Raw genomic sequence first — 57,671 nt, 5'->3', positions numbered from 1 at the left:
TCAACAACGGCCCAGTCCTCCGTAGCGTCGTCCCCGCCACCTTGGCGATCCGCTTGCCCGCCAGGGTGAAGCGGGTCGCGCTGTGGGCGTAGAGCACGCCCGCCGATTCGCTGCGCACCGGGGTCACGTCGCCGGTCAGCGGGTCGAGGATGTCGGCGACCACGGCGCCGGCCGCCACGCGGTCGCCTGCCTTGTGGTGGAAGACCACCACGCCGCCCACCGGGGCGGTCAGCGGTTCGGAGGATTCCAGCGGGGTCGGGGCGCACAGCGGCTCCGGCAGGGCCGGCGGCGCGCCGGACAGGACGCCGGCATGGGTGAGGAAGCCGGCGATGGCCCGGGCGTCCGCTTCGCCCTGGGCGTGCTCCACGTCGGCCTGCCCGCGCAGCTCCACGGTCACGGAATGGCAGCCGAAGGGGATCGGGCGGTCGGGCCAGCGCTTGGCAAGCTCGTTCCAGGGGCGGCTGACCGCCTCGTCGAAGGGGTCGCCGCCGGATTCCTCGGCCAGGAAGACCGCCTGCGCGCCCAGCAGACGCTGCAACGGGGCGAAGGCCTCCGCCGACGGCGTCAGGGTGTAGAGGTGCATCACCGCTTCCAGGTCGCAATGCAGGTCCAGCACCCAATCGGCCTGGAGCGCCAGCTCCAGAAGACGGTGCTTCATGTGCTCCGTCTCGGTGCGCGGGGTGCGTTCGGCCAGCGCGTCGGCCAGGGCGGCGCGGATGGCGGCCTTGTTGGCCTCGCCGTCGTCGGTCAGCCGATCGGCCACGCGCTCGGCCACCGCCTCGGTCAGGTGGGGGTAGTCGCGGTTGAAGTTCTTGCCGTCGTCCTGGTCGAAGCGGCCGAGGTGATGGTCCATCAGCGACTGGCCCAGCCCCACCGGGTTGGCGACCGGGACGAGGATCACCTCGCCGGCGATCCGCCCCTCGGCCTCCAGAGCGGTCAGGATGCGGCGCAGCTTGTCGGCCACCAGCATCGCCGGGATCTCGTCGGCGTGCAGCGACGCCTGGATGTAGGCGCAGGGCCGCGCGCCCGCCGTGCCGAAGCGCTGGACGGTCAGGGTCCGCCGGGTGCCGGGGGTGGCGGACGGGAGGTCGATGATGGCGCTGTGCATGGCGGATCGCTGTTGGATGGATGGAAAGCCCGCCCCACCGTGGCGAAGGCCGGGGCGGGCCGCAAGCGCCTTTTGCGCTGGGCTGTTCGTTAAAATCCCCTCTCCCCCCTGGGGAGAGGGTTTAGGGTGAGGGGGGTGCGCGTGGCGGACCGTCCGGCAAATGCGCAACCCCCTCACCGGCCCTCCGGGCCACCCTCTCCCCAGAGGGGAGAGGGTTAAAAATAAAGGGCTGAATGCCATGCCCTGGCCTTTTACGGAACGGCGGTTCCCGTCAGGACGGCGTCGAACTGCTCCAGCGCCCAATCGACCTGCTCGCGGGTGATGACCAGCGGCGGGGCGATGCGGATGGTGTGGTCGTGGGTGTCCTTCGCCAGGACGCCGCGCGCCCGCAGCGCCTCGCAATAGCGGCGCGCCCCGCCCGCCTCCGGGTGCAGCTCCACCGCCAGCATCAGGCCGCGCCCGCGCGCCTCGCGGATCACGTTGCTGCGGATGGCGCCGAGTTGCTCCAGGAAATAGGCCCCCTGGGCGGCGGCGTTGTCGATCATGCCTTCCTCCACCAGCACCCGCATGGCGGCGCGGGCGACGGCGCAGGCCAGCGGGTTGCCGCCGAAGGTGCTGCCGTGCTGGCCGGGCTTCAGCACGCCCAGCACCTCGGAGTTCGACAGCACCGCCGACACCGGGTAGAAGCCGCCGGACAGCGCCTTGCCGATCAGGGTGACGTCGGCCTCCACGCCCTCATGCTCCTCGGCCAGCAGCTTGCCGGTGCGGCCCAGCCCGGTCTGGATCTCGTCCAGGATCATCACGACGTTGCGCTCCGTGCACAGGTCGCGGACCCGGCGCAGATAGCCGGCGGGCGGGATGACCACGCCGGCCTCGCCCTGGATCGGCTCCAGCAGGACGGCCACCGTGTTGGGGGTCAGCGCCGCCTCCAGCGCCACCGCGTCGCCGAAGGGCACGGTGCGGAAGCCCGGCGTGAAGGGGCCGAAGCCGCCACGGGCGTCGGGGTCAGTGCTGAAGCTGACGATGGAGATGGTGCGGCCGTGAAAATTGTCGGAGCAGACGATGATCTCCGCCTGGTTCTCCGGCACGCCACGCACCTCGTAGCCCCACTTGCGCACCGTCTTGATCGCCGATTCCACCGCCTCCGCCCCGCTGTTCATCGGCAGGATCTTGTGCGAGCCGGTCAGCGCCGCCAGCTCCTCATAGAACAGCGCGAGCTGGTCGTTGCGGAAGGCGCGGGAGGTCAGCGTCAGCTTGGACGCCTGTTGCACCATCGCCTCCAGAATCTTCGGGTGGCAATGGCCCTGGTTGACGGCGGAATAGGCCGACAGGCAGTCGAGATAGCGGTTGCCCTCGGTGTCCCAGACATAGACGCCCTCGCCGCGCGCCAGCACGACGTCCAGCGGCTTGTAATTGTGGGCGCCCAGGCGGTGTTCGGTCCCGATCAGGTCGGCGGCGTGCGGAAGCATGGCGTTCTCTCCGGTCTGGGTTTCTTGTTCAGACGGCTTGGCCGCCGATCTGCGACTGGGTGACGGCGGGGTCGATGATGCGACGCCCGAACAGGCTGGCCACCAGATCGACCAGCAGCAGCGCGCTCTTGCCCCGCTCGTCGAGAAAGGGGTTCAGCTCCACCACGTCCAGCGAGCCGACGACGCCCGCGTCGTGCAGCATCTCCATGATCAGGTGCGCCTCGCGGTAAGTCGCCCCGCCCAGCACCGCCGTTCCCACCGCCGGCGCAATGGCGGGGTCGAGGAAGTCCACGTCCAGGCTGACATGCAGATGGCCGCCGGCCTGCCGCACCCGCTCGATGATGCGGCGCATGTGGACACCGACCCCGTGCTCGTCGATCAGCCGCATGTCCACCACATCCACCCCGCGGGCGCGCAGCAGGCGCCGCTCGCCGGGGTCGAGGGAGCGGATGCCGAACAGATGGACGTGCGCCGGGTTCACGGTGGCGCGCTGCTCCGGCGGGAAGACGTCGTCGAAGCCGTCCTCCCCGCACAGCAGGGCCACCGGCATCCCGTGCCTGTTGCCGGACGGCGAGGTGTGGGGGGTGTTGAAGTCGCCGTGGGCGTCCAGCCACAGCACGAACAGCGGCGTGCCCGTCTCCCGGCAGTGGCGGGCCACCCCGGTGACCGAGCCCATGGACAGGCTGTGGTCGCCGCCCAGGAAGACCGGCACCCCGCCCGCCTGCATCATGGCGTAGGAGCGGTCGGCCAGCGCCCGCGACCAGGCGGTGATCTCCGCCAGACGGGCCGTGGCGGCGTCGTCCTCGCCCCAGGGGCCGGGCGTCAGGTCCCCAAGGTCGCGGACCTCGTGCCCCAGCTCGCGCAGGGCGCGGACCAGCCCCGCCGTGCGCAGCGCCGCCGGCCCCATCAGGGCGCCGGGATGGCCGGCCCCCGCCTCGATGGGAACGCCGATGATCTCCACGAAGCGCTGATCGTCCCGATCCGCCGACGCCATGCCGCCCCTCTCTGTGCGATCGTGCCTCCCATGACTATCGGGGGCGGCACCGGCGGCAGAAAGACGGAAAAGTGCCAACAAACGGCGGCGTTTTTGACAGTTTGCCAAGCCCGGCTTATCATTTTGGCATGGATGACCTGGACCACCGCCTGCTGGCCCTGCTGCGCGCCGACGCGCGCCAGCCCGTCGCCGGCCTCGCCGCCGCGCTGAAGGTGTCGCGCGCGACCGTGCGCGCCCGCATCGACCGTCTGGTCGAAAGCGGGGTCATCGCCGGCTTCACGGTGCTGCTGCGCAAGGATCTGCGGCCCGCCATGGTCCGGGCCATCACGATGATCGAGGTCGAGGGACGCGCCGCCGAGACGGTCATCGCCCGCCTGCACGGCTTTCCGGAGGTGCGGACGGTCTACACCACCAACGGGCGCTGGGACGTCGTCGCTGAAATCGAAACGGAGTCGCTGGAGGCCTTCGACGACACGCTGCGCCGCGTCCGGCAAGTCGCCGGCATCGCCTCCACCGAGACCAGCATTTTGCTCTCCGCCCGCAAGGCGGTGCTGTAGGCGTTGGAGCCGCGTCGCTCCGTTGGCAGACAAGATTCGACACGGATTTCACGGATTGAACCGGATTTCACGGAGTCCTTCGGCTCGGTGCAATTTGCGGAGCGTGGCCTCGGATTGAAAAAAATCCGCGTAATCCGTGTCTGAATCCGTGAAATCCGTGTCGAATCTTGCTTGCTTGTCCTGGGCGTCGCGCACAGACGATGAACTTGGTCAGCCCCCCAGGCCGGCCAGCACGCCGCCCAGGAGCGGTTGGCCGAACAGCGCGCCCAGGGCGAAGCCGACGATCAGCCCGACCGCCGCCGCGACCAGCGCCCGGCCGCCGCCGCCCTTCGGCGCCTCGGCCCCAGCGCTGCGTCCGTTGCCGCCACCCGTGGACTCGTCGCCCTCGTCGGGTGCCGCCGCGCGGCGGGCGGTGTAGGAGGAATCGGTGTCGGCGTGCCACGCACGGATGCGGTCCTGCGCCGGCTTCAGCTGCTCGTCGGTCGGGGAGGAGCCGCGGCCGTGGACGATCTCCCAGCCCAGCGCCAGGAAGCGCGTGGTCGTCCGCCCCTCCGGGCTGAAGATCGCGGCGGGCATCCGGCGGTAGGTCGCCTTCACCACGTCCACGTCGTAGGGGATCGCCGTGCGGAACATCAGCTCCGGGAACTCGGAGCGCAGCAGGGTCAGCGATTCGCGCCCGACCTCGTCGTTGGTGATCGACAGCATCAGGATGCCGGCCACCGACAGGTTGGGGTTCATGCCCTTCTGGATGTGCTCGACCACCGACAGGGTGCGCTTCAGCCCGTCCAGCGCGTAGCGCCCCGGAAAGACCGGAAGCACCAGCCGGTCCGACGCCGCCAGCGCACCCGCCGCCAGATGGCCGAGCGCCGGCGGGCAGTCGATCACCACGTAATCCGGCGGGTTGCGCGAGAAGTGCAGCGCCTTGCGCAGGCCGCGCTGCGAGCCGCCGCGGGCGTCCAGCGCGTGTTCCAGCGAATAGAGCTTGCGCGCCCCGACGATCATCGACAGCCCGTCGAAGCTGGTCGGGGTGATGGCGTCCTCTACGAAGGTGTCCTGGCTCAGCAGGTCGTTGATGCCGACGCGCGCCTTCTCCCGCAGCAGGAAGTTGCTGGTGGCGCTGCTCTGCGGGTCGAAGTCGATCAGGACGACGCTCTTGCCCAGCGCGGCGAGCGCCAGGGCGAGGTTCACGGAGGTGGTCGTCTTGCCGACGCCGCCCTTCTGATTGTACACCGCCAGGATGGTCGGCTGCCGCGTCTCCGGCGCGTCGAAGACGTCTTCGTGGCTGGTCATGTCCATTCCGCTTCGTCGTTTCGCGGGTGTTCGTCCTGCGGGCCAAGAGCCGCCGCGAGCGGCGCACTATACGCATCCGAGCGCGCCGGTGTCTTCCCGCAGATGCGCCGGTGTCCCGAAAGGTAACAGCTTCAGCGCGCCCGGAAGGCCGCCAGCTGGCCGGGCAGCGGCGCCATGGTCAGGCGGACGCGCACGATCTCCCATCGCCCCTCGGCGCCGGGAGGCGCGCCGTCGCAGGGGCGGCGGTCGAGCATCTCGAAGGACAGGCTGGACAGGCCGTCCTCCTCCGGGATCGTCCCGCCGGCCCAGTTCGCCTGGAACACCCGCTTGTTGACCCGCGCGATGGGCGAGGCCGAGGCGTCGGGGTTGAACCCCTCGTTGTCGTGGTCCAGCGGCTCGAACCGGCCGGGCCGCCGCGCGGTCGGGATGCGGCGGGAGCGGATGCGCAGCGACAGGTCGAAATCCTCGTAGCCCCAGCCCCAATAGGCGTTGGAATAGCCGTCGATCCGCCGGAACACGTCGTTGGGCATCAGCAGGACGCCGCCCATCGTGCTCTCCAGGTCGGTGGTCACCGTCTGGTCGGAGCGGCCGGGCGCCACCGGCCGCTGCTCCGCCCCGAAGGACAGGATGGGGGTCGGACGGTCGACCCAGGAGTAATCGGCGTCGACGGGCAGATAGTCGATGTCGTGCAGGCAGGTGTAGCCGCTCTCCGCCTCGCCCAGCAGGAAGCCAACATTCTTGATGGCGCCCCGGTTGAAGGGCAGCCCGGCCTCCTGCTCGACGATGGTGACGCGGTAGTCGATGGGCTCGGCGAGCGTTGCGAAGTAAGCGCCGACCCGCGGCACGAACTCCCGCAGATGCGCCGCGCGGTCGCGGTAGGGCACGACGATGTGAAGCCGCCGGTCCGTGGTCGTCATCGCGGGTCTCCCGCCGCTGTGAATCGTTGCCAGATCGCGCGATAGGCGCCCTCCAGATCGCGGGCGAAGCGGTCGCCGTCGAACAGCGGGCTGGCCGTCCGCGCCGCCGCCAACCGCGCCTTCAGCCCGGCCAGCCGTGCCGGATCGCAAGCGAGGTCGAGGGCCAGCGCCTCGTAGGCCTTCAGCGAATCGGTGATCAGGTCCGGCAGTCCCACCGTGTCGAGCAGGCTGGCCGCCACGCGCCCGGCGAAGATCCCGCCCCGGCAGGTCACCACCGGAAGCCCGGCCCACAGCGCGTCGCTGGCCGTGGTGTGGGCGTTGTAGGGCAGCGTGTCGAGGAACAGGCCGGCCAGCCGGTGGCGCGCCAGATGCTCCGCCAGCGGGCGCGGCGACGCGAAGACGAGACGGTCCGGCGCCACCCCGCGGGCCGCCGCCTCGCGCCGCAGGTTGCCGACCACCAGCGGGTTGCCGGCGTAGAGCCACAGCACACTCCCCGGAACGGCGCGCAACAGCCGCGCCCAGACGTCGAATACGGCGGGCGTCAGCTTGTAGGGGCTGTTGAAGCAGCAGAAGACGAAGCCGTCCTCCGGCAACCCGCAATCGGCGCGCGACGGGGTGCGCTCCGCGATGGCGCGGTGGCGGTCGTTGGGCTGGTAGCAGTGGGGAAGCCGCACCACCGCCTCGCTGTAAAAGCCCTCCTCGCCCGGCGGGATGGTCGCCGCGTCGGCCAGGATGACGTCGATGAAGTCCGCCCCCATGGTGCCGGGATAGCCCAGCCAGTTCACCTGCACCGGGGCGGGCCGCGCCGCCAGGATCGGCGTGCGGGCGAAGGCCGTGTAGCCCTTCAGGTCCACCAGGATGTCGATGCCGTCGGCGGCGATGGCCCGCGCGGCGTCCAGGTCGGAGCGGTCGCGCAGATCGACGAAGCGTTCCACCGCCGCGGTCAGGCGGCGGCGCATCGCGCTGCCGTCGTCGATGCCGGTGGAATAGGCGGTCACGGCGAAGCGCGTCCGGTCGTGCCGCTCCAGAAGCTCCGCCATCAGATAGGCCGTGGCGTGCTCGTGGAAGTCGGCGGAGAGGTAGCCGATGCGCATGCGACCATCTCCGGGAACGGCGGAACGCGCCACCGCCGGCACACCGTGCGCCTTCTGCCGCGCCCAGCGCTCCGCCGCCGCCCGCTGGTCCGCCAGGGTCGTGTCCACCGCCAGCAGGCCGAAGGGCGGCACGCCCAGCGCCCCGGCGCGCAGCCGGCCGATCAGGTCGCTTTCCAGCGCCGGCAGGTCACGCCAGTCGCAGGCGTGCCTTTGCTGCTGCACCAGCTGCGCCAGCGCCGGGTTGTAGGCGGGGGCGAGCCGGCGGACGCGGCGAAGGGCCTCGATGGACGGCGCGATCCGGTCGGCCAGGATCGCGGCGGCGGCCAGATCCTCCCATCCCGCCTGGTCGCCGGGATCGAGGGCCACCGTCCGGCGCAACGCGTGGAGCGCGGCGTCCGGCCGCAAGGCCCCGGCCAGCGTCCGGCCGAGAATCCGCCACGCCGGGCCATGATCCGGATGCTGCCCGAGCGCGCCGCGCAGCACCGCCTGGGCACCGGGCAGGTCGTGCAGGCCGAGCAGTTCCGCCGCCAGACTGACCGCCGCCGCCGGGATGTCGGGCCGAAGCCCGAGAACCGCCCGGTACTCCGCCACCGCCTCCTGCCGCCGTCCGGCGGCGGCGAGCGCGTTGGCGAGGTTGTGGCGCAGGATGGCATCGTCCGGCGCCAGCCGCACCGCCACCGCGTTCGCCCGCACCGCTGCGGCCCAGCGGCCGGCCGCGTGGGCGGCGTTGCCCAGCAGCATCCAACCGTGCCGGTCCGCCGGGTTCAGCGCCGCCATGCGGCGGCCGATCCGCCCCGCCTCGTCCACGCGACCGGCCGCCAGGACGAGAACGCCGAGGTTGTTCAAGGACACCCCATGTTCCGGATGGCGCGACAGCGCCTCCCGGTAGGCGGTTTCGGCCTCGCCGGTCCGGCCCAGAGCCTCCAGCGCGACCGCCAGATTCTTCCAGGTGCCGGCGTCCTGCGGCCGGTCGCGCAGGGCCTCGCGGTAGGCGGTTTCGGCCTCGGCCGGGCGGTCCTGGTCCTGAAGCGCCACGCCCAGATTGTTCCACACCTCGCCCAGCCCGGGGCAGGCCGCCAGGACGGTCCGGTAATGCGGCTCGGCCTGCGCCGGGCGCCCTTGGGCGTGGAGGGACAGCGCCACCCCGTAATGGGCGTCGGGGGAGGCGGGCGCCAGCTTCAGCGCCGCCGCATAGACCGCCCCCGCCGGCCCCCATTGCGACAACCCGGCCAGCAGGCCGCCGAAATCCAGGTAGGTCTCCACGTCCTTGCGCAGCGCCAGCGCCTGCTGGAACAGCGCCACGGCGTCGCGGACGCGGCCCTCGCGCTGGGCGGCGACGGCCTGCCGGTGCAGCGCGGCGGCCCGTTCGGCGGTCTCGGATTGGTCCATGGGCCCTCTCAGTCCCGCTGGCGGGTGTGCAGCAGGATGCGCGGGATCTCCGGCGGACGCCGATCATCGCCCCATTGCGAGATGTCGGGGATCGTGCTCACCCCACGGCGGCGGGCCAGCAGGCTGAGGATGCTCTGGTCGTGCCGGTGGTCGCGGAATTCCGGGTAGTCGGGCTTGCCGCACTCGTTCGGCGCGTCGGTGAGGATGCGCTCGTCCTGGGCGAAGCGCAGCCATTCGGAGACGAAGGCGATGGTTTCCGGCGTCCGTTCGCAGACGATGAAACTCGCCAGGATCTGGGTGGCGTCGGTGTATTCCGGCCGGTCCAACCGCATGAAATGGAAGCAGTCGCGCTTGGTCCAGCCACGGTTCTTGAATTCGTCCTGCAGCGTGAACAGCAGGATGGGCAGGTCGCGCCGCTCCCGGCACAGGTCGATCACCGGGTCGGCGCGGTGCACGAAATGGGCGCCGCTGTCACAGTAGAACAGCACGTCGCCGTCCTTCAGATGGTTGCGCAGCAAGGTCCAGATGGCCCAGGGCTTCCACAGCCAATAGCCCGCGCCGCGCGGCTGGTCGAGGATGAAGCGGTTGCGCTCGACGAAGGCCGGGTCGATGTGGCTTCGCCCCAGCATGGCCACGGAGTCGAAACCTCCGACCTCCATCCCGCTGCGGGCGTTGCGCTTCTGCGCCGCCAGAAAGGCCCCGTCCGCGTAATTCAGCAACACCCGCGCCATCGCCTCCCCCTCCCCTCCCGGCTCTTACAACCGGCTCTCGATCCAGTCGGCGAGGCGGTAGGCGTCGAAATAAAACTCCTCCGTCCCCAGGAAGGGCGCCACGGCGCGGTGGGCGCAATAGGCGTCGTAATCGTCGTCCACCGCCAGGATGTGATCCACCGCTTCCTCGTCCGTGGCGAAGCGCGAGACGTCGATGAAGCTGCCCGCCGCCACCTCGCGCTCCAGGTCAGGATCGCCCCAATAGAGCGGCACCGCCCCGGCCTGGAAAACGTCCAAAATCTTCTCCGTCAAATAGCCGGGGTGGCTGGCGTTCTCGAAGGCGAAGGCGAAGCGGTAGCGTTCGAAGACGCGGATTTTGGACAGCCAGCCCATCTTGACGACGCTGCCGGTGTTGTTCAGGTGCCAGCCCACCGAATCGACGCGTCGCCGCCCGTCCAGCGCCGGGAAGAAGCGGTTGCGGCGCTCCCCGTTCGGGTTCTTGTAGAGGAAGGCGCAGAAGCCGCGCTCCGCGAAGGCCGCCCGCGTCGGCGGCACCGGCGGCAGCACGGGGGAGCAGAAATGCGGCACCGCCCCTTCCCGCATGTGTTCGTAGGCGTGCATGACGTAGAGCGGCAGGCGGTAATGGCGCGGGTCGTCGAGGCGGTCGAAGGACACCGCCATGTCGAAGCCATCCAGCGGCGGACGGACGTTTTCCCCGGTGAAGAACAGGGTGCGGCGGCTGCGCGCCTCGCGGTGCCGCCCGCCGAAGACCGACACGATGGCGAGGTCGCTGTCGTCCTCGACCACCGACAGGTCGAAACGGCTGGACAGGATCTCGATGAAGAAATTGGTGCCCGTGTCGAATTCCGGCCAGAAGTCGTGGAAGGCCAGCTTCAGCCGGGGCCGGCCGCCGCGCCGGCCGCGGTAGGGACCGTGCAGCAGGAAGCGGTCGAGCCGCTCGGGATCGCCGCCGGGCTTCGCCAGGAAGTCTTCAAGAAACGCGCTTGTCCGCTGATCGAGCATCCTGCCATCCGCGCCGGATCGTTGCGCGACGCACGATACGGTTGCCGCAGCGGGAACGCCACCCCTTCCGCGCGCCCGCCGGGCCGGGAGACGCAGCGCGGACAACAAAAAACGCCCCGCGGATGACGGAGCGTTCGGAACACCACAACCCCATGAGGGGAAGAAGTGGTGCCCAGGGACGGAGTCGAACCGCCGACACGGGGATTTTCAGTCCCCTGCTCTACCAACTGAGCTACCTGGGCACCGACGCCGCGGTGATGACCGCGGCGCGTCGAGGCGCGCTTTGTAGGCAAATTCGCCGGGCCTGTCCAGCCCTAAAATGCAGAATTTCGCCGCCCCGTCACTCCCGCTCGTCGGCCTCCTCGGCGTCCGGACGGTCGGGGCTTTCGATGCGGTAGACGCCGCCCAGCCAGCGCGACAAATCCACATCGGCGCAGCGCTTGGAACAGAAGGGCTTGGTCTCCTCCACCGCCGGGCGGCCGCAGATCGGGCAGGCTTTCTCAGATGGCTTCTGGTTGTCGTTCATCGCTCAGTCCTCCGCCGCGCCCCTGCGGCCGGCGCCCAGCAAATCGGCCAGGGCCGTGCCGCGCCGGGCGCGGGTCATCTCCACCAGACCCAGCTTCGACAGGCCATAGACCTGGGTCTGCGCCGGGTCGTCCTCCACCGCGCGGGACAGGGCGTTCAGCAGCCGTTCGGCGTCGCCTCGGTTGCGCATGTTGACGAAATCGACGACGACGATCCCACCGGCGTTGCGCAGGCGCAGTTGCCGGGGGATCTCCGCCGCCGCCTCAAGATTGACGTCCAGCGGGTTGCCGCGTTCCCCCGCGTTGACGTCCACCACGGTCATCGCCTCGGTCCGCTCGATGACCAGCGACCCGCCGCCGGACAGCGGCACCCGCGTGCCGAGCAGCGTTTCGATTTCAGCGTCGAGGTCGCGCAGGTCGAACAGCCGTTGCCGGCCCCCTCCTGTCCGATCGGCGGAAGGCACGGCCAACAGCCGAGCGTCGAACGGCTCCACACGCACCTCAAGATCCGGCGCGCGGTCGGCGCACCAGTCGGCGAGGTCGCGGGCCAAGGCCGCGTCGTCCACGATGATCCGCGACGGAACACTCGCCCCATGCTCGATCAGGGCACGGCGCGGCGCGTCGGGGCCGGGCAGCAGCAGCGCGGGCCCACCGCCCCGCTCCGCCGCGTCGCGGATGGACCGCCACGCCAGATGCAGCGCGTCCGACTCCGCGGCGAGCAGCCCGTCCGGCGCCGTGGCGGCGCCCGCCCGGACGATCCAGCCGGCGCCGGGGGCGATGTCCTGGATGCGGCGGGCCAGTTCGGTGCGCTCCGGCCCGCTGCCCAGCCGCTTCGACACCGCCACGTCGCGTCCCAGCGGCGCGTGCACCAGAAAGCGGCCCGGCAGGGTGATGTCCATGGTCAGGGACGGTCCCTTGGACCCGGTGGCGTCGGCCTTCACCTGCACCAGCACGGTCTGGCCGGTGCGCAGCAGGTTGCCGATGCGCTCGCCCTTGGCCTTCGGGCGCCCCTTCGGCCCGCGGGCGTCCAGCGCCGAGAGCAAACCCGACTTTCCGGTGCCGAGATCGACGAAGGCGCCATCCAGCCCCGTCGCGATGCGCTCCACCCGGCCGAGGAACACATGGCCCAACAGCGAAGGCCGCTCGGCGTGGTCGATGTAGAGGTCGGTCAGCCGGCCGCCGGTCAGAACGGCGGCCCGCGTCAGCGGACCGTCGCGGTCGATCAGGATGTCCGATGCGGCGCCGACGGTGCTCCCCGTCACGGCAGCGGGAACCCCGCGCCGCGCAGCAGCGCCGCCACTTCGAACAGGGGCAGCCCGACCACGTTGCTGTAGGAACCGCCGATCCAGCGGACATGGGCCGCCGCCCGGCCCTGGATCGCGTAGCCGCCGGCCTTGCCCTGCCATTCGCCGCAGGCGATGTAGGACTCGGTCTCCTCGTGGGACAGCGACTTGAAGGTCACGTCGGTGCGCACCAGCCGATCCGACCGGCGCAACGCCTCCCCTTCCCCTGCGGGCGACAACAGCACGACTCCACCGAACACCCGGTGCCGTCGTCCGGACAGCAGGGCGAGGCAGGCGCGCGCCTGCTTCTCCTCCTCCGCCTTGGGCAGGATGCGGCGGCCGCAGGCGACCACCGTGTCGGCGGCCAGCACGAAGGCGCCGGGATGGCGCGCGGCCACGGCGGCGGCCTTCTCGCCGGCCAGACGCAGCGCGTGCTGGGGCGGAAGCTCCCGCGGCAGGGGCGATTCGTCGATGTCTGCGGGGTCGACCGCGTCGGGCACCACGCCGATCTGGCGCAACAGGTCGAGCCGGCGGGGCGAGGCGGACGCCAGCACGAGCCGGTGGGTGGTTTCGGTGCTCATAACGCGGGGAGGATGGCCGACGGTGGAAACCGGTTCAACGCGGGAAACCGGTTCAATCACTTGAACCGGAACGTGATCCGGCCCTTGGTCAGGTCGTAGGGCGTCATCTCGACGTTGACGCGGTCACCGGCCAGCACGCGGATGCGGTTCTTGCGCATCTTGCCGGAGGTGTGCGCCAGCACTTCATGCTCGTTGTCGAGCTTCACACGGAACATCGCGTTCGGCAGCAGCTCGACGACGGTTCCGGAGAACTCGATCAGATCTTCCTTAGCCATAGCCCCTTAAGTCCGTAACAGTTTCGAGGCAATAACTGACCTCCCGAAGCCGCCCGGTCAAGGGGGATTCCACCGGGGGCGGTGAGCCTCCGGCGTGGGGGTTGGCCAAAGCCTTCCAGATGGGACGGAAACAGCCGGCGGTTCAGCCGAGCGGGTTCCCGTCGCCGTTTTCATACTCCCCCGCGCCGCCCGCGTCCATGCCCGCGGTGCCGCCAAGCGCCGCCGACTGGAAAGAACTGAGCGGCGACGGGCCGCCATCGAGCCGGACACGGGGTTCCGCGGCCTGCGCGATGCGTTCGAACATCTCTTTCTGGTCGGTGTCCATGCGGCGGGTCAGCCGCGCGACGGTTTCCGACGCCGTCAGCTCCCGGCCCGACGCCCGGTCGTAGAACAGGCCGCGGTTGCTCCGCGCCGCGGAGGGCAGAAGTTCCGCCGCGGCGGCTCTCGGCGACGACTCGGCGGCGCGGATCAGCTTGGCGGCCCCGCCCACGCCCAGCACATAGGCGATGCGGCTCTCGGTCTCCGACACCGGGCGCTTCAGCCGCTCCTCCAACCGGTCGCGGCCCTCGGACAGGTAGCGCGCGGCCATCCCGGCGGAGAGGTCGACGTCGTGGCGCAGCGCCAGGATCTGGCGGCGCACCGCCGGGTCCTTGACCGAGGGAATGCCGTTGCGGCTCTGGATCGCGCTCGCCAATTCCCCCTGGCCGTAGGCGGAGCCGTGGCGGCGGAACAGGTCCAGCCACGTGCGTTCCAGGAACTGGAACGGACCGGCGGCGGAGCTGGAGCGGTTGCGGGCCGCCGGGTCCAGCCCGCTTTCCTGGGTCGCCTGGGCGAGGATGGCGGTGAAGCTGTGGCCCGACAGGCCGGCGACCTGCTGAGCCGCCAGAACCACCTGCCCGGCCGCGGGGCTGTTCGCCAGGGCGGCGCCGATCACCGTCGATGGGGTCCCCGACGCGGCAACCGCCGTTGCGGCGGCGCCAGGGGCGGCCTCGGGCTTGCGGATGGGAAAGGGCACGCGGGTCCCGTCGGCAAGCTGGATCGGCGCCTCCGGCTTCGCCGCCGGCAGGGGCGGCGCCTTCTGCCCGTTGGCCAGCCGCCCGCGGGGAACCGGCTGGACGTCCGCCAGCGCGCTTTGGAACGCCGCGCCCGACGCCGCGCCCGCGGCGGACGGCGACGCGGGAACATCCGGCTTGCGCTCGGGAAGCGGGGCGAGTGGAGGCAGCGCGACCTTCATGGAACACCGGAACCGTCAAACCGGAACCGCCTTGGCGGAACCTTTCGGCCCAGCTTTAGCACAAAAGCCTTAATTTTTCTTAATCATTGAGCCGCATCGCTGCGGGAGGCTCAATCGGCCGGCGTGTTGGCCAGACGGCTTGGGCCGGCGTCGATGCCGGTGCGCCGCCCTTCGCCGTTCCAATGATCGATAGCGGCCAGAAGACGGTTCTTCTCCAAGGGTTTGGCCAGATGATCGTCCATCCCCGCCTGACGGCAGCGCTCCACCTCCACGGCCAGCACGCCCGCCGACAGCGCCAGGATCGGGATGCGGCCCGGCGCGCCGGGCAGCGCCCGGATGCGCCGCGTCGCCTCCAGCCCGTCCATCACCGGCATCTGCACGTCCATCAGGACGAGGTCGTAAGCCCGCTCCTGCACCGCGATCACGGCCGCACCGCCGTCGGACACGGCGTCCACATGGTGACCGGCCCGGGTCAGCATGGCGATGACCAGATCGCGGTTCATCGCCAGATCCTCGGCCAGCAGGATTCGCGCGCCGCGGCTGGACGGCTGGTGGGGCGGGACACCGCCGTCGGGGTCGTCCCGCTCCGGGGCGCTGGCGGGCTGCAGCGGCAGGCTGAACCAGAAGGTGCTGCCGACGCCGGGACGGCTCTCCACGCCGATCTCGCCGCCCATCAGCTCGACCAGACGGCGGCAGATGGCCAGCCCCAGCCCGGTGCCGCCGCGCCCGCGGTCGAGCTGGCTGAAGCGCTGGAACAGCTCGCGCTGGCAGTCCTCGGGCACGCCGATGCCGGTGTCGCTGACGGTGAAGGTGTAGCGGCGCGGGCCGGACCCGTCGCCCATGGCCTTCACGGTCAGGCGGACGCTGCCGGTGTCGGTGAACTTCACCGCGTTGCCCAGCAGGTTGAGCAGGATCTGGCGCACCCGGTCGGGATCGCCCATCACATAGCCGCGCGCCGCCGCCGAGACGGAGGTGTGGATCTCCAGCCCCTTCTGCTCGGCGGTCAGCCGCACGATGGCCTGGCAGCGGTCGGCCAGATCGTCCAGCCGGAACGGCGCGCAGACCAGATCGAGCTTGCCCGCCTCCAGTTTCGACAGGTCCAGCACGTCGTTGATGACGGTCAGCAGGGAGCGCCCGGCCTCCCGCACCTGCGAGGCGTAGCGCCGCTGCTCCGCCGTCAGCGGGGTCTCCAGGAGCATGTCGGCGAACCCGATCACGCCGTTCATCGGCGTGCGGATCTCGTGGCTCATGGTCGCCAGGAATTCCTCCTTGGCGCGGCTGCCGGCGCGGGCCTCCTCCATGGCGGCGCGCAGTTCCTGCTCGCGCCGCTTCAGCCGGCCCGACATGTCGTTGAAGGCGTTGGCGACCAGCCGGATCTCGTCGGGCGCACCGCGCGCCTCCACCATGGTTCCGACGTCACCGGCGCCGATCCGGGTCGCCGCCTGGCTGAGAACACGCATCCAGCGCAGGACCGAGGCGTGGAGCAGCGACCAGAGCGCCGCCACGCTGAGCAGCCCGGCGATGCCGAGCAGGACCAGCCCGCGCAGCAGGTCGCGCTGGGCATCCGCCACGATCGGCCCGGTCGGCATGCCCACGGCGAAGACGGTGTCGGTTTCCGGGGAATGGCGGAAGGCCCAGATGCGGTTCAGCCCGTCGGCGCTTTCGCCCTCGAACGCGCCGCTGCCTTCGGCCAGCATGCGCCGGATGTGCGGGAAGTCCGTCAGGTTGCGCCCGACCCAGCCTTCCGGATCGGGCTGGCGGGCGATCACCACCCCATGGCGGTCCAGCACCAGAATGCGCGCGTCGTCCTGCCGCGTCACCTTGACGAGATCGGTCAGCCAGGCCAGATCGATGGCGACACCCAGCACCCGTTCGATCTCGCCATTCACCAGCACAGGTTGCACCGCCAGGATCAGCGGCTTTCCCGACCGCTTGCCGATCACCACCTCGCTCAGCACGAAGGATTTGGCGTCCAGCGCCCGTTGGAAATACTCGCGCTCGCGCAGGCTCATCCCGGAACCGGGGCCGGTCGTGTCGCAAATGAGAAGGCCGTTCGGGTCGGTCACCCACACGCCGGTCGTCCAGCGGTGCTGCCGCGGCATCGGCGCCAGCGTGGCGACGCAGGCGTCGGTGTTGCCGTGGGCGGCGTCGCGGACCGCCGGCACCAGGGCGAGAATGCCCAGCAGATTCCGCGCTTCGCCGATCAGGTCGCGCTGCCGTTCCACCCCGTCCTCGGTCAGGTGCCGGGCCAGTTCCCGGGCGCTGCTCAGCCGCTGGTCGAGTTGCTGGTCGAAGAAGTAGAGCGCCCCGGCCAGCGGCAGGGCCAGGGAGGTCAGCACGACGCCCATCAGACGCAGCCGGAGACTCCGCAGGCCGGTGGCACGAAACAGGCGGGACGGCAGACCGGCGAGCATCAGGCGGGGAACCTCTCAGGGACCGCTAAAGTCTAGGGGGCGGAGCACACGTCATTCGATGATTCATCTCAATACCACCTCAACCCAACCTTGAAAAAGCACTTCCCGAAATCCCGCCGCCGAACCGCTGGATGGTCACACCGTCGGGCCTCGCGACAGAGGAAACCGCTCCTTGATCCTGCTCAGCAGTCCGTCGCGCACCTTTCGGTAGGCTTCCAGCATCGCCTCGCGGTTGCCGTCCACCAGCGTGGGATCGAAGGTGTTCCAGAACTCCACGTCGCAGGCCATCGTGCGGGTCATCTCGATGGCGCGGTGCTGCGCCTCCGGCGACAGCGACACGATCAGGTCGAAGTTGGTGTCCTCCAGATCCTCGAAGCTGCGGCAGCGATGGCGCGACAGGTCGATGCCCATCTCCTCCATCACGGCCACGGCGAAGGGATCGACCTCGTCCCCCTCGCGCACGCCGACCGAATCGACATAGACGCGCGTGCCGTGGAAATGCCGCATGATCGCCGCCGCCATCGGGGAGCGGATCATGTTGTAGGTGCAGGCGAACAACACGCTCGTCACGGGGAGCGGTTGCAGCACCGGGGCCATGCGCCGCCCGACCCCGTCAGCCGCGGATATGGAGGACGCAGATCAGCGTGAACAGCCGACGCGCCGTCTGGAGATCCATTTCGACCTTTCCGGCCAGCCGTTCGCGCAGCATCTCCGATCCTTCGTTGTGCAGGCCGCGGCGCCCCATGTCGATCGCCTCGATCTGCGAGGGCGTGGAGCGCTTGATCGCCTGATAATAGCTTTCGCAGATCAGGAAATAGTCCCGGACGACGGAGCGGAAGCCGGTCACCGGCAGGGTGATCCTGTCCAGCGCGCTGTCGTCGTCGCGCCGGACGTCGAAGACCAGCCGGTTGTCCTCGATCGACAGATGCAGGTGGTAGGGGCCGTCGTCCGCGTGGTCGCAGGGGCAGAACTCGTTGTCCTCGAGCAGGTCGAAGATGGCAACCGCGCGCTCGTGCTCCACCTCCGGCTTGCGCCGGATCACGGTCTTTTCGTCGAGCGTCACATGGACGATGCGGCGGTTGCCCTTCGTGCTCACCCCTGACCTCCCTCCGGCAGGCGCAGCGCCACCGACAGCGCGTGCGCGTCCAGACCCTCCGACCGGGCGAGCGTCACCGCCGCCGGGCCGATCGCCGCCACGCTCTCCGCGTCGCAGGCGACGAAGGTCGTCCGCTTCATGAAATCCAGCACGTTCAGGCCCGACGAGAAGCGCGCGGAACGCGCCGTCGGCAGGACGTGGTTCGGCCCGGCGACATAGTCGCCGATGGCCTCCGGCGTGTAACGGCCGAGGAAGATGGCCCCGGCGTTGCGCACCTTCGCCGCCAGCGCGTCGGGGTCCTCCACCGCCAGCTCCAGATGCTCCGGCGCCAGACGGTCGATCAGGGCCGGCGACTCGGCCAGAAGGTCGCGCACCACGATGATGGCGCCGTGCTCCCGCCAGCTTTCCCCGGCGATGGCGGCGCGCGGCAGCGTCTCCAGATGCCGGTCCACCGCCGCCGCCACCGCGTCGGCGAAGGCCGGGTCGTCGGTGATCAGGATCGACTGGGCCGAGGTGTCGTGCTCCGCCTGGGACAGCAGGTCCATGGCGATCCAGGCCGGATCGTTCCGGTTGTCGGCGACCACCAGGATCTCCGACGGGCCGGCGATGCTGTCGATGCCGACCGTGCCGTAGACCAGCCGCTTGGCGGCGGCGACGAAGGCGTTGCCGGGGCCGACGATCTTGTCCACCGGCGCGATGGTCTCCGTGCCGTAGGCCAGGGCGGCGACGGCCTGGGCGCCGCCGATGCGGTAGATCTCGGTGATTCCGCAGCGCTTGGCGGCGGCCAGCACCAGCGGGTTGATCGCCCCGTCCGGGGTCGGCACCACCATGACGATGCGCTCGACCCCGGCGACCTTGGCCGGCAGCGCGTTCATCAGGACGGAGCTGGGGTAGGACGCCGTGCCACCCGGCACATAGAGGCCGGCGGCCCCGACCGCCGTCCAGCGGGCGCCCAGCCGCACGCCCTGGGCGTCGCGGTAGTCGGTGGTCTCCGGCACCTGAAGCCGGTGGAAGCTCTCGATGCGCTCCGCCGCGGTGTCGAGCGCGCGCAGCAGCTCATCGCTGCATCTGCCGACCGCCGCGTCCACCTCCTCCTGCGAGATGCGCAGGGTGGCGGGGGTCAGCGTCTGGCGGTCCCAGCGGGCGGTGTAATCGATCAGCGCCGCGTCGCCGCGCTTGCGGACCGCGTCGATGACGCCGGCGACCAGGGCCTGCACGTCCTCGCTGGTCTCGCGCTTGGCGTGGAGAAGCCCCTCAAAACCTTTGGCGAAACCGTCGGCGAAGCGGGGGTCCTGGGCATCAAGCCTGACGGGCATTCACAGCCTCCCGGAAGCGGTCGATCCAGCCGGAGATTTCCTCGGGCCGCGTCTTGAAGGCGGCCCGGTTGACGATGAGCCGGGAGGTGACGTCGGCGATGTGCTCGATCTCCACCAGCCCGTTGGCCTTCAGCGTCGAGCCGGTGGACACCAGATCGACGATGCGGCGGCACAGGCCGAGGGTCGGGGCAAGTTCCATGGCGCCGTTCAGTTTCACGCACTCCGCCTGCACCCCGCGCGCCGCGAAATGCTTCCTGGTGACCTCCGGGTATTTGGTCGCGACGCGCACGTGGCTCCAACGCGACGGATCGTCGCTCTCCCCCAGTTCGACCGGCTCGGCGACCGACAGGCGGCACTTTCCGATGCCGAGATCGAGCGGCGCGTAGATTTCCGGATAGTCGAATTCCATCAGCACGTCGTTGCCGGCCACGCCCAGATGGGCGGCGCCGAAGGCGACGAAGGTCGCCACGTCGAAGGACCGGACGCGGATGATGCTGAGATTCGGGATGTTGGTCGCAAAGCGCAGGAGCCGGCTGTCCGCGTCGTCGAACGCCGCTTCCGGCTCGATGCCGGCGTGGGCGAGCAACGGGCGCAGCTCCTTCAGGATGCGTCCCTTGGGCAGGGCCAGAACCAGCGGCTGACCGGCCGGCACAGTCGACGACTCATCGGCCAACGCGCTGGGCGCCGGCGCGCCAAGAGCACGGGTATCGGCGGGCAAAGAACTCTCCTCGGGCTGAACCGCTGCCCGGATATACCACATTCCGCGCCGCCGTCACGGTCTTAGGAGGCATAGTGCGGCGCGGAACGGCTGTGCCGGGCGATGGGTGGGGCGATCGGTCAGTTGGTGACCCGCCAGCTTCCGTCCGGCTGACGGCAGGCGGTGCCGTAGCCGGGCTGCGCCAGACCGCCGATCATCACCGTCGTCTGGTACTCCCGGCAGAGCTGACCGTTGCGGGCCATGTAGGCCGGGCCGGCCGGGGTGGCGGCGATGGGGGCCGGCGCGGGTTCGGTGAAAACCACCGCGGGCGGCGGGGCCGGGACGGGCGCCGGCTGCACATACACCACCGGCGGCGGGGCCGGCACCACATAGACCGGAGGCCCGTAGACCGGCGGCGGATAGCCGTGGAAATGCCGGTGGGGAGGCGGATAGTCGGGATAGACCGGCCCCCCGAAGGACAGGAACACCGACGAGCGCGCCTGCGCCGGGCCGGACGGAACCGTCAGCCCGACCACCAGCGCCAGACCGAACACCATGGTGCCGAACACCACGCCACCGCAAACCGCACCGACGCGCCCGGACATGGGACCGCACTCCCGCAAGACATCCGCAACAGATATAGCCCTAAAGCTTGAGCCCCGCCACACCGTCGAGAATGGCGCCGTCCGACAGGGCGCGGCGCTCCAGCTTCGCCCCGAACATGCGGGCGTTGGTCAGGTCCGTCTTGGTCAGGTCGCAGCCGGCCAGATTGGCGAAGGACAGGTCGGCGCCCGCGAAATTCACCTCGCGCAGACAGGCGCCGCGCAGGTCGGCGTAGCGCAGCCGCGCGCCCGACAGGTCGGACTGCATCGACCGCCGTTCGTCGAAGTAGAGCGGGCGCAGGTTGGCCTTGCGCAGGTCGGCGTTGTTCAGCTTGGCGAGCCGCAGGTTCACGCCGCGCAGGTCGCCGCCCACCAGCTTGGCGAGCCGCAGATCGCCCTTCTCCAGGACCGCGGCCTGGAGCTGGACGTTGGTCAGGTCCAGCCCGTAGAGCGTCGCCCCCACCGCCCGCAGCATGGTCAGGCAGGTGTGGGCCAGCGACGGGGCGTGCCGCAGGTCGAAGCCGGACAGGTCGAGCGCCGTTCCCTCCGCCCCGCTCGACCCGACCCAGCGGATGTGCTCGTGCAGAAGCTCGTCCAGCGGGCGCCCGAGTTCGGCGACGACGCGGCCCACCGGATCGTCGGTCAGCGCGTCCTCCATGTCGGCGTCGGCCAGCTCGGTCATCACCATGGTGGCGCCGGTCAGCACCGCGCCGCGCAGGCAGGCGCCGCGCAGGTCGGCCCCCGACAGGTCGGCCCCCTCCAGATTCGATCCGGTGAAGTTGGCACCGCGCATGGTCGCGCGCACCAGCTTGCACCCGCGCATCAGCGCGTCGGTGAAGTCGGTGTGGATGGCCATGGCCCCGGACAGCCGGGCGTTGGTCAGGTTTGCGCCGGAGAGGTCGGCCCCCGACGCCTCCGTCGGCTGGGACTCCACCTTGAGGATGCGCAGGCTGCCGTCGCGGTCCTTTTCCGCCAGCGAGCCGTCGCGCAGGTCGGCCTCGAACAGGTTGGCGCCGATCAGGATGGAGCCGCGCAGGCAGGCGCCGCGCAGGTCCGCCTTGATCAGGCTGGCGTTCTCCAGGTTGGCCAGCCGCAGGTCGGTGGCGAACATCGACGCGCAGTCCAGCCGCGCCCCGGCCAGATTGGCGCCGCGCAGGCTGGCCCCGACGAAGTCGGCGTGGGCGAGGTCACGCCCCGCGAGGTCGAGCCCGTTCAGGTCGAAAAAGGACAGCGTCGCCCGCGCCCCGCCGATGCGGGCGTTCCGAAACATCTCGTGCCGGCGCACCACCGCGTCGAGCTGGACCTGATCCAGACGGGTGAGAGGACGCTGCTGCATGGCCGTGTTCGCCTCCGATCACGGTTTCAGAGTACCCTTTGCGGTCTTCACGAATGATTAATGCAGCCCTCATTACGGCCGTCCCCTCAGGCCGCGGACGGCTGACGGAGCGGCTGGCGCTCCGTCCCCAGGGCGTTCAGCGCGTCGCGCAGGACGTCGGGGGTGACGGGCTTGTGCAACAGGCGGCAGCCGGCGGCGACCGCCTCGCGGATGCGTTCGGGGGCGGTGTCACCGGTCAGGATGATGCCGGGAATGGGACGCCCCTGCTGCTCCGCCGCGCGGGCGATCGTCTCGGCGCCGGTCAGCGGCCCCGGCAGTCGGAAGTCCGAGAGGATGACGTCCGGACAGCGCGGCGCCGCGCGCAGCGTCGCCAGCGCCGCCGGCCCGTCCGCCGCCACCAGGATGTCGTGCCCCCAGCTTTCCAGCAGCAGTTGCATCCCGGCGCTCTGCACCGGGTCGTCCTCCACGATCAGGATCAGGCGGGTGTCGGAACCCTCCGCCCGGCCGGCGGGAGCCGGGGACACCGTGTCCGTCCGCGATTCGCTGGCCGCCAGCGGAACCATGATCGAGAAGACCGACCCCTGGCCGGGGCGCGAGCGGACCTCCACCGCGTGGCCCAGCAGCGCGGCCTTGCGGCGCACCTTGGGAAGCCCCAGCCCCAGGCCGCGGCGACGGTCGCGCTCCGGGTTGCCCAACTGCACGAAGTCCTCGAAGATGGCGTCCAGATGCTCCGCCGCGATGCCGGACCCGGTGTCCCACACCTCGATGCGCAGCCATTGGCCGCGCCGCCGGCAGCCGACCACGACGCCGCCCGCGGGCGTGTAGGCGATGGCGTTGCGCAGCAGGTCGCCCAGCATCCGGGTCAGCAGGGTGGCGTCGGTGCGCACCATGGCGGCGCAGCCGCGCACCCGCAGATCCAGCGTCTTGTCCGCCGCCAAGCCCCGGAACTCCGCCGCCACGCCGTCCAGGACGGTGGCGACCGGCACGTCGGCGATGTTCGGGCGGACCACCCCGGCGTCCAGCGTGGCGACCTCCAGCAGCGCGTGCAGCAGCTTCTCCCCGCTGTCCAGCGCCTCGCCCATCTTCTCGGCGATCGACCGCTCGCGCGATTCCTTGAGCCGCTCCATCAGCAGATGATGGAACAGGCGCAGCGCCTGGAAGGGCTGGCGCAGGTCGTGGTTGGCCGCCGACAGGAAGCGGGCCTTGGCCTGGTTGGCGCGCTCCTTCTCGGCCAGGGCGCGGACGAGCTTCTGGTTGAGGGAGCGCAGGTCGGCGGTGCGCTCCTCCACCCGCTGCTCCAGCCGGGCGTTGGCGTCGCGCAGCGCGTCGCGGGCCGCCGCCTCGCGCCGCAGGCTGGCCCAGCCGAGCGACGCCAGCCCGAACAGCGCGAGGACGCTGACACCGACCATCGTGAATCCATGCTGCAGGCGGCCGCTCCACGGCTCCAGAACGACGCTGCGCGGCAGTGCGACCGCCGCCACCGCCGGGAAGTCGCGCATCCGCTTCAGGCCGATGACCACGCCGTCCCCGCCGACCGTCCAGTCGCCCTCGCCGCCCTCCTCCCCCGGCTCCAGCGCGGGGAGCGGGCCGATCCCGGCGCCGTCGCCTCCGATGCCGGCCAGCCGCGTGCCGTCCAGACGGAACAGCCCGGCGACGCTGTGCCGCCCGTCGCTGAACACGTCGAGCACCGTGTGCAGGCTTGAGGAGGGAAGCGCGAGCAGGATCGCCCCCTCCAAAATGCCCTCGCCCGCCCCCCCGCGCCTAAGGATGCGGCGGACCATCAGGATGGAATCGAGCCCGTCCACCTGTCCGTGCAGAAGCTCCAGGCCGCCCTCCGCCCCTCGAAACAGGCTGGCGATGCCGCCGTCGGGTATGCCGCCGTCGGGGTGGATCGAGGGGCCGAACACCGTGTTGCCGCCGGCGTCCAGGATCGACAGCGCGCCGAACCGCGACGCCGCCAGCGCCTCGCCCAACGCGTGGTCGGGAAGCGACGCCATGCCGCCCGCCTCCAACCGGTCGGCCACCCGCGCCAGGGCGGCGGCACCGCCGTCCAGCACCGCGTCGGCGTGGCCTTCGAGGAAAGCCGCGGCCTGCCGGGTGCCGCGTTCGGCGCGGTCGAGCGTGCTGACGTAATCGACCAGAGACAGCGCACCCCAGGCCACGCCGCCGAGCAGCGTCATCACCAGGACGATGGTCGCCAGGATGGCCTTCGGGTGGAAGTTCAGCAGGGCGTTGACCGAGAGCCGGATCATGGGCGGGGGCGTCTTGGTAAGGCGGAACGGAGAGGGCGTCGCCGGCCCGCCGGATGCACGATGCCGCAGGTCACCGGCGAAGCCTGTGCCTGGAGCGATGATCGATGGATGGGCAAGACACTCAATGGTTCGCGGGTCGCCGGGCAGGAAATCGCGTCTGGGTCGAAAAGGCCGGAGAGGAATGGCGACCGGACCTGCTCCTCATTGATCTTCCTGCGTCTTCCGCCCTAAAGACCCGGCGGCGGCATGGAAAGGCGAAAGTTGTCATTTGCGTTATATCCGCCTCCTCAGCCTTTCATCGAGAAGCCCCCGGACATCCCCCAGAAGTTTATTTGCCTTTATTGTCTGGAACCGATGATAGCATGCGATAGTTATCGGCGCGACTCGCCATGACGACTATGACCATGCTCATACAGGACCCATTCTTTGGGTGAAGGGTTGCAAAAGCGGTTCGGCCGTGGGTGGGGGCTCCGGCATTCATCGGAAATTGTGCCGATGACGGGATCACCGGGGCGGTCTGCGCGTTCCTGTGCTGCTTCATGCCGCAACGCGCCCACACGAGGTTCAAACCGTGAAGAAGCCGCCGTTCGCTCCTAAGGTTTTCCGCCAGTCCCGCATCCGGGAAGGTCTTCCCTACCCTCTCGGCGCCACATGGGACGGGCTGGGCGTCAACTTCGCGCTGTTTTCCGCCAACGCCACCAAGGTGGAGTTGTGCCTGTTCGACCAGGAGGGACGCCGCGAGCTGGAACGGATCGAGCTGCCCGAATACACCGACGAGGTGTGGCACGGCTACCTGCCGGACGCCCGGCCCGGCACCGTCTACGGATACCGCGTGCACGGGCCGTATGAGCCCAAGGCGGGCCACCGCTTCAACCCGAACAAGCTGCTGCTCGACCCCTACGCCAAGCACATGGTCGGGCCGCTTCGCTGGTCGGATGCGCATTTCGGCTACCGCGTCGGCTCACCGCGCGGCGACCTGTCCTTCGACCGGCGCGACAGCGCCCCCGGCATGCCGAAATGCGTGGTGATCGACCCGGCCTTCACCTGGGGCCATGACCGGCACCCGGCGATCCCCTGGGAAAAGTCGATCTTCTACGAGACCCATGTGCGCGGCTACACCATGCGGCACCCGGCGGTGCCGCCGCAGTACCGCGGCACCTTCGCCGGCCTCGCCCAGCAGGAGGTGGTGGAGTACATCCGCTCGCTGGGCGTCACGGCGGTGGAGCTTCTGCCGGTCCACGCCTTCGTGGACGACCGCTATCTTTTGGAAAAGGGGCTGCGGAACTACTGGGGTTACAACAGCATCTCCTTCTTCGCGCCCGATCCGCGCTACATGGCGACCGGCGCGATCCACGAGTTCAAGGAGATGGTCGCCCGCCTGCACGACGCCGGGATCGAAGTGATCCTCGACGTCGTCTACAACCACACCGCCGAAGGCAACGAGATGGGGCCGACGCTGTCCTTCAAGGGCATCGACAACGCCTCCTACTACCGGCTGGCGCCCGACCCGCGCTACTACATCAACGACACCGGCACGGGCAACACGCTGAACCTCGTGCATGCGCGCGTCCTGCAGATGGTCACCGACAGCCTGCGCTACTGGGTGACCGAGATGCATGTGGACGGCTTCCGCTTCGACCTCGCCACCATCCTGGCGCGCGAGACCTACGGCTTCGACCACAGCGGCGGCTTCCTCGACGCCTGCCGCCAGGACCCGGTGCTGTCGCGCGTCAAGCTGATCGCCGAGCCGTGGGACTGCGGCCCCGGCGGCTATCAGGTCGGCGGCTTCCCGCCGGGCTGGGCGGAGTGGAACGACAAGTTCCGCGACACCGTGCGCTCCTACTGGAAGGGCGACGAGGGCAAGCTGCCCGAACTGGCGACCCGCATGGCCGCCTCGGCGGACATGTTCAACCGGCGGGGCCGCAAGCCCTGGGCCAGCGTCAACTTCGTCACCGCCCATGACGGCTTCACCCTGCACGACCTCGTCGCCTACAACGACAAGCACAACGACGCGAACGGCGAGGACAACCGCGACGGCCATTCGCACAACATCTCCTGGAACCACGGGGCGGAGGGGCCGACCGACGATCCGGAGATCAACGCCCTGCGCTTCCGCCAGATGCGCAACCTGCTGGCCACGCTGCTGCTGTCCCAAGGCACGCCGATGATCCTGGCCGGCGACGAGTTCGCCCGCAGCCAGAACGGCAACAACAACGCCTATTGCCAGGACAACGAGATCAGCTGGATCGACTGGGAGGGCGTCAGCGACGAGGGCTGGGCGCTGACCGACTTCGTCCGCCACCTGATCGGGCTGCGGCAGAGCCATCCGCTGCTGCGGCGCGGGCGTTTCTTCACCGGCGCCTACAACCCCGACCTGGAGGTCAAGGACCTCACCTGGATCACCCCCGCCGGCGAGGAGAAGACGACCGAGCAATGGCAGGACCCGATGGCGCGCTGCCTGGGCATGTTGCTCGACGGGCGGGCCCAGGCCACCGGCATCAAGAAGGCGGCGTCGGACGCCACGCTGCTGCTGATCATCAACGCCTACCACGACGTGGTGCCCTTCAAGCTGCCGGAGGTCGCCGGCGGCAGCCGCTGGCTGACCCTGGTCGACACCACCGAGCCCGACCGGCTGGAAGTCGCCACCGCCCAGACCGGCGACGAGATCCCGGTCAACGGGCGGTCGCTGCTGCTGTTCGAACTGATGCCCGACCGCCGGTCCGATGTCGGGCTGAAAGCCGCCGCACGGGCGCTGCGCGCCGCCTCCGGACCGGGCGAACCGGTGGCGGCGATCACGCCGGAAGGCATCGCGTCGGGCTCAAGCCCCGCCGAGACGGCGCAGCAGCCGGGCGAGTGACCGCCCGACCCCGATCGTCTTGGGATAGCGAACGGTGCGGCAGGACGCCGCACCGTTCGTCCCGTCTTTTATATACAATTTTAGGCAAATAGCCGATATCAAGATGACGGACTGTCCGCATCGCTCCATTGCTTGTGTCTGCAACGCCGCAACGGCATCAGGAGGTCTGGGCATGTGTCATGGCGACTACATCCGATTCCTGGTTGCGGTCGAGGCCGACCCCGCCCTGCGCGCGGCGCTGCGGCGGGCATCCCGCGGTCTGCTGACCCTGGGCGATCTGGTGGATTTCGCCGCCGGTCACGGTTACCGCTTCACCGAGTCGGACATTCCCCTGGCCGTCGCCCGGTCCGGCGGCGGCGGAACCGATTGATTCGGCCGGAGGCGACCAAAGGGGCGATCACGGGGGCGGCGCCGTCGTGTTGCAACTGCCGCGGACCGTCATCATGAGCCCGTCATCGGACGGGAAGATGTCCTTCTCGGCGTCGCGCGGGATGGGAATTTTCTGGCGGCGGCAGAACAGCAGGAGGATGCCGAGCGTCTTGCTGGGCGCGAAGGCGACGTCCCGCACCTTCGCCGCCCCCTGCTGCACCATGACCACCACGCCTCCGTCCGATTTCGGAACGACGGAGGCGATCAGGCCCAACGGAAGATCGGTCTGATTCGGCACCTTCTGGTACCAGCCGAAGGCTTTCTTGAGGGCCGAGTTCGTGAAGACAAGGTGACGCGTTTCGAAAATCATTCCGGACCAGTTTCAGGCCCGGCCGCCCTCCAGTTCCGGGTTCAACCGGAACGTGATCGCACGCCCCAGTTTGGAATCCCGCAGAAGGATCTGCTTGGTCTCCAGCAGCTTGATGGCCCGGTTGACGTTGGGCCGCTGCATGCCGAGCGCGTCAGCCAGTTCGGACTGGAGCACCGGCACGGGACGGTCGAAGTGGAGCCGCCGGCTCAGGTAGGTGAACACACGAAGCGCCTCCAGGGTGATGTCCCGATCGGTCGAAACGGTCCTGGAGAGGAGGTCATGATGCTGCATGGCGGCCTCGGAACGCAAGTTGGCTCGGCGTCGCAGTCCGGCTGCGCAACGCGCCGGGCGTATAATGTCGCCTGCTCCGCAGGTTACCCCGCATTTGTTGTCCGAATGTGTCTTGTGCGTTTCGAAATTGACACAAAGCTGCGCCATTTGTGACGCCTTGGCCGGAACCCTTCCCCCGTCCTCCCGTTCCCGGAAGGAGCAACCGTCACGTGAGGAGGAGGGAACCCATGCATCGGCTCGTGCTGCTGCGGCATGGTCAGAGCGTCTGGAACCGCTCGGACCTGTTCACCGGCTGGACCGACGTCGATCTGACCGAACAGGGGGTGGCCGAGACCCGTCACGCCGCCGGCCTGTTGAAGCAGGCCGGATTCGATTTCGACGTCGCCTTCACCTCCGTCCTGAAGCGGGCGATCAAGACGCTCGACATCGTGCTGGAGGAGATGGACCGGATGTGGCTGCCGGTGCACAAGCACTGGCGCCTGAACGAGCGCCATTACGGCGCGCTCCAGGGGCTGAACAAGACGGAGACGGCGGCCCGCCACGGCGCCGATCAGGTTTTCCTGTGGCGGCGGAGCTGGGACGTCCCGCCCCCGCCGGTCGAGCCCGAGGACCCGTGCTCCGCGGTGTCGGACCGGCGCTACGCCGGGCTTGGCCGGGCGAACCTGCCGCGCGGCGAAAGCCTGAAGGACACCACGGAGCGGGTGATCCCCTTCTGGGAGGAGGGCATCTGCCCGGCCCTGCGGCTGGGCGCGCGGGTGCTGGTGTCGGCCCACGGCAACAGCCTGCGCGGCCTCGTGAAGCATCTCGACAAGGTACCCGACCAGGACATCCCGCTGTTCGAGATCCCGACCAGCCGCCCGCTGGTCTACGAGCTTGGCGCCGATCTGGTGCCGCTGCGCCGCTATTTCCTGACCGAGGGTGGCGGCACGGAGGAAATCACCTGGACCCGCCGGGAGGACGGCGGTCAGAGCGGAACCGCGGCCGCGTGAGGGCTCGGAACCCCCTCTCCCCTCTGGGGAGAGGGTTGGGGTGAGGGGGTTGCGCTTGCGCCGGACCTGCCGCCACGCACAACCCCCTCACCCGGCCCTTCGGGCCACCCTCTCCCCAGAGGGGAGAGGGACGAACCTCACCCTCCGGCCGGCCGTCGCCCACGGTGCCCCGCCCCGCCCTTGCCACGCTTGCGGCCGGGCAGCGGGTGGTGGAATTGCGGGTGTCCACCCTCCGCCGGGGCCGCCCCCTTGTCCGGGCCGCGCCCCCCGTCGGGACGGCGCCCGCGCCGCTCGCCGTGCCGCTCGCCCTGCCGCTCCTCGACCCGACCGGCGTAGCAGCTGTCGCAGACCCGGAAGCGGTGGTTGGCCTTCAGCCGCGTGCCGCAGACCGGGCAGGCGCGGGCCAGCGAGCGTTCGGCCAGCGTCCGCTCGATGAAGGCGTTCAGCATGGCCCGGCGCTCCTGGCACAGGTCCATGTCCGGATAGGCGTCGGGGAAGCGGTAGGCCAGCCACGCGTAGGCGGTCAGCTCCTTCACCGCGCGTTCCGCCTTCTCCAGCTCCACGTCGGTGCCGACGCGGTGATGGAACCGCTCGGCGGCGTCGGGGGCGGAGTTGCGGATCCCCTTGCCCTGGTTGGTCGCCCACAGCGCCAGAAGGCGCAAATTGTTCTGGTCGCGCACGTCGATGGGGCAGCGCGCCAGCATGTCGCGCTCCGCCAGCGGCAGCTTCGCCCGGTCCACGGCCGTGGCGGCCTGGATGCGCTGCTCCAGGTCGGTCATGCGGAAGGTCTGGTTGGCGCGCAGCAGCTCCTGCCCCGCCGTGCGCAGCACCTTGGCGAGGCTGTCGGTGTCCAGCTCGCGCGCGATGGCCTCGACGTGGGTCAGGTTGGGGCTGATCCAGGCGCGCGGGTCCTCCGGCGGCACCGGCGGGGTGGTCAGCGCCCGGCGCACCGGGTTGATGTTCTCGCCCTCCAGCACCGCGACGCGGCCTTCCTCGTGCATGCCGAAGCGTCCCGCCCGTCCGCCGATCTGGCGGATTTCGGAGGAGTTCAGGTCACGCTCCTCCCGACCGTCGTACTTGCGGGTGGTCGACAAGACGACGCGGGCGACCGGCAGGTTCAGCCCCATGCCGATGGCGTCGGTCGCCACCAGCACGTCCGCCGTGCCGTCGCGGAAGCGCCGCGCCTCGGCCCGCCGCACCTCCGGCGACAGGGCGCCGTAGATCACCGCCACCGTGTGATCGCGGGCCAGCAGCTCGCGCCGCAGCCCCATCACGTCCTTGCGCGAGAAGGCGATCACCGCGTCGCCGCGGCGCACATTCTCCAGCGGCACCCGCTCCTCCTGCACGCGCAGCGGCGACTTGCGGGTGAACTCCACGACCTCCAGCTCCTCCCCCAGCGCGGTGGCGAGGCGCTGCACGTAGGGGATGGCGTCGGCGGAGCCGGTCATCAGGATTTCCGGGGCGGCCACGCCGGCCACCGCCTGGGTCCAGGCCCAGCCGCGGTCGGGATCGCCGATCATCTGGATCTCGTCGATGACGCAGGCGCCCCAGACCTTGGAGGTGTTGACCATTTCGATGGTCGAGGAGGTGAAGGAGGCGCCGGGCCGCACGTCGCGCTCCTCGCCGGTGACGAGACTGCAGGCCCGCCCGCGCGTCTCCAGCGCCTCCTGCCCCTCCAGCGCCAGCAGGCGCAGCGGGGCGAGGTAGCAGCCGCTCGGCGCCTCGGCCAGCCGGTCCATGGCGGCGTGGGTCTTGCCGGAGTTGGTCGGGCCGACGAACAGCCGCAGCTTGCGCACCATGGCGCGGGCCGTGGCGAAGCTGTCGAGATAGACGCCGAGGCCGGAGGCGTTCTCCAACCGCTCCCGCCGGACCTTCAGGCCGGCGCGGGCGGCGGCGGTGGAAAAGGCCTCCTCCAGCGCGTCCAGCAGGGTTTGCAGGCGCGGGATGCGGCCGCCGAAGCCGATCACCCGGCCCAGTTCGTCGGCGAAGCCCTTGGGCCGCCACGCCTCGCCGAAGCCGTTGGCGCGCTGCGCCATGGAGGCGAACCAGCCGTCCACCCGGCCGCGCGCCTTCTCGATGGCGGCGGAGGACAGGCATGCCGCCTTGACCCGCTTGCCCAGCGCCTTGGCCTGGGGACGGCCGAAGCCCTCCTCCGCGGTCATCAGGCCCCACAGCTCCGCCTCGATGTCGGGCAGCGGGCCGAGCGCCACGCGGAAGCGCAGCTTCAGCTTCCGGTCGGTTCCGGGAACGACCACCTCGTGGACGACGGCGACCGACCAGCGGGCCGGGGTGCTGTCGGCGTCCACCTCGATCCCGTCGCCGCGCACCACAGCGGCGATGGCGCGCAGCGCGTCGCGGCGGTCGAATTCGTCAGCGGTGCCGGCTTGGCGGGGGGTGGTCTCGTCGTTGCTCATGAACTGGTCTTCTTCCATCGCCGGCCCCGGAGAGATCGGCACAAGAAATCAAGGGACTGGCCGAGGGCTGGTCGGGGTCTGGCGGTCTTGGGGGGCTTCGCCGGGTCTCGAACAGTGACGCGCCGCGGGGCGGACGCCCACCCCCTCTTCCGCACACCGGTGCCCCACGGGCGTACCTATATGGTCGGAGCCATAGGATAGGGCAAGCCGATTCAGGGGTTCCCCCGGCGTGGCCGGGCTAATTCGCCTGAACTTCCCCCTCTCCCATCCCACCGCTGCGAAAAAGGGGCGGTGCCGGCCACATCATTCCCTGTTGTCCGGCGGTCGTGTCGAAAGGGGTACCCGGTAACGGTCTTACCGGCTGCCACCAATCGAAAGTGTTAGCAAGCAATATCGTCTTACTGCACCGCAAACCATCGGGCATCATCGTTCCAGAGACAACGTAACCGTCGTCGCTTCGCAGATTTGGTTAGGAGATGTGCATGCCGACCCCTCGTGACGTCCTGGCACTGATCGAGAGAATACGGTGTATTTCTTGCGAGGACGAGCGCCATGCATTGATAAAGACATTGTCAGCCGTCGAGCGTCCGACCATCCTGTCGTTCCTCAACGCTCACGGCGTGAACCTCTGCGCGGGGTCCTCCGCCGCGTGGTCGGCCTTCCGCGCCTCCGACGTCCTGTTGCGGGACGGGGTGGCGCTGGAGACGGCCCTGCCCTGGCTCGACCAGCCGGTCGGGCTGAACATGAACGGCACCGACTTCATCCCGCTTCTCCTCCGCAACCTGTCGCCCCGTCGGGTCGCCGTCTACGGCACCGCGGCGCCCTGGCTGGACGAGGGGATCGAGCGGCTGAAGGAGCGGACCCCGCACGACTATGTCGATGCCCAGCACGGGTTCCATTCCGTGGAGCATTACATCGCCCGTGCGCGGGAGATTGAGCCCGACGTCATCATCCTGGCCATGGGCATGCCCCGCCAGGAGGAGGTCGCGGCCCAGCTCAAGCGCGCGCTGGATCATAAGGTGCTGATCGTCAACGGCGGCGCCATCATCGATTTCCTCGCCGGGCGCTTCACCCGGGCCCCCGCCGCCATCCAGCGCATCGGGCTGGAATGGGCGTTCCGGCTGGTCCAGGAGCCCCGCCGCCTGTTTCGCCGCTATTGCGTCGGCGCTTTCGGCTTCGCCCACACCGTCATGCTTATGCGCCGTGCCGCCATGCGTTCGTCCAGCGCCCCCGCACCAGCGCCCATGCATAAGGAGCTTTGAGACGTGGAAAATCTGCCCCAAGTCAATCATGGCGGCCACCACGGCGGTCCACCGGCTCCGGTTCCGGCATGGCCCGCCGCCCCCGGCCCGTCCCGGCGCAGCGAGTTCGAATCCCAGACCCCGTCCATGGGTCCCGACTTCCGCTTCATCCTGCGCGTGCTGGGCAGCCACAAGTGGCTGATCGCGGCCATCGTGGTGGTGCTGACCGGCCTGTCGGCCCTGGGCGTCTCCACGCTCAAGGACCAGTACACCTCCGAAGCCCTTCTGCTGGTGGACAACCGGCAGGTCCGCGTCGTCCGCGAGGTCGAGCAGGTGGTGGGCGCGATCCCCACCGAGGACGCGGCGATCCTGAGCGAGATCGAGATCCTGAAGTCGCCCCAGGTGCTGAACCAGGTGGTGAACGATCTCCAGCTCGCCCAGCATCCGGAATTCAACCCGCCGGCGCAGGAGGACGAGACGCTTCCGCTCGTCGAGCGCGCGGTGGCCTACGGCCGCGACCTCGCCGGGCGCTTCTGGGAGGGCACCCCGCCGGCCCCGGTCGCCTGGCTGCTGAGCCACGGTGACGAGGTGGCGCAGGACATCCGGGCGCGCGAGGCGCACGCGGCGCTGGGCAACGACCAGATCATCGCGCGCATCCACCGCAAGCTGGACGTCGCCATCGTCGGCCGGTCGCGCGTGATCCAGGTGCGCTTCACCTCCAAGGAGCCGCAGCTGAGCCGCGACGTGGTGGACGGCATCGTCCGCCGCTACATGGAAACCCGCCAGCAGATGGACCGCGACCTGTCGACCAGCGCGATCTCCTGGCTGCAGGACCGCATCGTCCTGCTGCGCAAGGAGGTGGCCGAGGCCGACGCCAAGGTCGAGGAAGCCCGCGTCAAGGGCGGCCTGCTGAAGGGCGGCACCGGCCTGATGGCCCAGAACGAGCTTGAGCAGACCCGCCTGCGCCTGAGCGAGGCCTCGGCCATCCGCGCCCGCTCGGTCGCCCAGGCCGACACGCTGGAGCGCAATCTGAAGGCCGGCAACTGGAACGCCATCGGCGGCAGCATCGCCTCCCCGGTCGTCGCCCAGCTCCGCGCCACGGTCGCCGCCATCTCCACGGAAATGGCCCAGCTCTCCCGCCAGTACGGCCCGAAGCACCCGCGCATCGTCGAGCTGCAGGGCCGCCTGAACGAGGCGAACTCCTCGCTCCAGCAGGAAATCCGCCGCGAGATCAACGGCGTCCGCGAGGCCGCCCAGGTCGCGGTCGAGCAGGAGACCGCGCTCCGCTCCATGATCACCCGCATGGAGGGCAGCTACGCCACCATGCAGGAGCAGGCCATCCCGCTGCGCACCCTGGAATCCGAGGCGACCGCCAAGCGCCAGCTTCTCGACAGCCTGCTGGGCCGTCTGGAAGAGGTGGAGGCCCAGAAGGACAGCCGCGCCTTCCCGGCCGCCGTCAAGCTGGTCTCCGCGCCGCAGGTGCCGCACGAGCCGTCGGGTCCCTTCCGCGTCCTCCTGCTGCTGGCCGGCTTCGTCGCCGCCCTCGCCCTGGCCATCTTCAGCGTCTTCGGCCTGGAGCTTCTCCAGCGCCGCATCCACACCCCGGACGCCGTGCGCCGCATCCTAGGCGTCGGCACCGTCCACATCGTGCCGCACCACAGCGACCGCGGGGCCAAGGGCCGGCTCTACAAGATCTTCCAGCGCCACCCCTTCTCGCTGTTCAGCGAATCCCTGCGCGCCCTGTTCCGGAACCATCTGTCGGATCTCGGCCCGGTCGGTGCGCTGGCGGTGACCTCGGCCCGCCCGCAGGACGGCAAGACCTCGCTGACGCTCGCCGTCGCCCAGGTCGCCAGCCAGGCCGGCCGCCGGGTGGTGGTGGTGGACACCGACTTCCGCCGCTCCCGCATGGAAGGGCTGTTCGACCTGTCCACCAAGAAGGGCCTGTCGGACTGGATCGCCGGTGACGCCACGCTGGACGAGATCGTCCACACCTCCGACGACGTGCCCTTCGCCATGGTTCCGGCGGGCAAGCTGAACCCGATGACGCTGGACCGCTTCAACGTCGACAGCCTGGTGCAGCTGATGGCCGGCCTGTCGCCCAGCTTCGATCTGGTGGTGTTCGACACCGCCCCGGCGCTGGCCGTGTCGGACGCCCGCATCGTCTGCGGCGCCGCCTCCAAGGTGCTCTTCGTCACCCGCTGGGGCCACACCACGGCGAGCGACCTGGACGCGGTGGCCGACCTGGGTCCGATCGACCACAGCAAGTTCGTCTGCGTGATGACCGACGTGAACCTGAAGAAGGCGGCCAGCAAGGGCTACCAGGGTCCGTACAACAGCTACGTCGCCACCCGGAAATACTACGGCGACCAGACCCTGCGCGCCGCGCCGTAAGCGACGTCTCCTTCACCTCTGCCCGCATAGCCCTCTCCCCTCCGGGGAGAGGGTGGCCCGGAGGGCCGGTGAGGGGGTTGTGCTTGTGAGGGACGTTCCGACACGCACAACCCCCTCACCCTAACCCTCTCCCCAGGGGGGAGAGGGAATTTTCATTTCCCATCAAACCACACGAGGCCCGAAGCCCATGGCCCAGACCTCGCCAAAAGCCACCTCGCCAAAAGCCACCTCGCCGAAAACCCTCTCCTTCACGCGCCGGGACGCGCTGCGCGCCGCCGCCGCGGCCGCGGTTCTGGCCAGCTGCAAGGCCGCCGCCGGCCCCGCCGTCGCCGAGGCGGCGTCCGTTGCCGCGGTGCCCAACCCCACCCTGCGCGACGCCTGCCGGGCCGCCGGCATCCTCCATGGCGCCGCCCGCGACCATCTGATCGAGCCGGAAGACCCCATGCTCGACACGCTGATGGCGCGGGAATGCGACGTGGTGACGCCCGAGAACGGCGGCAAATGGGCCGTCTTCCAGCCACAGGAAGGCAATTTCGACTGGGGCCGCTTCGACGCCGGGGTGGAGCTGGCCCGCCGCATCGGCGCCAAGCCGAACTGGCACTGCGCCCTGTGGCAGCACATGGGCATGCCCGACTACATGACGCTGCCGGCGAGCCGCCAGCGCGCGCTGGGCATCGGCGAGAGCGCGTACTTCTCGGCGAACGGCACGCTGTCCGAGGAGAATTACTGGCCGCGCTTCACCGCCATGGTCGCGGCGGTCAAGCAGCGCTACGGCGACAATTTCTACCGCATCGACGTGATGAACGAGGCCTTCTTCTGGGAGACCGAGCGCAGCCACCCGCAGGAGCAGGACCGTTACGGCTTCCGCAAGGGCATGTGGTGGGTGGTGGCCGGCGGCGCCAAGGGACCGGACTGGCTCGATCCCTTCTTCCACCACATCCGCGCGGCATTCCCCTCCGCCAAGGTGGTCATCAACGAGTTCGGCATCGAGATCGACGAGGGCTGGCAGCAGCGCAAGCGCGCCTACTTCCAGACCTGGCTGACCGACGCGGTCAAGCGCGGCGTGCCGATCGACGGGGTGGGGCTGCAAAGCCACCTGATGGCCGGCAAGCCCTACGACCGCGAGGGCATGAAGGGCTTCCTGCGGGCCATGGACCGGCTGGGCCTGCCCATCCACGTCACCGAGTTCGACGTGAACGAGAAGCACCTGCCGCGCTCCTGGTCGCGGGCGGAGAAGGACCGCGCCATGGCCTTCCTGGCCGGGCAGTATCTGGGCGACATCGCCGGGAACGCCCGGCTGGCCGAGCTGTGCTGGTGGCACCTGCGCTCCGACCTGAATTACATCTCCCGGGAGATGCCGGAGTTGAAGCCCCATCCCTCCCCCTACGACGCGGCGTCGCGCCCGCTGCCGCTGTACGAGGCGTCGGTGCAGGCGCTGCGTGGGCGCAACCGGTCCGGATAAGTGCCGGTCGGGGCGAATCCGTCCGGCAGGCGGCGCGGTACCCCTTCCGGCCCCGCTACCCCGCCCGATCGCGCGGCCCGCTCCGCCGTCCGCGCCTGTAAGGATTTCCGACAGCGACCTTAGATTAGCGGAACAGCAGCGTTTCTCCCAACGAGGTGATCTGTGGACACGTTGACGTCGGATGAGCTGGTCGCCCGCTACAAGCGGAAGTTCGGTCTGGCCCCGAACTACCCCCTCAGCGAAACCATGGTCCGCCAGCATTGGGACCTGGAACGCCAGCTCGCCCGCGAGCTGCTGGACTCCCGCCGCGAAGAGCGCTGGACGGTGTTCGAGCGGAACTACACCACCCTCTACAGCGCGTGCCCCTGGCTGAACGACGCGGTGGACACCGCGGCCCAGAACGATGAGCTGGACTTCCGCCACTTCCTGACGCTGCTCAAGGGTGCGCGGGACGTCTACGAGGTCGGGTCGGGCAAGGGCCGGCTGCTCAGCTATCTCGCCCGCCACGGCCACCGCTGCGTCGCCACCGAGATCACCCGCGAGCGCGGCGAGCGCTGGACGGACGAGCGCTCCAACGTGACGTGGCGCTGCTGCGACGGCGTGAACCTCGCCGAGTTCGAGCCGCGCAGCCATTACGACGCCGTCGTCTCCACCCACGTCATCGAGCATCTCCACCCCGAGGACGTGTCCGTGCACCTGTCCAACGTGCACGCCATCCTCAAGCCGGGCGGCCGCTACGTGCTCAGCATGCCGCACAAGCACGCCGGGCCGATGGACCTGTCGGAGGTCTTCGGGCTGGACGAGCCGATCTGCATGCATCTGCGCGAATACACCTGGAGCGAGACCGAGCGCGCGCTGCGCGAGGCCGGCTTCGCCCGGATGGAGGCGGTCTACATCGCCCCCATGGCGGTCCGCCGGCGCATGCACATCCATGGGTCCGGGCGCGGGTACCTCGCCTACGTGAAGGCGGTGGAATCCTTCATGGGGGCGATGCCGTTAACCCTGCGACGCAAGCTCGGGAAGCTCGGCCAGCTCTACCTGTTCCGCCCGGAGGTCTTCATGGTGGCTCACAAAGGTCACGAGGGCTGAGACGGCGGATTTTGGAAACCTTTCTGTAACAAGACTTTACACTTCTCCCTCCCCGTGGCCGCAAGGCCCCACTGTGGCGCGGAAACCGCAGCAAAGGCGGTTTTTCGCGCCTCATTCTTTTCACAGCCTGTCGTGGCTTTTGAGCCGCATTTCCCTAAAATCCGAAATACCTCGTTAACCAATTGGGCCTCACCTTTGCTCCACCGAAAATGGAGAGAGGTTACTTCCAATGGCAACGACCACCACGGGTCTCGTCGACACGACCTTCGTCGTCAACGCCTCGGGGCAGGCTGCCGGCGGGATCTGGCCGCAGTTCCGGCTGCTCCTGGATGGTGTCAACATCGGCCAGGCGACGGTCAGCTCGACCAGCGCCGGCCGTTACACCTTCAAGGCCCAGGTCGCACCGGATCAGGCGCACAAGGTTCAGATCGTCTACTTCAACGACGGCTTTGTGAACGGGCAGGACCGCAACCTGCTCGTCCAGTCGCTGGAAGTGAACGGCAAGCCCGTCGCCTCCACCAGCTCGCTGGTCACCTACGACCGTGGCGCCGCCGACGGCCAGGACGTGATTCCCGGCCAGGAAGGCATGTGGTGGGACGGTTCGCTCGATTTCGCCCTGACCAAGGACTATTTCCCGGTCCCGACGCCGCCGGCCCCCGCCGGCAACACCCAGGTCATCCTGAACCTTCAGGGCAACCCGGCGGGCGGCACCAACGCCCATTTCAACCTGCTGATCGACGGCAAGAAGGTCGGCGAGGGCGTCGCCGGCACGACCGCCAAGGACTACGTCTTCTCGATCAACGCTCCGGCGGATCAGGCGCACAAGGTCCAGATCCAGTACGACAACGACGCCACGGTGAACGGCCAGGACCGCAACCTGCTGGTCAACAAGATCACCATCAACGGCAAGTCCGTCCTGCCCACCGACAGCATCGTGACCTATGACAAGGGCGCGCTCGACGGCAAGGATGTGATCGCCGGCCAGTCCGGCATGTGGTGGAACGGCACCCTGGTCGTGGACGCCGACAAGAGCTTCTTCCCCGGCTCCTCCAACCCGACCAACCCCACCACCCCGACCACGCCGCCGGCGCCCGGCGCCGGCACCACCCAGGTCGTGCTGAACCTGCAGGGCAACGAGGCGGGCGGCACCAACGCCCATTTCAACCTGCTGATCGACGGCAAGAAGGTCGGCGAGGGCGTCGCCGGCACGACCGCCAAGGACTACGTCTTCTCGATCAACGCTCCGGCGGATCAGGCGCACAAGGTCCAGATCCAGTACGACAACGACGCCACGGTGAACGGCCAGGACCGCAACCTGCTGGTCAACAAGATCACCATCAACGGCAAGTCCGTCCTGCCCACCGACAGCATCGTGACCTATGACAAGGGCGCGCTCGACGGCAAGGATGTGATCGCCGGCCAGTCCGGCATGTGGTGGAACGGCACCCTGGTCGTGGACGCCGACAAGAGCTTCTTCCCCGGCTCCTCCAACCCGACCACGCCGACCAACCCGCCGGCCCCCACCCCGACCAAGCCGACCCTGTCGGTCAGCGACGTGTCGGTGACCGAGCCGACCGGCAACACCAGCGGCATCGCGCCGGGCTTCCTGCACACCGAGGGCGGCCAGATCATGGACAGCAGCGGCAAGGCCGTGAAGCTGACCGGCGTGAACTGGTTCGGGGCCGAGGGCTACGCCTTCGCGCCGCAGGGGCTGTGGATGGACAGCTACCAGAGCCACATGAACCAGATGAAGGATCTGGGCTTCAACACCATCCGCCTGCCCTACTCCGACGCGATGCTCGACAACGGCCGCATGCCCACCGGCATCGACTATTCGAAGAACCCGGACCTGCGCGGCAAGACCTCGCTGGAGGTGTTCGACAAGATCATCGACTACGCCGACAAGATCGGCATGAAGATCATCCTCGACCACCACCGTTCCGGCGACGGCGCATCGGCCAACGAGAACGGGCTCTGGTACACCAGCCAGTACCCGGAATCGAAGATGATCGAGAACTGGAAGATGCTGGCGACCCGTTACAAGGGCAACGACGCCGTCATCGGCGCCGACCTGCACAACGAGCCGCACAACCCGGCCACCTGGGGCGACGGCGGCCCGAACGACTGGGCCCGCGCCGCGGAGCGCATCGGCAACGCCATCCAGTCGGTCAACAAGGACTGGCTGCTGATCGTCGAGGGCGTCGAGACCTACCAGAACCAGTGGTACTGGTGGGGCGGCAACCTGCTGGGCGAGAAGAACTACGAGGTCAAGTTCAACGAGCCGGGCAAGCTGGTCTACTCGGTCCACGACTACGGACCGTCGCTCTACATGATGGACTGGTTCAAGGCCAACAACTTCCCGAACAACATGCCGGCGAAGTGGGACCAGATGTGGGGCCACTTCATCCAGAACGACGAGACCCCGATCCTGGTCGGCGAGTTCGGCAGCCGTATGGAGACCGCCATCGACAAGGCGTGGATGCCCAAGCTGATCCAGTACATGAACGGCGACTGGAACGGCGACGGCAAGATCGACCTCGCCGCGGGCCAGCAGGGGGCAAGCTGGACCTACTGGGCCTGGAGCCCCGGTTCGGGCGACACCGGCGGCATCATGAACGACAGCTGGAAGGTGGACTACACCAAGTACAACGCCATCAAGGCGGGGCTGTACAGCAGCACCGCCACCAGCCCGGTCACCACCGACGCGGTGTTCACGATCAAGCTGTCCCAGGCCTACAGCCAGACGGTGACGGTGGACTACGCCACGGCGGACGGCACGGCCAAGGCCGGTTCGGACTATCTGGCGACCAGCGGCAAGCTGACCTTCGCCGCCGGCGAGACCACCAAGACGGTCGCCGTCAAGGTGCTGAGCGACGACGTGGTCGAGGGCGTCGAGACCTTCAACCTGAAGCTCTCCAACCCGACGCAGGCGACCATCGCCGACGGGACCGGCGTGGGCACCATCAACCCGCCGGGCTCGGCCCAGGCCCTGTCGGCGGACCTGCTGGCCCACGCCCTGGCCCAGGACACGACGACCACTCAGCCGGACAACGTGCAGGCCGCAATCGACACGTCGTCGATCGACCTCGCGCACCTGCTGGCGATGGACGCCGCGAACCTGATGCTCGAGCATCAGGCCGCGTAACGACCGCGCAAGCGGACCACGAGGAAGGGCCGGCGGAGCGATCCGCCGGCCCTTTCCGTTTTCAGGGCGTGCGCCTTCAGGACGCCGATTGCAGGCGGCGGACGCGGCCCAGCAGCAGCTTGCCCAGCAGCGCCCGACCCGCCGAGCCCATGCCCGGTCCGAACACCGCCGCGGCCAGGAACACCAGCACCAGCAGCACCTTCTCGGCGGTGAAGGCCGGATCGACCTCCGTGCCGAACAGATACCAGCCCGCCGCATAGGCGAAGGCCGCCGGCACCAGGATCCAGCCGATCCGCACGGCGTTCAGCGGCAGCTCGTCGCGGCAGATGCGGCGGCGCACCGTCTCGGTCAGGACGATCTGGAAGACCTCGCGCCCCAGGTTGGCCAGCGCGGCGCCGAGCAGGCCCCACTGCCAGACCAGCGCCAGCGCCAGCGCCGAGCCCACCGCGAGGCTGGCCGCGGAGATCCAGGGCAGCACGCCGACGCGCTTGGCCTTCAGGATCGCCACCTCCGGGTTCATCCGCACGCCGTGCAGCACATAGGCCAGCACCAGGAAGGGCATGCTGGTCAGGACCGGCGTGTAGTCGGCCGACGCGATCAGCCAGAGGATCTCCGGCGCGGTCAGCGCCAGCCCCAGCCCGGCCCCGGTCAGCAGGACGACGAACAGGTGGAAGACGAAATCCGCTTGTGCGTGGTCCGCCGCGCCGTGCTGGGACTCCAGCCGGCTGACCGACCAGATCTGCAGGAAGGAGGCGGTCAGGAACATGAAGAGGATCTGCGACAGCCGCATCCCGAAGGCGAACAGGCCCACCGCGGCCGTGGACAGCAGGATGTTCAGCAGCCAGCGCGAGACGAAGTTGTTGGCGATGTCCAGCAGCGACTGCGGCGCGTAGGGCAGCCCCAGCGCCGCCACCCGCTTCAGGATCGGGAAGGAGAAGGAGAAGCCGGTGTCCTTCAGGATCGCCACCACGAGCAGGAGGCCGAGCGCCAGGAAGGACGCGCCGTTCGCCAGGAAGATGCCCTCCACCCCGAGGCCGAGCGCCCACAGGAACAGCAGATTGAAGGCGAGCAGGGCCACCACCTTGGCCAGCGACACCAGCAGACACAGCCCCGACCGCTTGCGCGCCCGGTAATAGGCCAGCGCCAGCTCGAACAGGGTGGTCAGCGCCACGCCGGCCAGTGCGATCGCCATCACCGCCGCGTGGCCGGTGTCGCCGAACATCGCCCAGCTTCCCGCCATGCCAAGCGGCCAGGCCAGACCGACCATCGCCACCGACGTGCCGACCACCGCCAGCAGGCAGGTGCTGGCGACCCGCCGCCGGTCGCTCTCCTCGGCGTGTTCGAAATAGACGGCGGTGAAGGCGTTGTTCATGCCGATCATCAGCATGACCGCCAGCAGGTCGGCGACCACCACCACCAGCGCGTAGACGCCGAATTCGGAAGGGCTGAGAAGACGGGTGTAGAGCGGCAGGAGCAGAAGCCCGGCAGCCCGGTTCACCACGTTGGCCAGCATGAACAGCCAACCGTGTTTCAAGATCGTCGCTGCTTCGGACGCCATCAGGAACTCCGCCTAGAACTCCGGTGGGGCGGCGGTGCCGCACCCGCGAACGCAATTCCGATGATTGGAACCGGACCGGGACGTTTCAATTTCGCGTTGGTGCCGTCGTCGCCCTCTTCGGACGTATCCCGATGGCAACCCGTGCCCCCACCCCGGCCCTCCCCCGCTGTCGCAGGGGAGGGAGATGATCGCGAAGCGGCGGCAGTCCCCTCCCCTGCGACAGCGGGGGAGGGTTAGGGTGGGGGCAACAAGGTCCACCAGTCAGGCACACAACCGATCCAGCCTGCGAGGGCACTCCACCGCGATCAACGGGGCGTTCGAGACGGCGTCTCATCCGGAATCGCCCACCGGATTCTTATGGGATACGTCCGCGCCATCGCCTCGGCGGGACGGGCAGACCAACCCGGCGCACCCCACCGCCACCCGGCGGCGGCCCCCACCATAGGGGACAGGGAACATCCCCCGAATACCCCCAATTTGCGGGAAGGAAAGAGGTAGCCGGGGATCGGCGGTGGCAGCGTCGTCACCGATCCGGATGATCCGGACGAAGTTACCCACTTTCCTTAATCTCTTCAAACTCACCCCACTGAAACCATGCGGCATGTAAGGGGTATCGCCGCTGGCGGAGGAGGCCTCTTGTGATTTGTTGATTGACGGCAGCCTTTATCCTAATTCGTGGAGAACAGCGCAACCTTCTGATCTGTCTGCACAGAGGCGGAGAACGCGCTGATATTTGTGTGTCTTTCTGAACACAGAAGGACTCAAAGAAAAAGCTGATGAGAAACCGTCTTTCGCTGCGGCGCGTTAGGTCAGGCGCGAGACGGATGACATTCCGTTTCACACATAAATGGGACCTGCGATGAGCAAACTCGACCCAGAAGCGGTCATCAATCTGGCCCCGGTGAAGAAGACGGCCATGCCGACGGTGGGACCCGGGCTGCTGTTGGCTCTGTCCGACGGCTTCATGCTCGCCCTGCTCGGCTGGACGCTCATCCAGCTGTTCGGAAGCGACACCCTGACCGCGGAAGCGGACCTGTCGCAGCGCGCCCTGGTCACCGGCCTGATGCTGGTGCCGCTGGTGAAATCGGTTTTCGGAATTTATTCTCTGGGCCGCTTCGATTATCTGGAGCGGACCCGCCGCACCTTCCAGGCGGCCCTGCTGTCGGTCGCCGTGCTGGCCGTGCCCTTCATCGTGATGGACGGCTTCCGCTCCTTCTTCGTCGAGGCGCTCTCGGTCGCCCTGATCGGCTTCGCGATCACCTACGCCGCCGACCTGCTGCTGGTGCACGGGCTGATGGCCAGCGCGTTGAACTGGCGCACCCCGGTGGTGATCGTCGGCGCCGGCCCGCAGGGCGCCGCCATCGCCGAGAAGCTGCAGCGCCTGCCCTGGCTCGGGATGCGCCCGGTCTGCTTCTTCGACGACGACAACACGCTGTGGCAGACCCGCGTCGCCAACCTGCCGGTGGTCGGCTCGACCGACCTGCTCGCCAAGTCCCCGGCCTACGCCCAGCAGGCCCAGGCGGCCATCGTCGCCGACATCGGGCGCCATGGCGCGGATTTGACGACGCTGGTCGGCCGGCTGCCCTTCAAGCAGGTCTATTGCCTGCTGGGCGAGGGCAACGTCAGCGCCGTCGACGCCACCTACCACAACCTGCACGGCTCGCTGGCCCTGCGCGTCTCGGTCCGTCCGCCGACCAGCTACCTGCGCATCCGCCGCGCGCTCGACATCCTGCTGTCGGGCATCCTGCTGGTGGCGGTGGCGCCGCTGATGCTGGGCATCGCCGCGGCGATCCGTCTGGACAGCCCCGGCCCGGTGATGTTCCGCCAGAAGCGCTGGGCCGGCGGCGACAAGACCTTCGACGTGCTGAAGTTCCGCTCGATGCACATCAACGCGGAGGAGCATCTCCAGCGCCTGCTGGAGAACGATCCGAAGATGCGCGAAGAGTACATGACCTACCACAAGCTGACCTACGACCCGCGCATCACCCCGGTCGGCCGCTTCCTGCGCAAGACCTCGCTCGACGAGCTGCCGCAGCTGGTGAACATCCTGATGGGCGACATGAGCCTGATCGGCCCGCGCGCCTACATGCCCAAGGAACTGCCGGAGGTCGGCGCGTCGGCCGAGGTCATCGGCTCCGTCCGTCCGGGCCTGACCGGCTACTGGCAGGTGTCGGGGCGCCACCGCACCACCTTCCAGGAACGCGTCGCCATGGACGTCTTCTACGTCCGCAACTGCGGCCTGCTGTTCGACTTCTACATCCTGTGCAAGACCGCGGTGATCGTCCTCAAGGGCGACGGGTCATGACCCCGCGGCGCTCCATCCAGGCCCCTCTTCCCACCCGGGAGAGGGGCTTTCCCTTTTTGGAGTCCGCTCCGGAGCCGGCGGGAACGGCCGTCATAGGCCCTGCGGGGCCCGCAAGATCGGGGTGGATGGCCCAACCGGGGGTAGCCCCGATGGGGACGGCCTCCTTAGGCCTAATGCCTCCGCCCGGCTACAGGTCCGGGCATCGGGTTGGCATCTTCAGAAAACGATGCGGTGCGCCCGTCATGGGCGTTCACTGCCCATAGCAGCCCTTTTCACCGGAACAGCGGCCCCATGAAAGTCCTCGAAGTTCTGGAAAAGAGCATCACCGTCTTCTGCATCGTCTCGTTCGGCGGGTCGGTGCTCCCGGCGCTGCTGACCGGCGGCGGCACGACCGATCCGGACGCGCCGGGCGCGGTGATCTACTTCATGGCCGTCTACGTCATGATCCTGGGCCTGATCGCGCTGCGGCCCAGCCTGGCCTTCCGCATTCCGACGGGAAGCCCGGCGGTGTCGCTGATCGTGGCGCTGGCCTTCCTGTCGGCCCTGTGGTCGATCTACCCGGACGTGACGCTGCGCCGCGCGGTGGCCTTCCTGTTCACCACCGCCTTCGCCGTCTATCTGGCCCTGCGCTACACCTTCCCGGAAATCGTCCGGATGCTGGCGACGGGCCTATCCATCCTGATGGTTCTGTCCTACGCCTCGGTCTTCGCCATGCCGGCGGTCGGGCTCGACCACGAGCAGCATGTCGGCGCCTGGAAGGGCATCTTCTGGCAGAAGAACGTGACGGGCCGCATGATGGTCTGGCTGGTGCTCTGCCTGCTGTGGCTCGACTGGACGCGCGAGGGCAAGCGCTGGGTGGTCCGCCCGCTGCTGCTGATGGCCCTGCTGCTGATCGTGATGAGCCGGTCGGGCACCGGCCTGGTGACCTCGATCCTGGTCGCCGGCCTGCTGCTGGTCAGCGGCTTCGTGCGCGGCGGCATCCGCAGCTTCGCGCCGGCCATGGCCTTCGTCCTGCTGGTCGCGGTGGTCGGCATCACCAGCGGCACAACCTTCTGGCACGACATCCTCTACATGCTGGGCCGCGATCCGACGCTGACCGGACGCACCGTGCTGTGGGAACACACGCTGATGTCCATCCAGGACCGCTTCCTGCTCGGCTGGGGCTACGGCGCCTACTGGTACGGAGCCTACGGTCCGGGCAGCACCTTCACCCAGGGCTGGGGCATCAACTCCGCCCACAACGGGTGGATGGAGGCGTGGCTCGACCTCGGCCTGCCCGGCGTGATCCTGACGGCGATGCTGATGGGCCGCCTGCTGATCCAGGGCTTCGGCGCCATCCGCTACAGCGAGAACCGCGCCGAGCCCGCTTGGATCTTCACCGTCGGCTGCGCGCTCCTGCTGATCTCGGTGTCGGAAAGCGTGTTCCTGGAGCGCCATTCCCTGAACTGGATCGTGCTGGTGATCGCGGTGACCCGCCTCGTGCAGCGCCGCCGCTGGGCGAAGATGCAGGCCCGGATGCAGGACCAGCAGCAGGCCTACAACGCCGGCTTCGCCAGTTCCTCCCCCTACGGAACCTCCTACGGCGGGCCGCCGGCCGCCGGCTGGAGCGGTCCGGCCCGGCCCGGCTGACGGAAGGAGGCCCCCTCATGTTCCGCCCCCCGCATTCTCCGTCGCGACAGAAGGTAGTGTCATGACGTCCCCGCAAGAGATGGTCACCGTCGTCATCCCCACCCGCAACCGGCCGGACATGGTCGCGCGGGCCGTGGAAAGCGCCCTGGCCCAGACCTACGCCCCGCTCGAGGTCGTCGTCGTCATCGACGGACCCGATCCCGCCACCGAGGAGCGCCTGAACGCGTTCGGCGATCCGCGCCTGACCGTGATCGCGTTGGAACAGAACCGCGGCGCCGCCGGCGCCCGCAATCTGGGCGTGGACCGCGCGAAGGGCTCCTGGATCGCCTTCCTCGACGACGACGATGAATGGATGCCGGGCAAGATTGCCTTGCAGATGGCCGCCCGCCCGCCCGGCGTGCGCTACCCGATCATGAGCTGCCGCTGCAAGGTGGTGACGGCCCGCGGCGACTTCGAATGGCCACGGCGCCTGTGCACCCCGCGGGACCGGATCGGCGACTACCTGTTCGTCCGCCACGGGCTGTTCAAGGGCGAGACCTTCGCCCCCACCACCACCCTGCTCGCCCCGAAAGCGCTGCTCCAGCGCCAGCCGATCCCGAAATCGGCCTTCGACGACTGGGAGTGGCTGATCTCCTGCGGGCAGATCGAAAGCTGCGCCCTGGTGACGGTGCCGGAGGTGCTGGCGATCCACTACACCGAATCCGACCGCATCACCCTGTCCACCTGCCACAACATCGACATGGCCCTGACCTGGGCGGAGTCGGTGCGGCCCCGGCTGTCGCCCCGCGCCTACGCCAGCCTGCTGCTCCAGGCCACCGGCGGCGAGCAGGCGGCGCGGACCCCGGCGGTGCGCAAGCGCATCCTGAAATCGGCGCTGCGGGACGGCGCGCCGACCCCGATGGCGCTGACCACCTTCCTGATGCATTCGCTGATGCCGGTCGGGCTGCGGCGCCGGCTGCGTCAGGCCATCTTTTCGGCTCCCGGCGCGGCGTGAGGTCAAGCATGGGTTTGATGGACATGGGTTTCCGGCGCAAGAAGGCGTCCCGCGCTTGCATTGTCTTCGCCACCCCCGGCGCGCTCGACGGCGGCGGGGGGATCGGGCGGATGACGGGTTACATCGTCGACGCCTTCCAGAACAGCCCCGCCGCCCCGGAAACCGTGGTGCTCGACACCCGCGGCACCGGCAGCGCCCTGCTGTCGCCGGTCTATCTGGCTGGCACGCTGGCGCGGCTGGGCGCCCTGATGCTGCGCCGCCGCCAGACGGTCGTGCACATCAACGTGTCGGAGAACGCCAGCGTCTGGCGCAAGGCGGTGGTCCAGCTCTTCGCCGGGCTGTTCTCCTGCCCCACCGTCGTGCATCTGCACGGCGCGTCCTTCATGGAGTATTTCGACAAGGGGCCGGTGTCCCGCGCGATCAGCCGCTGGCTGTTCGACCGCTGCGGCATCGCTCTGGTGCTGGGCGAGAGCTGGCGGAACTTCCTGGTGCAGTCGGTCGGGACGGACCCGCACAAGGTCCGCGTGCTCTACAACGCCGTGCCGGACATCGGCGCCGACCTGCCCGTCCGCGCGGCGCCGCCGGAGGGGGCGATCGTGTCGCTGCTGGTGCTCGCCAACCTGTCGGAGCGCAAGGGCATCGGCACGCTGCTGCGCTCCTGCCGGCTGATGAAGGACCGGGGCTTCCGCTTCCGCGTGACCATCGGCGGCGGCGGCGACGTCGAGGGCTACCGCCGCATGGCGGCGGAGCTGGGCGTGGACAACGAGTGCCGGTTCGAGGGCTGGATCTCCCGCGAGCAGGCGCACGCCCATCTGCGCGATCACGACATGCTGCTGCTGCCCTCGACCCACGAGGGGCTGCCCATGGTGATCCTGGAGGCGCTGTCCACCGGCATGCCCGTCATCACCACCCCGGTCGGCTCGATCCCGGAGGTGCTGACCGACGGTGAGACGGCGCGGATCGTCCCGGTCAACGACCCGGAGGCTTTGGACCACGCGATCCGCGACCTCGCCGCCCGGCCGGCGCTCTACGCGCGCCTGTCGGCACAGGGTCGCCGGCTGTTCCTGGAGAAATTCGTCATCGAGTCCTACGGCCGCAGCCTTCAGGACATCTATGCGGAGCTGAACCGCCCCGACGCCGTCCGGCGCCCCTCGTTGGGAGCGCTGCCCGACGCCGCGGCGGCCAAGCCATCGCTGACCCGCGCGGGCCGACAGTAAGAACCCATTTTTCCGCGGGGTCCTTTAATTCCTTCCTCCCTGAAGCTTCGCGAGGGGAGCGCGACAGTCAGGAGCGGATATGATCTACATCGTTTCACCCGGCGGCACGCTCGAAAAGGGCGGCATGGGGCGAATCGTCGACAACTTCACGACGGACCTGCGGGAGAACCGCCCCGACGTGAAGTTCGAAGTGATCGACAGCTATGGGCCGGACGCGAAATTTCATCTGATGCCCTTCTACTTCGCCGCCGCGATGCTGCGCCTGTTCGGCTGCTTCGCGACCGGCAAGGCCCAGCTCGTGCACATCCACATGGCCGAATACGGCAGCGTGCTCCGCAAGGGGCTGATCGTCGCCATGGCCTCGCTGTTCCGGGTGCCGGTCGTCCTGCATCTGCACGGGGGCCGTTTCCCCAAGCATTACGAGGACGCCAAGCCGCTGTCCCGCTGGGCCATCCGCCACATGATGGAGATGACCAGCGAGGTGGTGGTGCTGGGCGAATACTGGCGCAACTGGGTGGTCACCACCTTCCCGGCCGTGCGCCGCACGACCCTGCTGCACAACGCCGTTCCGGGGCCGGAGACGATCCCGGAGCGCGCGGAGGACGGGCCGGTGCGCCTGCTGTTCCTCGGCCGCCTGATCAAGCTGAAGGGCATCGACGTCCTGTTGGACGCCCTGGCGTCCGACGCGTGCCGCGGCCGCTCCTGGCAACTGACCATCGCCGGCGACGGCGACCTGGAGACCTACCGCGCCCAGGCCAAGGCGCTGGGGCTGGAGGAGCGCGTGCGCTTCACCGGCTGGCTCGACCAGACCGGCTGCCGCAAGGAGCTGGTGCAGGCCCATGTGCTGGTCCAGCCCTCCATGTTCGAGGGTCTGCCGATGTCGGTGCTGGAGGCCATGGCCAACGGCCTGACCATCGTCGCCACCCCGGTCGGCAGCGTCGGCGACGCCATCGCCGACGAGGAGACCGGCTTGCTGGTGCCGCCGGGCGACCGGACGGCCCTGGCCGAGGCGCTGGCCCGCGTGATCGACGACGCGGAGTTGCGCCGCCGGCTGGGCCAGGGCGCCCGCCGCCGCTTCGAACGCCAGTTCGACATCGCCGTCTACCGGGAACGCATCGTGGAGATCTACCGACGCAACGCCCGCGGCTGGATGTCCGAGCCGGCGCCCACGGCATCCATCGGGCCGCGCCGGGCGCGCTCCGGCTGACGATCCCGCCGATCCGGGCCCGGTTCCGAACCGGGCCCGTCCTGCCTTTCAACCGGTCCGCAACCGCCTCGCCAGACAGAACGAAGGACCGGACACACAGCAGAGGTCCAATCCCCATGAAGCAAGCCATCGCGGCCGGAATCGTGCGCTGGACGGGAGTCGGTGCCCTGTTCCGAAATCTGTTCGCGCGCCGGAACGTGACGATCGTCGTGTATCACGATCCGGACCCGGAGGTGATGCGCGCGCACCTCGCCTGGTACGCCGAACGCTACACTTTCACCACGCTGGACGCGGTGGCCGATGCGCTGGAAAGCGGGCGGTGGGGCGACCTGCCGCCCTATCCGCTTGTCGTCACCTTCGACGACGGCCACCGCAACAACGCCCGCCTGGAACCCCTGTTCACAGAATTTGGCGTGCGCCCGACCATCTACCTGTGCAGCCGCGTGGTCGGCACCGCCCGCCCCTATTGGTGGAAGACCGCCGCCGCCGGGCGGATCGGCGCCGAGACTCTGAAACGTCTCCCCGACCCGGAGCGACGCCGCCGGCTCGCCGAAGCCGGCGACGATCCCGACCGGGACGGCGCCGACCGCCAGTCGCTGACCTGGGACGAGGTCCGGCATCTGGCCGCCGTCACCGATTACGGCGCCCACACCCGCACCCACCCGATCCTCCTGCAATGCGACGACCAGCGCTGCGCCGAGGAGATCGCGCTGTGCAAGACCGAGCTGGAGGAGGCCACCGGCTTGCCCTGCCGCCATTTCGCCTTCCCCAACGGCGATTTCAGCGACCGCGAGGTGGCGATCATCCGGCAGGCCGGCTATCGCACCGCGCGCACCATCGATCCGGGCTGGAACGGCCCAAAGGCCGACCCGCTGCGGCTGCACGCCGTGCCGATTTCCGACGATGCTTCGGTGGACTGGCTGTCGGTGCAGGTGACCGGCATTCCGGCCTGGCTGCGCAAGCGCAAAGGCGACGGCGTCACGCAAGCCCCCACCCCGACGCACGGCGATCCGCTGCCGGCGGCGTGATCCTGGCCTTATGACAAGCGCTTCCCATGTCCCCTCTCCCCTCTGGGGAGAGGGTTAGGGTGAGGGGGTTGCGCTTTTGCCGGACTTTGCGCCACGGGCACCCCCCTCACCCGGCCCTTCGGGCCACCCTCTCCCCAGAGGGGCGAGGGAAAGCACGCCCGCCCCTCAGCAACCATGACGAGAGCGATAGGCCCGCCTACGCCGCAAGTCAGAGAGGGTTCCCCAAGAGTACGAGAAGGTATTCCCTGCTCAATTGCAATGACCCTGAGTGGTTAGCCACTGTCTTCACCGCCCGATCATCCTTTGCACTCTCGAAAACACCGCATTCGAATGCAATAAAGAATGACGTACTCGGCGGCGTTGCCGGAACCTCGTGACAAAGAGCGGGAAGAAGCCTTTCCCAATCCGACGCAACGAGGCGGTAACACCGAAAGGAACGGACCGGCCCCTTTGGAGTAACTCCCGCAGAGACCGACCACCGTCCCGAACTGCCGGCCAAGGATCGACGACCAAACCCACAGGAGTTGCCAGCGACATGCGGACCGCCACCATCACCACCGAGCCGACGACCCTGAGCGCACCCGCCACCCAGGAAATCCGCGCCTTCATCGTGGAGAACTTCCTGCTCGGCAGCGACTCCGGCTTCGACAACGCCGAATCCCTGCTGGAGAGCGGCATCATCGACTCCACCGGCATCATGCACGTCGTGGCCTTCCTGGAAGAGCACTTCGGCATCATCGTCGAGGACGAGGACATGGTGGCCGACAACCTCGAGTCGGTCAGCCGCATCGCCGCCTACGTCGAGCGCAAGCGGACCCTGAAGGACGCCGCCTGATCCATCCGCCAGGACGGAACGGGTCATCGGGACAGTCACCGAAGCCAGGCAAGGGAACAGCGTCATGGCGCACCTGCTTCATCAGTTCCTCAGCGAGACCGCCGTCAGGCGGCCGCACCACACCGCGCTGATCGCGGGTGAGAACGCCGTCACCTTCGCCGAGCTGGACCGCCAGAGCGACGCCGTCGCCTGCGCGCTCCAGTCCGCCGGGGTGGTGCGCGGCGACCGCGTGGCGGTCATGCTGGAGAACTCGATCGAGTATGTCGCGGGCCTGTTCGGCGCGCTGAAGGCCGGGGCCGTCTACGTCCCCGTCAACCCGTCCACCAAGGCGGACAAGCTGGCCTACATCCTGACCGACGCCGGCGTCCGGGCGCTCATCGCGCCCGCCGCGCTCGCCCGGCAGGTTGTGCCGGCGGCTGGCGAGGCGCCTCACCTCGCCACCACGCTGTGGGTTGGGCCCGCTGTGCCGGCCGGGGCCGGCGGGCTCTCCTTCACGGACATCGTGGCTGCCCATCCGGATGCATCGTCCGGACGCACCGCACCGCAGGACCGCGGCCTGATCGACCAGGATCTGGCGGCCATCCTCTACACCTCGGGAACCACCGGGCGGCCCAAGGGCGTGATGCTCAGCCACGCCGCGCTGGTGAACACCACCTGGTCGATCTCGACCTATCTGGAGAACACGCCCGACGACGTCGTGATGTGCGTCCTGCCGCTGACCTTCGGGTACGGCCTGTCGCAGATCCTGACCGGGGCGCGCGTCGGCTTCACGGTGGTTCTGGAACGCTCCTTCGCCTTTCCGGCGGAAACGCTGGCGCGCATGGTGAAGCACCGCATCACCGGCCTGCCCGGCGTGCCGACCTTCTTCTCCACCCTTCTCGGGATGGAGGCGATGAAGACCGCCGACCTGTCCTCCCTGCGCTACCTGACCAACGCGGCGGCGCCCCTGCCGACCGCCCACATCGACCGCCTGCGCGAGCGTTTCCCGGATGCCGCCTTCTATTCGATGTACGGCATGACGGAATGCTGCACCCGCATCTGTTACCTCGACCCGCGCGACCTCGGCACCAAGACCGCCTCGGTGGGCCGGGCCATCCCCAACTGCGAAGCCTATGTGGTGGACGAACTGGGCAACCGCGCCGTCCCCGGCGAGGTCGGCGAACTGGTGGTCCGCGGCGCCAACGTGATGCGCGGCTACTGGAACCGCCCGGAGGAAACCGCCAAGCGCCTGCGCAGCGGGCCGCAGGGCGAGACGCTGCTCTACACCGGCGACCTCTTCACCATGGACGCCGACGGCTGCCTCTACTTCGTCAGCCGCAAGGACGACGTGTTCAAGTGCCGCGGCGAGAAGGTCAGCCCCAAGGAGGTCGAGAACGCCCTCTACGAGCTGGACGCCGTGGTCGAGGCCGCCGTCCTCGGTGTGCCCGACCCCGCCGACGGCATGGCGGTGAAGGCCTATCTGGTCGTCCGCCCCGGCGCCACCCTGACCGAAATGGCGATCCGCCAGCACTGCCGGGGCCGCCTGGAAAGCCATCTGGTGCCCAAATTCATCGAGATCCGCGACGAGTTGCCGAAGACCGACTCCGGCAAGATCCGGCGCGCGACGCTCGCCGAAACCGCCTGACTTTTTTTTACCGCCGATCCCTTTCCCGCCGGATCAAGACACACAGGAGAGCGTGCGATGTGTGGTGTCGCCGGAGTTCTCGCCGGGCCGCGTGCCGAGCCCGCCGGACTCGACGAACTGAAGCGCATGATCGCCATGATCGGGCATCGCGGCCCGGACGGCTACGGCTTCTACCGCGACGGGCGGATCGGGCTCGCCCACGCGCGCCTCAGCATCGTCGGCCTGGAGGGCGGCTTCCAGCCGATCCACAACGAGGAGCGGACTCTCTGGATCACCTTCAATGGCGAGATCTTCAACCACGTCGAACTGCGGCGTGATCTGGAGGCGCGCGGGCACCGCTTCTACACCCGCACCGACACCGAGGTGATCGTCCACGCCTTCGAGGAGTACGGCCCCGCCGCCTGGGCCAAGCTGAACGGCCAGTTCGCCATCGGCCTGTGGGACGCGGTGAAGCGCGAGCTGTGGCTGGTCCGCGACCGGCTGGGCATCCTGCCGCTGTTCTACGCCCGCAGCGGCGACCATCTCGCCTTCGCGTCGGAGGCCAAGGCCCTGTTCGGCGGCGGGCGGATCGAGCCGCGCTTCGACGCCGCCCGCCTCGCCCAGGTCTTCACCCACTGGAGCGTCGCTCCCCAGGGCAGCGTCTTCGCCGGGGTGCAGAGCGTGCCGCCGGCCACCGCCATCCGCATCGACGCCGACCTGCGCCTGCACGAGGCCCGCTATTGGGAGCCGGACATGGCCGGCGATCCCGCTTTGTCCCGCATCACGCTGGACGAGGCGGCGGACCGGCTGGAGGAGAAGCTGCTCGACGCCATCCGCCTGCGGCTGCGCGCCGACGTGCCGGTGGGCGTCTACATCAGCGGCGGGCTCGACAGCTCGGTGATCGCGGCGCTGGCCCGCAAGCTCGACACCACGCAGATGCACAGCTTCGGTGTGCGCTTCGCCGACAACGCCTTCGACGAGACGCCGCAGCAGCGGCTGGTCGCCGGCCATGTCGGGACGGAGCATCACGACATCCTCTGCACGGCGGAGGACATCCAGGCGGCCCTGCCCGACGTGATCTGGCACGGCGAATCGCCGCTGGTCCGCACCGCCCCGGCGCCGCTCTTCCTGCTCTCCCGCCTCGTCCGCGACAGCGGCATCCGCGTCGTGCTGTCCGGCGAGGGGGCCGACGAATGGCTGGCCGGCTACGACATCTTCAAGGAGGACAAGGTCCGCCGCTTCTGGGCGCGGCAGCCGCACTCCACGGCGCGCCCGAAGCTGCTCAGCCGCATCCATCCCTACGCCGCCACCAGCGGCCAGAAGGACAGCCCGCTCTGGCAGGCCTTCTGGAAGCGCGGCATGACGGAGACCGACGATCCCTTCTACGCCCACCGCATCCGCTGGCAGAACACCGCCTGGACCCAGCGCCTGCTGGCGCCGGACGTGCGCTCCACCGCCAACGCGCAGGCCTTCGACGACGTCGTGTCCGCCCATCTGCCCGCCGGCTGGTCACGCTGGAGCCCGCTCGCCCGCACCCAGTGGACGGAAATCGCCGCCTTCATGTCGCCCTATCTGCTGACCAGCCAGGGCGACCGGGTGGCGATGGCCAACAGCATCGAGGTCCGCTACCCCTTCCTCGATCCGGAGGTGGACGACCTCTGCGCCGCCCTGCCCGACCGGGTCAAGATGCTGGGGCTGCGCGACAAGCTGGCGCTGCGCCGCGTCGCCTCGCGCCTGCTGCCGGCGGAAATCTTCCACCGCCCGAAGCGCCCCTACCGCGCGCCGATGACCACCGCCCTCTTCGGCGCCCAGGCCCCGGCCTATGTGCGGGACCTGCTGTCCGAAGAGGCGCTGAACCGCTACGGGCTGGTCGACGCCGCCGGCGTCGCCACCCTCGCCGCCAAGGCCCATCGCACCGACGGCCGCATGGCCGGCGAGCGCGAGGAGATGGCCCTGGTCGGCGTGCTCACCCTCCAGATGCTCGCCCGGAACGTGCTGGACGAGCTTCCCGGCCGGGCCTCGACGCTCCGCGCCCGCTTGGACGCCGCGCCCATCCACATTCTCGAAGAGCATTTGGACAGCGCCGCCGCCTGATCCGGCGGCCTGGCGCGGTCCCCAAGGCACAGTCCTTTCCATAGTCGCCTTCTCACAGTCCCCTTCTCACAGTCGATGCAACAACGCCAACCGGGAAAACCGACACCATGCTGAACGCCCTGCATCCCTTCGACGCCAACGCCCTCTCGCTCGACTGCGCGGCCGCGGCCCGGGAGATCGAACAGTTCATCCAGCGCACCGTCGCCCACGACCTGAAGCGCCAGGGCATCGTGCTCGGCGTGTCCGGCGGCATCGACAGCTCGGTCTGCGCGGCGTTGGCCGTCCGCGCGCTTGGGCCGGAGCGCGTCCTGGCGATCCTGATGCCGGAGAAGGAATCCTCGCCCGACAGCACCCGCCGGGGCCGGTTGCTCTGCGAGAGCCTGGGCGTCGAGCCGATCATGGAGAATCTGACCGCTCCGCTGACCGCGCTCGGCTGCTACGAGCGCCGCGACAGCGCCATCCGCCGCCTCTTCCCGGAATACGGTCCGGGCTGGAAGCAGAAGATCGGCCTGGCCGCCGGCCTGCTCGACGCCGACCGCGTCAACTACTTCACCATGACGGTGGAATCGCCGGAGGGCGACCGCCAGACCAGCCGCATGCCGGTGGACGTCTATCTGTCGGTGGTCGCCGCCACCAACCTGAAGCAGCGCGTCCGCAAGACCATGGAATACACCCACGCCGACCGGCTGAACTACGCGGTCCTCGGCACGCCGAACCGGCTGGAGTATGAGTTGGGCTTCTTCGTGCGCGGCGGCGACGGTCTGGCCGACCTGAAGCCGATCGCCCATCTGTTCAAGACCCAGGTCTACCAGATGGCCGCCTGGCTCGGCCTGCCCGACGACATCCAGAGCCAGTCGCCGAGCACCGACACCTACACCCTGCCGCAGTCGCAGGAGGAGTTCTATTACGCCATCCCCTACGACAAGCTGGACCTGGCGCTCTGCGCCTACGGCCGCGGCGTGCCGGAGGACGAGGCGGCCCGCGCCCTCAACCTGTCGGTCGAGCAGGTCCGCCGCGTCTACAAGGACATCGTCCTGAAGCGCCGCACGTCGGGCCGCATCCTGCGCAACGCCGCGCTGGTGCAGCCGGTCGAGGTGGATGGGAGCGACGCATGACCGCAATGCCCTGGCTTCAGCGGGGTGTGGAACGGTTCATGTCCGAGGATCGCGTCGCGCTGGAGTCCTTCCAGCGCGACCACTTCGGCGCGGACTCCCCGCTGCTGGACGACACCCATTTCAATTGGCTGTTCGAGGAGCCGCCGACCCCCGATCCGGAGGGGATGCAGCTCTGGGTCTGCAAGCGGAACGGGGGGATCGTCGGCCAGCAGGCGGGCATTCCCTTCGCGTTGAAGGTGGGGCAGCGGGTGCACCGCGCCTCCTGGGCGATCGACCTGATGGTTGCCCCGGAATGGCGGTTGCGCGGCGTCGGGCCGGGCCTGTCGGAGACCCACGCCGCCGCCAGCGAGGTGAGCGTCTCACTGTCGATGACCGACGCCGCCTACAAGTCCTACAAGCGGGCGGGCTGGCTCGATCTCGGCAACGTCCCGACCTATCTGCGCGTGATCGATCCGCCGCGCTGCCTGCGCGTCAGCCCCTATGACGGCGGACTGGCCCGCCTGATGGCGCGGCTGGGCAAGCCGGCGATGAGCGCCGCTTCGCTGGTCGGCCACGCGGCCGCCCGGACCTTCGGCGCCCGGCTGGTCGAGGTCGAGCGCTTCGACGAGCGGATGGACGGGCTGTGGGAGGCCGCGGCCCCCCAGCATCTCTGCGCCGCCCGGCGCGACCACGCCTATCTCCAGTGGCGCTTCGACAAGATCCCCAACGCGGCGCGGCACCGCCGCTTCCTCGTGATGCGCGGCGACACGGTGGTGGCCTATGTGGTGCTGCGGGTGGACCGCTGGCGCGGCGAGAGCGTCGGGGTGGTCTGCGATTATCTGGCCCGTCCGGGCTGGCTGATGCCCGCCTTCGCCCTGCTGGTCGAGCGCGCCCGGCGCGACCGGCTGGTCGCCCTGCTCTGCCGCACGCTGAACGCGCAGGCCGCCCGTCCCCTGTCGATGATGGGTTTCCTGTGCCTGAAGAACGGTCTGCGCCAGCCGACCCGGATGATGGCCCGCCCCGCGGCCGACCGTCCGGAACTGACCCCGCTGATCGGCGACCCGAAGAACTGGTTCGTCACCGCCGCCGACAGCGACATGGGCTTCAAGGATCTCGGCGAGTAGGCGGTTTTGCAAAAACGAAAAGGGCGCTCGCATGGCTGCGGGCGCCCTTTTCCTTGGGTCGTGCGTAAAGTCGAGAATGGTAAGGATGCATAATCCGAGCGCGTGAGCGGCTTGCCGCTGCGCGCGACGTTCATGAAGGATCAAGCCGATCGAGCGATTAGTAAGGCTCAGCTTCAGGCGTTGCCGCCCGTCCACATGCCTCCT

General features: G+C 69.2%; 45 protein-coding genes and 1 tRNA gene (1 of these 46 running past the window's edge). 20 read left to right on the top strand and 26 right to left on the bottom strand.

All coding sequences use genetic code 11. From position 1 onward, the window contains the following. The 3 genes from DXK32_RS07815 to rocF form a co-directional block, all read right to left on the bottom strand. Positions 1-1,108: the 5' portion of a M14 family metallopeptidase gene (locus tag DXK32_RS07815; RefSeq protein WP_114857991.1), read on the bottom strand. 8 nt of this gene lie to the left of the window's left edge; 1,108 of the gene's 1,116 nt are visible here — the first part of the coding sequence; the start codon lies at positions 1,106-1,108; its stop codon lies off the left edge, out of view. Between the two features lie 251 nt (positions 1,109-1,359). Further along, positions 1,360-2,577, bottom strand: a complete 1,218-nt coding sequence (rocD, locus tag DXK32_RS07810; protein WP_114857990.1) for an ornithine--oxo-acid transaminase — start codon at positions 2,575-2,577, stop codon at positions 1,360-1,362. Positions 2,578-2,605: 28 nt separating this feature from the next. Next, positions 2,606-3,571 (bottom strand): arginase, encoded by a 966-nt coding sequence (gene rocF, locus DXK32_RS07805; RefSeq protein WP_114857989.1) that lies wholly within the window; start codon positions 3,569-3,571, stop codon positions 2,606-2,608. A 128-nt stretch (positions 3,572-3,699) separates the two neighbouring features. Here rocF and DXK32_RS07800 point away from each other — a divergent pair, with 128 nt between their 5' ends. Next, positions 3,700-4,128: an Lrp/AsnC family transcriptional regulator gene (locus tag DXK32_RS07800; RefSeq protein ID WP_114857988.1), complete on the top strand. Its 429-nt coding sequence runs from the start codon at positions 3,700-3,702 to the stop codon at positions 4,126-4,128. A 210-nt stretch (positions 4,129-4,338) separates the two neighbouring features. Here DXK32_RS07800 and DXK32_RS07795 read toward each other — a convergent pair whose 3' ends face one another. The 19 genes from DXK32_RS07795 to DXK32_RS07705 all read right to left on the bottom strand — a co-directional run bounded on the left by DXK32_RS07795 (position 4,339) and on the right by DXK32_RS07705 (position 24,161). Beyond that, positions 4,339-5,418, bottom strand: coding sequence for a ParA family protein (locus DXK32_RS07795; RefSeq protein ID WP_247876377.1), 1,080 nt, complete (start codon positions 5,416-5,418; stop codon positions 4,339-4,341). 131 nt (positions 5,419-5,549) lie between these two features. After that, positions 5,550-6,335: a galactosyltransferase-related protein gene (locus tag DXK32_RS07790; protein ID WP_114857986.1), complete on the bottom strand. Its 786-nt coding sequence runs from the start codon at positions 6,333-6,335 to the stop codon at positions 5,550-5,552. After that, positions 6,332-8,818 (bottom strand): tetratricopeptide repeat protein, encoded by a 2,487-nt coding sequence (locus tag DXK32_RS07785; protein ID WP_114857985.1) that lies wholly within the window; start codon positions 8,816-8,818, stop codon positions 6,332-6,334. The genes DXK32_RS07790 and DXK32_RS07785 overlap by 4 nt, the downstream gene beginning before the upstream one ends. An 8-nt stretch (positions 8,819-8,826) precedes the next feature. Beyond that, positions 8,827-9,549, bottom strand: coding sequence for a hypothetical protein (locus DXK32_RS07780; protein WP_114857984.1), 723 nt, complete (start codon positions 9,547-9,549; stop codon positions 8,827-8,829). A gap of 24 nt (positions 9,550-9,573) precedes the next feature. Further along, on the bottom strand, positions 9,574-10,551 hold the full coding sequence (locus tag DXK32_RS07775) for a glycosyltransferase family 10 domain-containing protein (protein ID WP_114857983.1): 978 nt from the start codon (positions 10,549-10,551) through the stop codon (positions 9,574-9,576). A 166-nt stretch (positions 10,552-10,717) separates the two neighbouring features. Then, a tRNA-Phe gene (locus tag DXK32_RS07770) sits at positions 10,718-10,793 on the bottom strand. A gap of 98 nt (positions 10,794-10,891) precedes the next feature. Next, complete coding sequence (gene yacG, locus DXK32_RS07765; RefSeq protein ID WP_014198198.1) at positions 10,892-11,077, bottom strand: DNA gyrase inhibitor YacG; 186 nt, start codon at positions 11,075-11,077, stop codon at positions 10,892-10,894. Positions 11,078-11,080: 3 nt separating this feature from the next. Next, positions 11,081-12,337, bottom strand: coding sequence for a ribonuclease E/G (locus tag DXK32_RS07760; protein WP_114857982.1), 1,257 nt, complete (start codon positions 12,335-12,337; stop codon positions 11,081-11,083). Beyond that, positions 12,334-12,939 (bottom strand): Maf family protein, encoded by a 606-nt coding sequence (locus DXK32_RS07755; RefSeq protein ID WP_114857981.1) that lies wholly within the window; start codon positions 12,937-12,939, stop codon positions 12,334-12,336. Before DXK32_RS07755 ends, DXK32_RS07760 begins: the two co-directional genes overlap by 4 nt. Positions 12,940-12,995: 56 nt before the next feature. Further along, on the bottom strand, positions 12,996-13,214 hold the full coding sequence (infA, locus tag DXK32_RS07750; RefSeq protein WP_014198195.1) for a translation initiation factor IF-1: 219 nt from the start codon (positions 13,212-13,214) through the stop codon (positions 12,996-12,998). A 142-nt stretch (positions 13,215-13,356) separates the two neighbouring features. Beyond that, complete coding sequence (locus DXK32_RS07745; RefSeq protein ID WP_114857980.1) at positions 13,357-14,448, bottom strand: lytic transglycosylase domain-containing protein; 1,092 nt, start codon at positions 14,446-14,448, stop codon at positions 13,357-13,359. A 110-nt stretch (positions 14,449-14,558) separates the two neighbouring features. Beyond that, positions 14,559-16,862 carry a hybrid sensor histidine kinase/response regulator gene (locus DXK32_RS07740; protein ID WP_114857979.1) on the bottom strand — a complete coding sequence of 768 codons (2,304 nt, stop codon included), beginning with the start codon at positions 16,860-16,862 and terminating at the stop codon, positions 14,559-14,561. Between the two features lie 135 nt (positions 16,863-16,997). Continuing rightward, a complete protein-coding gene (locus DXK32_RS07735; protein ID WP_114857978.1) occupies positions 16,998-17,459 on the bottom strand; it encodes a low molecular weight phosphatase family protein in 462 nt (153 codons plus the stop codon). A 16-nt stretch (positions 17,460-17,475) separates the two neighbouring features. Then, positions 17,476-17,958 (bottom strand): UPF0262 family protein, encoded by a 483-nt coding sequence (locus DXK32_RS07730; RefSeq protein ID WP_114857977.1) that lies wholly within the window; start codon positions 17,956-17,958, stop codon positions 17,476-17,478. Beyond that, complete coding sequence (gene hisD, locus DXK32_RS07725) at positions 17,955-19,274, bottom strand: histidinol dehydrogenase (RefSeq protein WP_114857976.1); 1,320 nt, start codon at positions 19,272-19,274, stop codon at positions 17,955-17,957. The genes DXK32_RS07730 and hisD overlap by 4 nt, the downstream gene beginning before the upstream one ends. Beyond that, positions 19,258-19,992 (bottom strand): ATP phosphoribosyltransferase, encoded by a 735-nt coding sequence (hisG, locus tag DXK32_RS07720; protein WP_247877033.1) that lies wholly within the window; start codon positions 19,990-19,992, stop codon positions 19,258-19,260. The genes hisD and hisG overlap by 17 nt, the downstream gene beginning before the upstream one ends. A gap of 119 nt (positions 19,993-20,111) precedes the next feature. Next, on the bottom strand, positions 20,112-20,576 hold the full coding sequence (locus DXK32_RS07715; RefSeq protein ID WP_114857974.1) for a hypothetical protein: 465 nt from the start codon (positions 20,574-20,576) through the stop codon (positions 20,112-20,114). Between the two features lie 40 nt (positions 20,577-20,616). Beyond that, positions 20,617-21,909, bottom strand: coding sequence for a pentapeptide repeat-containing protein (locus DXK32_RS07710; RefSeq protein ID WP_114857973.1), 1,293 nt, complete (start codon positions 21,907-21,909; stop codon positions 20,617-20,619). Positions 21,910-21,995: 86 nt separating this feature from the next. After that, positions 21,996-24,161: a hybrid sensor histidine kinase/response regulator gene (locus tag DXK32_RS07705; RefSeq protein ID WP_114857972.1), complete on the bottom strand. Its 2,166-nt coding sequence runs from the start codon at positions 24,159-24,161 to the stop codon at positions 21,996-21,998. 571 nt (positions 24,162-24,732) lie between these two features. Here DXK32_RS07705 and glgX point away from each other — a divergent pair. Both glgX and DXK32_RS07695 read left to right on the top strand, forming a co-directional pair. Then, positions 24,733-27,018 (top strand): glycogen debranching protein GlgX, encoded by a 2,286-nt coding sequence (gene glgX / locus DXK32_RS07700; protein WP_114857971.1) that lies wholly within the window; start codon positions 24,733-24,735, stop codon positions 27,016-27,018. A 172-nt stretch (positions 27,019-27,190) separates the two neighbouring features. Beyond that, a complete protein-coding gene (locus tag DXK32_RS07695; RefSeq protein WP_114857970.1) occupies positions 27,191-27,388 on the top strand; it encodes a Nif11-like leader peptide family natural product precursor in 198 nt (65 codons plus the stop codon). Positions 27,389-27,415: 27 nt separating this feature from the next. On the opposite strand, the gene DXK32_RS07690 is transcribed toward DXK32_RS07695, so the two are convergent. After that, a complete protein-coding gene (locus tag DXK32_RS07690) occupies positions 27,416-27,757 on the bottom strand; it encodes a hypothetical protein (protein ID WP_114857969.1) in 342 nt (113 codons plus the stop codon). Positions 27,758-27,769: 12 nt separating this feature from the next. After that, on the bottom strand, positions 27,770-28,048 hold the full coding sequence (locus DXK32_RS07685) for a helix-turn-helix domain-containing protein (protein ID WP_236778250.1): 279 nt from the start codon (positions 28,046-28,048) through the stop codon (positions 27,770-27,772). 227 nt (positions 28,049-28,275) lie between these two features. Between DXK32_RS07685 and gpmA the strand changes: the two genes are divergently transcribed. Then, positions 28,276-29,037, top strand: a complete 762-nt coding sequence (gpmA, locus tag DXK32_RS07680; RefSeq protein WP_114857968.1) for a 2,3-diphosphoglycerate-dependent phosphoglycerate mutase — start codon at positions 28,276-28,278, stop codon at positions 29,035-29,037. 137 nt (positions 29,038-29,174) lie between these two features. Here gpmA and DXK32_RS07675 read toward each other — a convergent pair whose 3' ends face one another. Continuing rightward, positions 29,175-31,451: a helicase-related protein gene (locus DXK32_RS07675; RefSeq protein WP_114857967.1), complete on the bottom strand. Its 2,277-nt coding sequence runs from the start codon at positions 31,449-31,451 to the stop codon at positions 29,175-29,177. A 569-nt stretch (positions 31,452-32,020) separates the two neighbouring features. Between DXK32_RS07675 and DXK32_RS07665 the strand changes: the two genes are divergently transcribed. From DXK32_RS07665 to DXK32_RS07645, 5 genes are all read left to right on the top strand, one after another. Beyond that, a complete protein-coding gene (locus tag DXK32_RS07665) occupies positions 32,021-32,713 on the top strand; it encodes a WecB/TagA/CpsF family glycosyltransferase (RefSeq protein ID WP_114857965.1) in 693 nt (230 codons plus the stop codon). 3 nt (positions 32,714-32,716) lie between these two features. Next, positions 32,717-35,083 (top strand): GumC family protein, encoded by a 2,367-nt coding sequence (locus DXK32_RS07660; RefSeq protein ID WP_244947763.1) that lies wholly within the window; start codon positions 32,717-32,719, stop codon positions 35,081-35,083. A gap of 187 nt (positions 35,084-35,270) precedes the next feature. Beyond that, on the top strand, positions 35,271-36,545 hold the full coding sequence (locus tag DXK32_RS07655) for an endo-1,4-beta-xylanase (protein WP_114857964.1): 1,275 nt from the start codon (positions 35,271-35,273) through the stop codon (positions 36,543-36,545). A 162-nt stretch (positions 36,546-36,707) separates the two neighbouring features. Continuing rightward, positions 36,708-37,634 carry a class I SAM-dependent methyltransferase gene (locus DXK32_RS07650; RefSeq protein ID WP_114857963.1) on the top strand — a complete coding sequence of 309 codons (927 nt, stop codon included), beginning with the start codon at positions 36,708-36,710 and terminating at the stop codon, positions 37,632-37,634. A 229-nt stretch (positions 37,635-37,863) separates the two neighbouring features. After that, on the top strand, positions 37,864-40,779 hold the full coding sequence (locus DXK32_RS07645) for a cellulase family glycosylhydrolase (protein WP_114857962.1): 2,916 nt from the start codon (positions 37,864-37,866) through the stop codon (positions 40,777-40,779). A 76-nt stretch (positions 40,780-40,855) separates the two neighbouring features. Here the strand turns inward: DXK32_RS07645 and DXK32_RS07640 are convergent, their stop codons facing one another. After that, positions 40,856-42,337, bottom strand: coding sequence for a lipopolysaccharide biosynthesis protein (locus tag DXK32_RS07640; RefSeq protein ID WP_114857961.1), 1,482 nt, complete (start codon positions 42,335-42,337; stop codon positions 40,856-40,858). A gap of 859 nt (positions 42,338-43,196) precedes the next feature. On the opposite strand from DXK32_RS07640, the gene DXK32_RS07635 reads away from it, so the two are divergent. The 11 genes from DXK32_RS07635 to DXK32_RS07585 all read left to right on the top strand — a co-directional run bounded on the left by DXK32_RS07635 (position 43,197) and on the right by DXK32_RS07585 (position 57,467). Next, on the top strand, positions 43,197-44,642 hold the full coding sequence (locus tag DXK32_RS07635) for an exopolysaccharide biosynthesis polyprenyl glycosylphosphotransferase (RefSeq protein WP_114857960.1): 1,446 nt from the start codon (positions 43,197-43,199) through the stop codon (positions 44,640-44,642). A gap of 291 nt (positions 44,643-44,933) precedes the next feature. Beyond that, positions 44,934-46,271, top strand: a complete 1,338-nt coding sequence (locus DXK32_RS07630; protein ID WP_114857959.1) for an O-antigen ligase family protein — start codon at positions 44,934-44,936, stop codon at positions 46,269-46,271. A gap of 61 nt (positions 46,272-46,332) precedes the next feature. Continuing rightward, positions 46,333-47,265 (top strand): glycosyltransferase family 2 protein, encoded by a 933-nt coding sequence (locus DXK32_RS07625; RefSeq protein WP_114857958.1) that lies wholly within the window; start codon positions 46,333-46,335, stop codon positions 47,263-47,265. A gap of 8 nt (positions 47,266-47,273) precedes the next feature. Continuing rightward, positions 47,274-48,482: a glycosyltransferase family 4 protein gene (locus DXK32_RS07620; RefSeq protein ID WP_114857957.1), complete on the top strand. Its 1,209-nt coding sequence runs from the start codon at positions 47,274-47,276 to the stop codon at positions 48,480-48,482. A 79-nt stretch (positions 48,483-48,561) separates the two neighbouring features. After that, the gene (locus DXK32_RS07615; RefSeq protein WP_114857956.1) at positions 48,562-49,689 is read left to right on the top strand and encodes a glycosyltransferase family 4 protein; all 1,128 of its coding nucleotides are present in this window, start codon (positions 48,562-48,564) and stop codon (positions 49,687-49,689) included. 116 nt (positions 49,690-49,805) lie between these two features. Then, entirely contained in the window at positions 49,806-50,717 is a 912-nt protein-coding gene (locus tag DXK32_RS07610) for a polysaccharide deacetylase family protein (RefSeq protein WP_114857955.1), read from the top strand. 535 nt (positions 50,718-51,252) lie between these two features. After that, the gene (locus DXK32_RS07605) at positions 51,253-51,552 is read left to right on the top strand and encodes an acyl carrier protein (protein WP_114857954.1); all 300 of its coding nucleotides are present in this window, start codon (positions 51,253-51,255) and stop codon (positions 51,550-51,552) included. 64 nt (positions 51,553-51,616) lie between these two features. After that, entirely contained in the window at positions 51,617-53,176 is a 1,560-nt protein-coding gene (locus tag DXK32_RS07600; RefSeq protein WP_114857953.1) for a class I adenylate-forming enzyme family protein, read from the top strand. A 57-nt stretch (positions 53,177-53,233) separates the two neighbouring features. Next, positions 53,234-55,249, top strand: a complete 2,016-nt coding sequence (gene asnB, locus DXK32_RS07595; protein WP_114857952.1) for an asparagine synthase (glutamine-hydrolyzing) — start codon at positions 53,234-53,236, stop codon at positions 55,247-55,249. Between the two features lie 107 nt (positions 55,250-55,356). Then, complete coding sequence (gene nadE, locus DXK32_RS07590) at positions 55,357-56,364, top strand: NAD(+) synthase (protein ID WP_114857951.1); 1,008 nt, start codon at positions 55,357-55,359, stop codon at positions 56,362-56,364. Next, positions 56,361-57,467, top strand: a complete 1,107-nt coding sequence (locus DXK32_RS07585; RefSeq protein WP_114857950.1) for a GNAT family N-acetyltransferase — start codon at positions 56,361-56,363, stop codon at positions 57,465-57,467. Before nadE ends, DXK32_RS07585 begins: the two co-directional genes overlap by 4 nt. Positions 57,468-57,671: the final 204 nt, after the last annotated feature.

The organism is Azospirillum brasilense, assembly GCF_003349955.1.
In the GTDB taxonomy this organism is placed as follows: domain Bacteria; phylum Pseudomonadota; class Alphaproteobacteria; order Azospirillales; family Azospirillaceae; genus Azospirillum; species Azospirillum brasilense_B.
Note: the sequence above shows the minus strand (reverse complement) of the source record. Positions and strands in the feature narration are given on the sequence as shown.

Coding starts and splice junctions, on each gene's coding strand:
- rocD (WP_114857990.1), bottom strand. CDS start 2,577: ATGCTTCCGCACGCCGCCGACCTGATCGGGACCGAACACCGCCTGGGC.
- rocF (WP_114857989.1), bottom strand. CDS start 3,571: ATGGCGTCGGCGGATCGGGACGATCAGCGCTTCGTGGAGATCATCGGC.
- DXK32_RS07800 (WP_114857988.1), top strand. CDS start 3,700: ATGGATGACCTGGACCACCGCCTGCTGGCCCTGCTGCGCGCCGACGCG.
- DXK32_RS07795 (WP_247876377.1), bottom strand. CDS start 5,418: ATGACCAGCCACGAAGACGTCTTCGACGCGCCGGAGACGCGGCAGCCG.
- DXK32_RS07790 (WP_114857986.1), bottom strand. CDS start 6,335: ATGACGACCACGGACCGGCGGCTTCACATCGTCGTGCCCTACCGCGAC.
- DXK32_RS07785 (WP_114857985.1), bottom strand. CDS start 8,818: ATGGACCAATCCGAGACCGCCGAACGGGCCGCCGCGCTGCACCGGCAG.
- DXK32_RS07780 (WP_114857984.1), bottom strand. CDS start 9,549: ATGGCGCGGGTGTTGCTGAATTACGCGGACGGGGCCTTTCTGGCGGCG.
- DXK32_RS07775 (WP_114857983.1), bottom strand. CDS start 10,551: ATGCTCGATCAGCGGACAAGCGCGTTTCTTGAAGACTTCCTGGCGAAG.
- yacG (WP_014198198.1), bottom strand. CDS start 11,077: ATGAACGACAACCAGAAGCCATCTGAGAAAGCCTGCCCGATCTGCGGC.
- DXK32_RS07755 (WP_114857981.1), bottom strand. CDS start 12,939: ATGAGCACCGAAACCACCCACCGGCTCGTGCTGGCGTCCGCCTCGCCC.
- infA (WP_014198195.1), bottom strand. CDS start 13,214: ATGGCTAAGGAAGATCTGATCGAGTTCTCCGGAACCGTCGTCGAGCTG.
- DXK32_RS07745 (WP_114857980.1), bottom strand. CDS start 14,448: ATGAAGGTCGCGCTGCCTCCACTCGCCCCGCTTCCCGAGCGCAAGCCG.
- DXK32_RS07740 (WP_114857979.1), bottom strand. CDS start 16,862: ATGCTCGCCGGTCTGCCGTCCCGCCTGTTTCGTGCCACCGGCCTGCGG.
- DXK32_RS07735 (WP_114857978.1), bottom strand. CDS start 17,459: ATGGCCCCGGTGCTGCAACCGCTCCCCGTGACGAGCGTGTTGTTCGCC.
- hisD (WP_114857976.1), bottom strand. CDS start 19,274: ATGCCCGTCAGGCTTGATGCCCAGGACCCCCGCTTCGCCGACGGTTTC.
- DXK32_RS07715 (WP_114857974.1), bottom strand. CDS start 20,576: ATGTCCGGGCGCGTCGGTGCGGTTTGCGGTGGCGTGGTGTTCGGCACC.
- DXK32_RS07710 (WP_114857973.1), bottom strand. CDS start 21,909: ATGCAGCAGCGTCCTCTCACCCGTCTGGATCAGGTCCAGCTCGACGCG.
- DXK32_RS07705 (WP_114857972.1), bottom strand. CDS start 24,161: ATGATCCGGCTCTCGGTCAACGCCCTGCTGAACTTCCACCCGAAGGCC.
- DXK32_RS07695 (WP_114857970.1), top strand. CDS start 27,191: ATGTGTCATGGCGACTACATCCGATTCCTGGTTGCGGTCGAGGCCGAC.
- DXK32_RS07690 (WP_114857969.1), bottom strand. CDS start 27,757: ATGATTTTCGAAACGCGTCACCTTGTCTTCACGAACTCGGCCCTCAAG.
- DXK32_RS07685 (WP_236778250.1), bottom strand. CDS start 28,048: ATGCAGCATCATGACCTCCTCTCCAGGACCGTTTCGACCGATCGGGAC.
- gpmA (WP_114857968.1), top strand. CDS start 28,276: ATGCATCGGCTCGTGCTGCTGCGGCATGGTCAGAGCGTCTGGAACCGC.
- DXK32_RS07675 (WP_114857967.1), bottom strand. CDS start 31,451: ATGAGCAACGACGAGACCACCCCCCGCCAAGCCGGCACCGCTGACGAA.
- DXK32_RS07655 (WP_114857964.1), top strand. CDS start 35,271: ATGGCCCAGACCTCGCCAAAAGCCACCTCGCCAAAAGCCACCTCGCCG.
- DXK32_RS07645 (WP_114857962.1), top strand. CDS start 37,864: ATGGCAACGACCACCACGGGTCTCGTCGACACGACCTTCGTCGTCAAC.
- DXK32_RS07640 (WP_114857961.1), bottom strand. CDS start 42,337: ATGGCGTCCGAAGCAGCGACGATCTTGAAACACGGTTGGCTGTTCATG.
- DXK32_RS07635 (WP_114857960.1), top strand. CDS start 43,197: ATGAGCAAACTCGACCCAGAAGCGGTCATCAATCTGGCCCCGGTGAAG.
- DXK32_RS07630 (WP_114857959.1), top strand. CDS start 44,934: ATGAAAGTCCTCGAAGTTCTGGAAAAGAGCATCACCGTCTTCTGCATC.
- DXK32_RS07625 (WP_114857958.1), top strand. CDS start 46,333: ATGACGTCCCCGCAAGAGATGGTCACCGTCGTCATCCCCACCCGCAAC.
- DXK32_RS07620 (WP_114857957.1), top strand. CDS start 47,274: ATGGGTTTGATGGACATGGGTTTCCGGCGCAAGAAGGCGTCCCGCGCT.
- DXK32_RS07615 (WP_114857956.1), top strand. CDS start 48,562: ATGATCTACATCGTTTCACCCGGCGGCACGCTCGAAAAGGGCGGCATG.
- DXK32_RS07610 (WP_114857955.1), top strand. CDS start 49,806: ATGAAGCAAGCCATCGCGGCCGGAATCGTGCGCTGGACGGGAGTCGGT.
- DXK32_RS07605 (WP_114857954.1), top strand. CDS start 51,253: ATGCGGACCGCCACCATCACCACCGAGCCGACGACCCTGAGCGCACCC.
- DXK32_RS07600 (WP_114857953.1), top strand. CDS start 51,617: ATGGCGCACCTGCTTCATCAGTTCCTCAGCGAGACCGCCGTCAGGCGG.
- asnB (WP_114857952.1), top strand. CDS start 53,234: ATGTGTGGTGTCGCCGGAGTTCTCGCCGGGCCGCGTGCCGAGCCCGCC.
- nadE (WP_114857951.1), top strand. CDS start 55,357: ATGCTGAACGCCCTGCATCCCTTCGACGCCAACGCCCTCTCGCTCGAC.
- DXK32_RS07585 (WP_114857950.1), top strand. CDS start 56,361: ATGACCGCAATGCCCTGGCTTCAGCGGGGTGTGGAACGGTTCATGTCC.